Annotated in this window: 43 protein-coding genes and 3 pseudogenes (1 of these 46 only partly in view); 22 read left to right on the top strand and 24 right to left on the bottom strand. The window is 71.5% G+C overall.

The genetic code is table 11. From position 1 onward, the window contains the following. Positions 1 to 837, top strand: an 837-nt coding sequence (locus tag IE99_RS31385) for an aminoglycoside phosphotransferase family protein (RefSeq protein WP_169744460.1), incomplete at its 5' end; no start/stop codon positions are given. On the opposite strand, the pseudogene IE99_RS33185 reads toward IE99_RS31385, so the two are convergent. Beyond that, positions 827 to 1,126: pseudogene (locus IE99_RS33185) on the bottom strand (IS5/IS1182 family transposase); the annotation flags it as partial. The gene IE99_RS31385 and the pseudogene IE99_RS33185 sit on opposite strands and share 11 nt — an antisense overlap. 752 nt (positions 1,127 to 1,878) lie before the next feature. After that, complete coding sequence (locus IE99_RS33180) at positions 1,879 to 2,079, bottom strand: hypothetical protein (protein ID WP_342666234.1); 201 nt, start codon at positions 2,077 to 2,079, stop codon at positions 1,879 to 1,881. A gap of 1,554 nt (positions 2,080 to 3,633) precedes the next feature. Here IE99_RS33180 and IE99_RS33175 point away from each other — a divergent pair. From IE99_RS33175 to IE99_RS32025, 3 genes and pseudogenes are all read left to right on the top strand, one after another. Next, positions 3,634 to 4,173, top strand: a pseudogene (locus IE99_RS33175) (transposase family protein); the annotation flags it as partial. 18 nt (positions 4,174 to 4,191) lie between these two features. Beyond that, positions 4,192 to 4,345: pseudogene (locus tag IE99_RS33170) on the top strand (transposase); the annotation flags it as partial. Between the two features lie 505 nt (positions 4,346 to 4,850). Beyond that, the gene (locus tag IE99_RS32025; RefSeq protein WP_157610413.1) at positions 4,851 to 6,038 is read left to right on the top strand and encodes a hypothetical protein; all 1,188 of its coding nucleotides are present in this window, start codon (positions 4,851 to 4,853) and stop codon (positions 6,036 to 6,038) included. Positions 6,039 to 6,132: 94 nt separating this feature from the next. Here the strand turns inward: IE99_RS32025 and IE99_RS29530 are convergent, their stop codons facing one another. Further along, entirely contained in the window at positions 6,133 to 6,963 is an 831-nt protein-coding gene (locus tag IE99_RS29530; protein WP_037559780.1) for a hypothetical protein, read from the bottom strand. A gap of 268 nt (positions 6,964 to 7,231) precedes the next feature. On the opposite strand from IE99_RS29530, the gene IE99_RS32020 reads away from it, so the two are divergent. The 6 genes from IE99_RS32020 (at position 7,232) to IE99_RS0120625 (ending at position 11,362) form a co-directional block, all read left to right on the top strand. Continuing rightward, positions 7,232 to 7,573, top strand: a complete 342-nt coding sequence (locus IE99_RS32020) for a hypothetical protein (protein ID WP_157610412.1) — start codon at positions 7,232 to 7,234, stop codon at positions 7,571 to 7,573. Continuing rightward, positions 7,570 to 8,973 carry an AAA family ATPase gene (locus IE99_RS29525; protein ID WP_084219707.1) on the top strand — a complete coding sequence of 468 codons (1,404 nt, stop codon included), beginning with the start codon at positions 7,570 to 7,572 and terminating at the stop codon, positions 8,971 to 8,973. Before IE99_RS32020 ends, IE99_RS29525 begins: the two co-directional genes overlap by 4 nt. Further along, positions 8,970 to 9,398 (top strand): hypothetical protein, encoded by a 429-nt coding sequence (locus IE99_RS0120640; protein ID WP_030173249.1) that lies wholly within the window; start codon positions 8,970 to 8,972, stop codon positions 9,396 to 9,398. Before IE99_RS29525 ends, IE99_RS0120640 begins: the two co-directional genes overlap by 4 nt. An 81-nt stretch (positions 9,399 to 9,479) precedes the next feature. Beyond that, positions 9,480 to 9,722 (top strand): helix-turn-helix domain-containing protein, encoded by a 243-nt coding sequence (locus IE99_RS0120635; protein WP_051712893.1) that lies wholly within the window; start codon positions 9,480 to 9,482, stop codon positions 9,720 to 9,722. Next, entirely contained in the window at positions 9,722 to 9,916 is a 195-nt protein-coding gene (locus tag IE99_RS0120630; protein WP_030173245.1) for a helix-turn-helix transcriptional regulator, read from the top strand. Before IE99_RS0120635 ends, IE99_RS0120630 begins: the two co-directional genes overlap by 1 nt. Before the next feature lie 60 nt (positions 9,917 to 9,976). After that, complete coding sequence (locus IE99_RS0120625; RefSeq protein WP_030173242.1) at positions 9,977 to 11,362, top strand: tyrosine-type recombinase/integrase; 1,386 nt, start codon at positions 9,977 to 9,979, stop codon at positions 11,360 to 11,362. Between the two features lie 200 nt (positions 11,363 to 11,562). On the opposite strand, the gene tesB is transcribed toward IE99_RS0120625, so the two are convergent. Next, a complete protein-coding gene (gene tesB, locus IE99_RS0120620; RefSeq protein ID WP_245623289.1) occupies positions 11,563 to 12,426 on the bottom strand; it encodes an acyl-CoA thioesterase II in 864 nt (287 codons plus the stop codon). A gap of 44 nt (positions 12,427 to 12,470) precedes the next feature. Continuing rightward, positions 12,471 to 14,549: an ATP-dependent DNA helicase UvrD2 gene (locus tag IE99_RS0120615; protein WP_030173235.1), complete on the bottom strand. Its 2,079-nt coding sequence runs from the start codon at positions 14,547 to 14,549 to the stop codon at positions 12,471 to 12,473. Positions 14,550 to 14,699: 150 nt separating this feature from the next. Between IE99_RS0120615 and IE99_RS0120610 the strand changes: the two genes are divergently transcribed. Then, positions 14,700 to 14,975, top strand: a complete 276-nt coding sequence (locus IE99_RS0120610; protein WP_030173233.1) for a mycoredoxin — start codon at positions 14,700 to 14,702, stop codon at positions 14,973 to 14,975. 53 nt (positions 14,976 to 15,028) lie between these two features. On the opposite strand, the gene nudC is transcribed toward IE99_RS0120610, so the two are convergent. Together nudC and IE99_RS0120600 are read right to left on the bottom strand one after the other, a co-directional pair. Then, positions 15,029 to 15,946, bottom strand: a complete 918-nt coding sequence (gene nudC, locus IE99_RS0120605) for an NAD(+) diphosphatase (protein WP_030173230.1) — start codon at positions 15,944 to 15,946, stop codon at positions 15,029 to 15,031. Further along, positions 15,933 to 17,315 (bottom strand): dipeptidase, encoded by a 1,383-nt coding sequence (locus IE99_RS0120600; protein WP_030173227.1) that lies wholly within the window; start codon positions 17,313 to 17,315, stop codon positions 15,933 to 15,935. The genes nudC and IE99_RS0120600 overlap by 14 nt, the downstream gene beginning before the upstream one ends. Positions 17,316 to 17,392: 77 nt before the next feature. Here IE99_RS0120600 and IE99_RS0120595 point away from each other — a divergent pair, with 77 nt between their 5' ends. Continuing rightward, the gene (locus tag IE99_RS0120595) at positions 17,393 to 17,671 is read left to right on the top strand and encodes a DUF4031 domain-containing protein (RefSeq protein WP_030173224.1); all 279 of its coding nucleotides are present in this window, start codon (positions 17,393 to 17,395) and stop codon (positions 17,669 to 17,671) included. On the opposite strand, the gene IE99_RS0120590 is transcribed toward IE99_RS0120595, so the two are convergent. Then, positions 17,661 to 18,269 carry an HD domain-containing protein gene (locus IE99_RS0120590; RefSeq protein ID WP_030173221.1) on the bottom strand — a complete coding sequence of 203 codons (609 nt, stop codon included), beginning with the start codon at positions 18,267 to 18,269 and terminating at the stop codon, positions 17,661 to 17,663. The two genes, IE99_RS0120595 and IE99_RS0120590, sit on opposite strands and share 11 nt — an antisense overlap. Positions 18,270 to 18,439: 170 nt before the next feature. Here IE99_RS0120590 and IE99_RS0120585 point away from each other — a divergent pair, with 170 nt between their 5' ends. Genes IE99_RS0120585 through IE99_RS0120575 form a run of 3 tightly spaced genes read left to right on the top strand, consistent with a single transcriptional unit; the run spans position 18,440 to position 22,769 of the window. Beyond that, entirely contained in the window at positions 18,440 to 19,576 is a 1,137-nt protein-coding gene (locus IE99_RS0120585; protein ID WP_030173218.1) for an ATP-grasp domain-containing protein, read from the top strand. Next, a complete protein-coding gene (locus IE99_RS0120580) occupies positions 19,573 to 21,153 on the top strand; it encodes an IucA/IucC family protein (RefSeq protein WP_030173215.1) in 1,581 nt (526 codons plus the stop codon). The genes IE99_RS0120585 and IE99_RS0120580 overlap by 4 nt, the downstream gene beginning before the upstream one ends. Further along, positions 21,144 to 22,769 (top strand): IucA/IucC family protein, encoded by a 1,626-nt coding sequence (locus IE99_RS0120575; protein WP_030173213.1) that lies wholly within the window; start codon positions 21,144 to 21,146, stop codon positions 22,767 to 22,769. Before IE99_RS0120580 ends, IE99_RS0120575 begins: the two co-directional genes overlap by 10 nt. A 29-nt stretch (positions 22,770 to 22,798) precedes the next feature. On the opposite strand, the gene IE99_RS0120570 is transcribed toward IE99_RS0120575, so the two are convergent. Next, complete coding sequence (locus tag IE99_RS0120570) at positions 22,799 to 23,605, bottom strand: class I SAM-dependent methyltransferase (protein WP_030173210.1); 807 nt, start codon at positions 23,603 to 23,605, stop codon at positions 22,799 to 22,801. Between the two features lie 236 nt (positions 23,606 to 23,841). Between IE99_RS0120570 and IE99_RS0120565 the strand changes: the two genes are divergently transcribed. After that, entirely contained in the window at positions 23,842 to 25,458 is a 1,617-nt protein-coding gene (locus IE99_RS0120565) for an AMP-binding protein (RefSeq protein ID WP_245623288.1), read from the top strand. 3 nt (positions 25,459 to 25,461) lie between these two features. Here the strand turns inward: IE99_RS0120565 and IE99_RS0120560 are convergent, their stop codons facing one another. The 11 genes from IE99_RS0120560 to IE99_RS32450 form a co-directional block, all read right to left on the bottom strand. After that, positions 25,462 to 25,770 carry a hypothetical protein gene (locus tag IE99_RS0120560; RefSeq protein ID WP_030173204.1) on the bottom strand — a complete coding sequence of 103 codons (309 nt, stop codon included), beginning with the start codon at positions 25,768 to 25,770 and terminating at the stop codon, positions 25,462 to 25,464. 62 nt (positions 25,771 to 25,832) lie between these two features. Next, on the bottom strand, positions 25,833 to 26,609 hold the full coding sequence (locus tag IE99_RS0120555) for a class I SAM-dependent methyltransferase (RefSeq protein WP_030173201.1): 777 nt from the start codon (positions 26,607 to 26,609) through the stop codon (positions 25,833 to 25,835). Positions 26,610 to 26,711: 102 nt separating this feature from the next. After that, positions 26,712 to 30,170 carry an ATP-dependent helicase gene (locus tag IE99_RS0120550; protein ID WP_037559779.1) on the bottom strand — a complete coding sequence of 1,153 codons (3,459 nt, stop codon included), beginning with the start codon at positions 30,168 to 30,170 and terminating at the stop codon, positions 26,712 to 26,714. Between the two features lie 21 nt (positions 30,171 to 30,191). After that, positions 30,192 to 33,341, bottom strand: coding sequence for an ATP-dependent helicase (locus IE99_RS0120545; protein WP_030173194.1), 3,150 nt, complete (start codon positions 33,339 to 33,341; stop codon positions 30,192 to 30,194). A 90-nt stretch (positions 33,342 to 33,431) separates the two neighbouring features. Then, positions 33,432 to 33,737 carry an MGMT family protein gene (locus tag IE99_RS0120540; RefSeq protein ID WP_030173192.1) on the bottom strand — a complete coding sequence of 102 codons (306 nt, stop codon included), beginning with the start codon at positions 33,735 to 33,737 and terminating at the stop codon, positions 33,432 to 33,434. A gap of 15 nt (positions 33,738 to 33,752) precedes the next feature. Next, positions 33,753 to 34,934: a S8 family serine peptidase gene (locus IE99_RS0120535; protein ID WP_030173189.1), complete on the bottom strand. Its 1,182-nt coding sequence runs from the start codon at positions 34,932 to 34,934 to the stop codon at positions 33,753 to 33,755. Continuing rightward, positions 34,928 to 35,689: a hypothetical protein gene (locus tag IE99_RS0120530; RefSeq protein ID WP_030173186.1), complete on the bottom strand. Its 762-nt coding sequence runs from the start codon at positions 35,687 to 35,689 to the stop codon at positions 34,928 to 34,930. The genes IE99_RS0120535 and IE99_RS0120530 overlap by 7 nt, the downstream gene beginning before the upstream one ends. Positions 35,690 to 35,747: 58 nt before the next feature. Continuing rightward, positions 35,748 to 37,127 (bottom strand): S8 family serine peptidase, encoded by a 1,380-nt coding sequence (locus IE99_RS0120525; protein ID WP_084219724.1) that lies wholly within the window; start codon positions 37,125 to 37,127, stop codon positions 35,748 to 35,750. Next, positions 37,121 to 37,942 carry a hypothetical protein gene (locus IE99_RS0120520; RefSeq protein ID WP_245623287.1) on the bottom strand — a complete coding sequence of 274 codons (822 nt, stop codon included), beginning with the start codon at positions 37,940 to 37,942 and terminating at the stop codon, positions 37,121 to 37,123. Before IE99_RS0120520 ends, IE99_RS0120525 begins: the two co-directional genes overlap by 7 nt. Positions 37,943 to 37,986: 44 nt before the next feature. Then, complete coding sequence (locus IE99_RS0120515) at positions 37,987 to 38,181, bottom strand: CsbD family protein (RefSeq protein ID WP_030173177.1); 195 nt, start codon at positions 38,179 to 38,181, stop codon at positions 37,987 to 37,989. 50 nt (positions 38,182 to 38,231) lie between these two features. After that, a complete protein-coding gene (locus IE99_RS32450; RefSeq protein ID WP_169744459.1) occupies positions 38,232 to 38,393 on the bottom strand; it encodes a hypothetical protein in 162 nt (53 codons plus the stop codon). Between the two features lie 192 nt (positions 38,394 to 38,585). On the opposite strand from IE99_RS32450, the gene moeZ reads away from it, so the two are divergent. Continuing rightward, a complete protein-coding gene (gene moeZ / locus IE99_RS0120505; protein WP_030173174.1) occupies positions 38,586 to 39,767 on the top strand; it encodes an adenylyltransferase/sulfurtransferase MoeZ in 1,182 nt (393 codons plus the stop codon). Positions 39,768 to 39,967: 200 nt separating this feature from the next. Here moeZ and IE99_RS0120500 read toward each other — a convergent pair whose 3' ends face one another. From IE99_RS0120500 to IE99_RS0120490, 3 genes are read right to left on the bottom strand one after another with little or no spacing between them, the layout of a single operon-like run. Then, positions 39,968 to 40,516 carry a PIN domain-containing protein gene (locus tag IE99_RS0120500; protein ID WP_030173171.1) on the bottom strand — a complete coding sequence of 183 codons (549 nt, stop codon included), beginning with the start codon at positions 40,514 to 40,516 and terminating at the stop codon, positions 39,968 to 39,970. After that, entirely contained in the window at positions 40,516 to 41,640 is a 1,125-nt protein-coding gene (locus IE99_RS0120495; protein ID WP_030173167.1) for a helix-turn-helix domain-containing protein, read from the bottom strand. The genes IE99_RS0120500 and IE99_RS0120495 overlap by 1 nt, the downstream gene beginning before the upstream one ends. Positions 41,641 to 41,657: 17 nt before the next feature. Further along, the gene (locus IE99_RS0120490) at positions 41,658 to 42,368 is read right to left on the bottom strand and encodes a TetR/AcrR family transcriptional regulator (protein ID WP_030173163.1); all 711 of its coding nucleotides are present in this window, start codon (positions 42,366 to 42,368) and stop codon (positions 41,658 to 41,660) included. Positions 42,369 to 42,501: 133 nt separating this feature from the next. Between IE99_RS0120490 and IE99_RS0120485 the strand changes: the two genes are divergently transcribed. Both IE99_RS0120485 and IE99_RS0120480 read left to right on the top strand, forming a co-directional pair. Continuing rightward, positions 42,502 to 44,676: an MMPL family transporter gene (locus IE99_RS0120485; protein ID WP_030173160.1), complete on the top strand. Its 2,175-nt coding sequence runs from the start codon at positions 42,502 to 42,504 to the stop codon at positions 44,674 to 44,676. Positions 44,677 to 44,697: 21 nt separating this feature from the next. Beyond that, entirely contained in the window at positions 44,698 to 45,459 is a 762-nt protein-coding gene (locus IE99_RS0120480) for an SGNH/GDSL hydrolase family protein (RefSeq protein ID WP_084219706.1), read from the top strand. A 33-nt stretch (positions 45,460 to 45,492) separates the two neighbouring features. On the opposite strand, the gene ku is transcribed toward IE99_RS0120480, so the two are convergent. Next, positions 45,493 to 46,413 carry a non-homologous end joining protein Ku gene (gene ku, locus IE99_RS0120475; protein WP_030173154.1) on the bottom strand — a complete coding sequence of 307 codons (921 nt, stop codon included), beginning with the start codon at positions 46,411 to 46,413 and terminating at the stop codon, positions 45,493 to 45,495. 121 nt (positions 46,414 to 46,534) lie between these two features. Between ku and ligD (IE99_RS0120470) the strand changes: the two genes are divergently transcribed. The 3 genes from ligD (IE99_RS0120470) to IE99_RS0120460 form a co-directional block, all read left to right on the top strand. Further along, positions 46,535 to 47,506 carry a non-homologous end-joining DNA ligase gene (ligD, locus tag IE99_RS0120470; protein WP_030173152.1) on the top strand — a complete coding sequence of 324 codons (972 nt, stop codon included), beginning with the start codon at positions 46,535 to 46,537 and terminating at the stop codon, positions 47,504 to 47,506. After that, positions 47,496 to 48,401 (top strand): non-homologous end-joining DNA ligase, encoded by a 906-nt coding sequence (gene ligD / locus IE99_RS0120465; protein ID WP_030173149.1) that lies wholly within the window; start codon positions 47,496 to 47,498, stop codon positions 48,399 to 48,401. The genes ligD (IE99_RS0120470) and ligD (IE99_RS0120465) overlap by 11 nt, the downstream gene beginning before the upstream one ends. 91 nt (positions 48,402 to 48,492) lie before the next feature. Then, a protein-coding gene (locus IE99_RS0120460) for a dihydrolipoyl dehydrogenase family protein (RefSeq protein ID WP_245623286.1) crosses the window boundary here: on the top strand, positions 48,493 to 49,066 show its 5' end (the start). It continues 758 nt past the right edge of the window; the window shows 574 of its 1,332 coding nt (coding positions 1-574); the start codon lies at positions 48,493 to 48,495; the stop codon falls past the right edge of the window.

Below are 49,066 nucleotides of genomic sequence, written 5' to 3'. Positions count from 1 at the left end.
TTGAGGTCCACACCGAGTACCTGGACCGGCAGCAAGCAGCGTAGATCTGCCCGCAGATCACCATCAGTCAGCTGTCCGGAAAGCGCGGGGCCCCTCACCTATCGGACCCGCGCCGCCGCAGAAACCGCCGCTCGTAACCACGCCTGGATCAGCGGGCTCGGCCAACTCGCCGTCCCTGCCCTCCTCCACCAGAACGATCGACAGCTCGTCTTCGCTCACATTCCCGGCCGACATGTCACGCGCAACGATCTGAGCTCTGTGGCCGGATCCCTCGCCCGATTCCACGTCGCCGCACACCGACGTCTACACGACGCCCGAACGAACGAAGACCACCCGACTGGCCGGGGAGCGGTCCTGACCGGATTCGCCGAACAAAGGGAGAGGCGCCTACTTCAGCTACTGGCCTCATCGCCGCCCCCGGAGACCTGGCTGACCCCCGCGCTCGTCCGCGCGTGGATACTCCACGCTGCCGACCTTCCCGCCGCCGTCTACAAGGACGCCAATATCCGCAACTTCCTCCTCACCCCGACTGTGGTTGCTGTCGACTTCGACATCATCAGTCTCGCACCGCTCGGCTACGACCTCGCAAAGCTCGTCGTCTCCGCCGCAATGACCTACGGTCCCCTAGACACCAGCCTTGAGGCCAAGTGCCTGAACACTTACAACGAACACTTGTCCGCAGCCGGGCTCCGCATCTGTACCGGTCAGCAATTTTTGACATGGGCTGAAATGAACCACGTCCTCACCAGTCCCTACATCGGCCGCAATGGGTACAGGTTCCCAGGTCACATGGCAGTTGAGGGGCATCGTCCAACAAGACGACATCTCATTTGGTGATGCGGCGGTGGCAGATCAGGGCGGCGGTGATCCCGACGAGGGGCAGGAAGGCTCGGGTCTGCGCTCGTAGCGGCGGTGCAGCCAGCGGAAGCCGTTGAACCACGACACCGTCCGCTCGACCGCCCAGCGGCACCGACCCAGCCGATCCGAGCACTCGATGCCACGGCGCGCAATGCGTGGGGTGACGCCCAAGTGTCGACACCAAGCCGCGTAACCAGCGCCACAGCTCGGCGTAGTCGTCCCCCTTGTCAGCATGCAGCCTGCCAGGTCGGCGGCGCCGTGATCCCCGAAAGACGAGCACCGTTATCCATCTATCGGAACCGGACGCCGCGGCCGGTTCGAGATGGCCATCACAAAGCGCGGGCGGTACATTGTCCAAGTAGCTTCTCTAGAGCGGCTACAGCAAGGCAGCACAGCTCATTATCGTCGACGCACAGCCTACGGGATCTTCGGTGGCCGGACAGACTACGCCCTAGTTGCCTCAGGGGTGCTAGTACTGCTCGGAGTCGGTACCTGGTCCGCCGACAGCGAGAATAAGGCGCTGGCTCGCTGCCAAGCGCAATATTTGATTCGGTCCGAGCAGTGCCCACCCCAAGGCAAGGAATGCATGTTCCCGAGACATCTCGCGATCGGAACACTGATCGGCCTCCTGGTGGGTGCCGTCAGCGCGGCTGTGTTAAATCCTGGCTCCAACGACTCACTCATCGGGACCAGCGTGTTAGGCGCGGCTGTCGGCGGATACATCGAGGTTTGCACCGCTGTCGTCACTCTAGTCAGCTGCTGGTTGCGAGGCCGCCGGAACCGCCGCGACACGTAAGACTGGCGCAAAGCGTTCCCCAGTGAGGTGATCTCAACGAGTTTCGGGTAGGTGACCGTGCTCGAAGTGGGTGAGGACGAATGCGGCGCAGTGATGTCGCGGATTCCGTTGGGGCTGGTGGTGATGTGCTGGAGGATGCGTCAGCGGCCTTTGAGTAGGGCGAATTCGCGTTCGCCGAAGCAGCGCTGGAGTTTGTTGTAGGTGCGGTTGTCGAAGCTGAGGACCTAGCCGTCGGGAGGGTTCTTGATGGGGGTCAGGGCGCCGATTCCGGCGCCTTCGTAGCCGCCGTCGGCCAGGGTGGGAAGTCCTTGAGCCGCTGCGGCGTACAAGGCGCCTAGGAGGTGGGCGCGCGCTGCCGTCAGGCCGTGGACCGAGCCGGGCTCGACATCGGAGACCCACAGCGGGAGCCCGGTCGGGGACGACAGGGCCTGGACGTTGCCGGCGTGCCGGCGGGCCTTGCCGGAGTATCACAGATCGATCGGTTCGCCCTTGACGCTGATGACCTGTTCGGCGCACCGGTCGGCCGGCAGCAGCGTCCTGTCCATGATCAGGTAAGCGTGGCCGTCGGTGCAGACCCGATCCAATGCCTGATGGAGATCGGGAGCCTGTACTGCAAACGTCGATCCCCTCGTCGATGTAGCGGTAGGCGGTGGCCCGCGACACCTCGTGGTCGCGACCGAGTTTGGGGATGTCACGTTCACCGCGGAACCAGCGCAGCACCATAACCGCCTGCCGGTAGCAGGTCAGCGCACGGCTGCCCTTCGTTCCCCGCAGCCTCCGCTCCCGCCACAGCAGCCGCCCCAGGTACTGGGCGAGTTCACGAGAGACGTCGAGCGTGGCACTATGGGGGATTACGTGGAGCCTTCCGAGCGAAGGCGGTCTTGTGGTGATTCCTTCTTCTACCGGGGCTCCACGTTCCGTTTCACCGCCTGGCGCTCTGCCCGCGCGTCTCCCCGGACCGCACCCTTCAGGCCACAGAAGGCCTTATTGTCCGGTTCCAGATCCCTCAGACCACCTCACTGCGACCGCTGCCTCTGTCAACGGTCTCTGGGATGGAACCTGGAAGACGCCGTAACCCGTCTAACGCAGCGACCGACGCCATCACGAACTGGAAGTGATCTTGTCTTTGTCAGGCCAATCGCCTAAATCGTGCACAGAAAGCGCGGCAGGGCGCTAGAGTAGGCCTCATGGTTCTCTTTAGAGTCGAGAAAAGAGATGACTCCCCACATGGCCTATTAGGTTACGACTGGATCGAAGTTCTCGCAATTGAACCATGGGCATTGGCCTATCGTCCGCAAGACTATGGGGATTGGTGCGACCGGAAGATCTCAATTCAATATATATGCCTGACTTCCCATGGACTAACGAGGATCAACTCTGAGGATCTTTGGATAGCCATAGAGGAATATGCAGAATACGATGAACTGACCCCCCAACAAAAGGAGAGTTCAATAGTGATCTCAACTGGCGATTCCTCGGTAGTTCAAACTGGTGGGACGATCAAGGGAAGTGTCAGCACCAGTCGGGACCAGTATCACGCCCAAAAGACCGGGGCGCAAGGTCCGTTCTCGTCGAGCCAATCGACTCATCATGATGCTGAGCAGGTATCGTCACTGGCGGACGAGCTCCGCAAACTTCGGGAAACACTAATCGCGGTCGCGAGGCAGCCATCCGACTACGCCAGTATTGGCGCCATCGCGGAAGCCGAGATGGCGGCTGAACAGAACAGTGAATCCGGAGTGTCTCACAGTCTGGCAAGGGCAGGCCGGAGGGCACTCGAGGTAGCCCGCGAAATCGGAGTAAACGTCGCCGCCGGAGCAATTTCGCGCTCTCTCGGAGAATAATGACCCTCTTTCATCCGTCTGGGCGGACGTCGATCACAGCGTGATCGCGATGCGGGAGTTCGGCGGGTGATGTGAAGAAACCCCTGTTAGACGGGTTGATCACCACAACCACCGCGTCCGAACCAGGGGCTTCGCATGCTTTTGTACCGCGCCGCCGTCGATTTGTCGCGCGCAACGCTGAACTACCTGGCCGGGGTGATCCGCCGGCACCGCACGACGATCGGGTCGCCCTGGCGGCTGCTCAACCCCGGCCGCCAAGCCAGCTGGTCCTGGTCCACCTGCGCAAAGGCGAAACGTTCACCGAACTCGGCGCCGGATACGAGGGGTCGACCAGCACGGCCTGGCGGTACGTCGAGGAGGCCGTGGCGGCTGCTGCTGGCCCGGTCACCGAAACTGACGGCGGCGTTGCGCACGGCGACCCGCAACGGGGTGCACCTGCTGGTGCTGGACGGCACGCTCATCGCCTGCGACCGGGTCCGGGCCAACCCCGTACTACTCGGGCAAACACCGCTACCACGGCATGAACGCACAGGTCGCATCGCCGGACCCGACGGGACGATCCTGTGGACATCGGGAGCCATGCCCGGCAGCACCCATGATCTGATCGCCGCCCGCGTGTGGGGCATCTTGCGGGAACTGGACAAGGCCGGAATCCTCACGCCGGCCGACAGGGGGCCGACGACGGTACGGGGTCGTAAGGGGCTCGCCGCGATCATCTCTATAGCCACCACGGGCTGCTCCTGGCAGCACCTGCCGCGGGCGTTTCGCTCTGTACGGTCCCACCGCGCATCGCCGCTATACCGAGTGGAGCGCGGCGTGGGTCTGGACCAAGCAGCACCGCCTGGTGACGACCGTGGTCAGGCTAGCGCACGAGCCTTGCAACCGTCCGGGGGCAGTGTACTGGTACATGCGGGAACCCTTGGATACCGGACTTCGAACCGGAGGTGACGCAGCCACCGGACGACTAGCCCGTTGCTGACTCTACCGATCCCACGTGGTTGGTAGAGTCCGCTGCCCCGCCTCAGATCCGGATAGAGCACAAGGGCGACCTTGTCGCTTGGCTCCGCCAGTCACCGGATTGCGGGTACGCCGTGGTCCAGTGTCTAGTCGCAACCCGCGCACGGCTGACCCGGCAACTACGCGGGACGCAGCCGCGCTTGCGGCACGGAAAGGGCGTGTCGTCGCCTCCATTGAACACGTACTGTATGAGGCTTCAGGTACAGAGTTCAGCAAAGGGCGCCATGGCTACTCAGGGTGAGGATTCGTTGACCCCATTGAACCCCCGTGTGATTCCTGCGTACAACACGTTCTATCCGGGGTCCATTGCCCTCTACCGCGGCGGACTCTCGGTCATGAGCAAGGCTGGCAAATCCTACCCTATCGAGGCCGCGATCACGCTTACCTTCGCCAACCGTGAACCGCACCTGCGGCTAGTCGATTTCGACAACCGCTTGCCCCTCGCCCTCCACATCGACAGAATTGATGTCCCACCCGGCCAGCCCCTAACACCCTGTCAGGCCACGGTCGAGATGGAGCGGGCTCGCTCTCCGCACAACAACAATCGCCGACACCTTTCTGGGGAAATCGTTGCGGGACAGGTGAGTGCGACAAAACGTGTCATCGTACATGTCTCCGGCGCCCAGTTGCGCGCACAACTCCCCATGGTCGGTACTGAGCACGGCGAACAGGGCCAAATTGCATTCACCTTGCCGGGCTGGACGCTGCGCCTTGCTGTCGACGCGCAACCGTACGCGTTCGTAATCGATGCGATTCCTGATTGCCTGCCAGTAACCGCAGAGGCGTTGGAGACGCTCCAACAGCGTCTTTTCCTGATCTTGAGCTTTCTGCGGGGTACGGAAATCGGTCTGGTCGCTACAGCAGGCGTCGACGGATCCGGAACCGTGATTTGGGCTAAATGGGCTAGACCACGGCAGGGAACTGGACAGTGGCGCTGGTGCCCAGACCATCTCTTCGCCGAAGCCCTCACCGACTTAGCGCAAGCTTTCTCTCGACTCGCTAACAACCCGACCATGGACAAGGTCGTCGATCGGGCCATCAACTTGTACCTCACCGCGAACGGAACGCAACCGATCGACGCGCGAATCCCGGTAGCGTGTTCCGGCCTCGAATTGCTGGCGTGGGCAGTCCTGCAGACAGAGCAGTGGCTCACCACAGCAGCTTTCGGCAAGCTATACGCGGCGGCCAACCTCCGCCTGCTACTACAGTGGGCCGGTATCCCCATTGACGTGCCGTCGCCGTTCTCCGAACTGGAAGCCCGACGCCGAGGACTAGGGCAGCCGGACGCGGCCGCACCTGAAGCCGTAATCAACATACGGAACGACCTTGTACATCCCCCCAAGAAACTGAGTAACCTCGAATGGCCCAGCCCAACCGAGATGCAACAGGCATGGCGGCTCAGCATGCATTACACGGAACTTGTCATCCTGAGACTCTTAGACTACCGGGGCCACTACCTGCCGCGGCTGCAACTCACCGACAGGTTCGCCATGGACACTGAGCCTGTGCCCTGGGCTAAGTAGTCGGCTAATGCGCATGCCCGGATGTCTGCCGTAAATGGCGCACCGGCGACATCTAGGGCGACCCACCCCGATCCTCGCCGAGGTGTTGTCTTGATCAGCTGTGGTGGCGGTGCGGGGTGGTGAGGGCCCAGGAGGAGGTGATCTCTTCAGTGTCGGAGTCATGGACGGATGAGATCACCATGGAGAAAAACTCTTGCCCGACGCTGTCGTAGATGTCCGCAAGGCGCTCGGCCAAGTAGTGGGCTGCGCCGTGAGCACCCGTGGGGCGGATACCAACGATGAGGAGGAATGAGCCTTCGTCATCGGGTCTAGGAAGGCGCCCGAGATAGGCGAGATCGGTGTGCGCCGGTTCTTTGTCGTCAGCGGGAGCAGTGTGGATCGTCCCACTTTCCCGCTCGGTGATCGACCACTGGCCGTCAGGGAGTCGGCCCAGTTTCAAGAGAGGGTCTTTCTCAAGCGCTGCCGTCACGACGGGTGACGTGTCAGCGCCGGAGACCACGAAGAGGTCTCCGCGGTTCAGGTCGATTTCGCTCAACGGCGGAACGTATTCAAGTTCGCATTCCAAGCCCAGGCTGTGAGCGAGGCCAAGGATGCGCTGGCCGGCTGCGGCGTCGGCGCGGGCGACGAGCCGTCCTTCTGGCTGTTCGGGGATTGCTACTCGCAGCTTCTCCGAGGAGAGGAAGGCGCGCTCGGGCGGGGGGCCTGCTGTCCTGAGTTGGGCGATGCGGGCACGGCTGACGCCTAGTAGCCGACCGATGTCCGCGAAGGATTGGCCGCCGTGCTCGCGGAGCCATTGGATGCTCTCTCTTCGCAGACGCGCGGTCTCCATCACGCCGGCCTGGAGCTCGTCCATCAGCTCGGTGGCGGCCCGAAGCCGCGCCTGATGGTCCTTGATCTCCGCAACCCGGCGAACTTCCTCGATCACGTCCGGCGCCTCCCTGCAACCTCAGCCGCTCATCATCCCAGGCTAGCGCTAAGGGGGGCTTGACATTACCGCGCGCTGCTGCCATCGTCACGTCAACCCCCCCTTAACAGCCTGGGGAGATGGTGACGGCGGTGGCTGTTCCTGGGGACCTCTCCAAGTTCCTCGCTGTGTCCTGTCACGTCTACGCACCTCAGGCACTTCGTCCTGGTGATTCCAAGTCTCTGCCCCTCTTGCTGCTGGCACAGAGGGAGACCTGAAGGGAACTGACGTGGTCAACGACAAGGGCGCCGCTCAATTGGCGGCTTCCTCGGTCCATGTGCGGAAGGACGGTCCGCTGCGCGGCCGTCCGTCCGCACACCGGCCGCGCAAGGATCGCCGAGGCGCGCGGCTGACGTTCTTGGACGGGATCGAGCTCGGTGGTAAGGACCGCCCCGTCGTGGCCGGGGTCGTCACTCTGGATGGCGACACACGCCTCGTCCTGGTCTCGCTGCTCGTCCGCGCCCGGACGGACGGACGGGACCTCAGCAACCTTGCCCATGCCCTGAGCTGGGAAGGCAAGCCCATGCCCACTCCGGCGGATCCGCTCGCGCAGGCGGAGGGCGACCGATGAGCAAGGTTGCCGGCGGACCTGGACGGACGGTCCGGAAGTACACAACGGCGGGGTGCGGAAACTGCAACCCGCAAGGATGGATTGAGGACCAGGACGGCAAGCCCGTGCGGCGCTGCCCGTCCTGCCATCCGGCAGCTACCCCGGCCCTCGACAGCCCACCACGGTTGGTCGGGCTCCCGTCCCCGGACGAGACGGACCGTCCGGACCGGACCGGGACCGGTCCCGTCGCGCGGCAGATCCGGTTGACCCGAGCGTCGCAAATCAGGATGCGGCCGGTCCGGTGGCTGTGGGACGAGCGGATCCCCTCCGGTGCGCTCACCGTCCTGCCGGGCAGGGAGGGCATCGGCAAGTCACTGACCCTCGCCTGGCTCGCGTCCCAGCTCACCCAGGGAACCTTGCCGGGCAAGCACTTCGGCGTACCGCGTGCCGTCATCTACGCCGCCGCCGAAGATTCCTGGTCGCACACGATCGTGCCGCGTCTGTATGCGGCCGGCGCGGACCTGGACCTGGTCTATCGAGTGGACGTCGAGCAGGCAGGGACGGTCGGACAGCTCATCCTGCCGCGCGACTGCGACGGGCTGGCCGAGGAGATCCGCGCCCTGGACGTCGTCCTCCTGGCCGCCGATCCGCTGCTGTCCCTGATCTCGGCTGGCATCGACACCCACAAGGACCGTGAGTTGCGGACCGCCCTGGAACCGTTGGTCCGGGTCGCCGACCAGACCGACTGCGCGATCGTCGGCTTGGCCCACTTCAACAAGTCCGCCAGCTCCGATGCCCTCACTCTGATCACCGGTTCCCGTGCGTTCTCCGCCGTCGCCCGCGCTGTCCTGGCCATCGCCCGGGACACCCAGACCGACGACGGATCATGCGTGCTGTCCCAGGCCAAGAACAACCTCGGGCGACTGGACGTGCCGTCCCTGCGGTACGTCGTCCGAACAGCCGAGGTCCCCACCGACGAAGGTCCCGCCCACGTCGGCGTGCTGGAGTTCACCGGCGAGAGCGCCCGGTCGGTCTCCGACATCCTCGCCGACGGTGCCGCCGACCCGATGGAACGTTCCGAACGGGACGAAGCCGCCGAGTGGATCGTCACTTACCTCGCCGACCACGGAGGAGAGGCCCGCTTCGCCGACATCCTCAAGGCCGCCAGAGCCGAAGGGATCGCAGAACGCACCCTGAAGCGGGCCCGTCAGCGGGCCGGGGCTACCAGCGTCCGCACCGGATTCCCCGCAGTGTCGGTGTGGCGCCTCCAACTCGCCGGCACCCCGAGTCCGGTGAACGACGAGAAGCCGGTCGGCCCAGCAGGGCCACCCCCCGCCGACGGCCCCCAACCTGGCCCCACTGGCCCGACTGGCGTCGCCCAACAGCGCCCGCGTCCCGACAACGGCCAGGAGCCGACATGAACCGAATCGCCTACGACGACCAGTTCCAGGCCGCCGTCGCCGAGATCCGCCGCATCATGACCTCGGCTCCGAACAGGATGCCCCCGGCTCCCATCGCCGACCCGGCCAACCATTGGCTGGTCGAACGGTTCCAGGAGAACCAAGCGGCGCTGCGAGCCGGGACGGCACGGGTTTGCCCACACATCGGACCCTCCCCGATCGCCTCCCACACCGCCGCCTGGTGCACCGACGCCCTCGTCTGCACAGCCTGCATCGGCCTGCTCAATCCCGATGAACGCGAGAACGCGCACTGCGACCGCTGCCGCCAGCCGGCACCCACCCTCTACTCCGGAGCCGTCGCGCGCGGACCGATCCTCATGGCCTACGGCGTCTGCGCCCCTTGCACTGACGAGACCGAGCCGCATCCCAGCACCCCGACCCACTGAACTTCGCGGACGGCCCTGGGCCCCTACCGACCAAAGCAGTGCCCAGGGCCGCCTGCCCCTTCACAAAGGAGCAGCACCATCATGACCGCCCCCCACCTCAAAAACACCCAATTCCCGGATACAGGTCCGTCCGCTACCACCCTCAGGCGGCTCTACACGGTCGAAGAAGCCCTGACCATCTTGAACGTCAGCCGCTCCACCCTCTACCGCGAAATGCGCGCCGGACGACTCGTCAGGGTCAAGCGCGGCAGATCCACCCGCTTCACGCCCGCTGCGATCGCTGAATACGTCACGCTCCTGGAGCAGGAAAGCGGTGCTGCCTGATGACCAAGACCACCGATTCGGACGAACTGCTGACGATCGCTGAGGTCCTCAGCGAGCTGAAGGGCATCTCCAGGGCCACCTTCTACCGGTGGCGGGCAACTGGACGGGGACCTTCCTCCACCCGCCTGCCGAACGGCCAGGTGCGCATCAGGCGGTCCGATCTCCGCTCCTGGTTCGACAGCCTCCCGAGCTGACGTTGCGCGCGGCCCCCTTCGGGGGGCCGCTTCCCCTCCCCCAACCCCTTAAGGAAACACGTGAAGATCGGCAACGTCCAGTTCTGGAAAACTCAAGTTCGCGCGGGCCGACGAAAGCCGTACCAGGTGCGCTGGGCCGTTGACTCAAGGCCGTTCACCCTGTCTTACGCGACTTCCACGCTCGCCGAGCAGTTCCGTAACTCCCTGGTTTCGGCCGCGAATAGAGGCGAGCATTTCGACATCGAGAAGGACGGCTTGCCGACCTCGATGCAGCCGAAGGTGGAGATCAGGGAAACCACCATCTACGAAGTCGCCGTCATGTTCGCCAAGCGCAAATGGCGGGGGTCCGCCGGGAACAGCCGCCGCAACAGCGCGCAGGGGCTCGTGAGGGTCACGCTGTTCCGCACGCAGGACCTCGACGGAGCCCCAGAGGTCAAGGTCCTCCGTGAAGCACTCCGCGAATGGGCATTCCGTCCCAACCACACCGGCACCCCGCCGGAAGCCCTGGCGAACGCCCTCACCTGGCTCGCGGAGAACTCCAGGCCGATCAAGGACCTTCAGGACGCCGACTTCCTTCAGGACCTCCTGGAGTTCATCGGGACTCGCTACGACGGCAAACCCGGCAAGCCGGCTTCCACAGCCAGGCACCGGGCCGTGCTGACGAGCATGGTCAACTTCGCGGTCGAGAGGCGGATCCTGCCCTACGACCCGATCGAGCTCCTTGCTCCGACCGGACCTGATGTCTCGAACGAGGTCGACCCCAGAATCGTGGCCAGCCCGGAGCAAGCCCGTTCGCTTCTTGTCGCCACCACATACGTAGGCACGTGGGAACACCAGCGCGGCCCCCAGCTCATGCCGTTCTTCGCATGCCTCTACTTCGCCGCCCTCCGGCCCGAGGAAGCCGTCCAGCTACGCCAAGCGGACTGCAAGCTCCCATCCTCCGGTCCTGGTCTGCTCATCCTCAGCGGAGCCAGCACCCGGGCCGGTAGCGGCTGGACCGACGACGGCGGGAAGCACGAGACCCGCGGCCTCAAACACCGAGCCCCGAACGAGGGCAGGGACGTTCCGATTCCGCCCGAGCTGGTCCGCATCCTCGTCCGGTACATCGAGGAGTTCGGCGTCGCAGAGGACGGCCGTCTCTTCCGAGGCCCGCACGGTCAGCTCTTGGATGCGACCCGCTATCTCGACGTCTGGCACAAGGCGCGAGCCCTGGCGCTCCCACCGGAGCTGTACAACTCACCACTGGCGAGACGCCCCTACGACCTACGTCACGCCGCGCTCACGCTGTGGCTGAACTCCGGAGTCCCCGCCGCCGACGTCGCGGAGCGGGCCGGCAACACCGTCCCGATCCTGCTGGGCACCTATGTCCGCTGCATCCACGGCCAGAAAGATCAGATGACACAGCGGATCATCGACGCTCTCGGAGACGATCCGGGACTCTTCTAAGAGGGAGGCAATGGTCTAGACCATTGCCTCCTTCTGGCACACGATCGGCACAAAAGCAGTGGTCCTCCCCGGGTCGCGGTGAGGCGTCGTGAGTCACGGTGACGACCCGGCTGAGGCCGGCTCAGGCGACCGTTCGAGCCATCGGAAGATGGCCGGGGCGCCTGAGCCGTGACCGATCTACCGCACGGCAAAACCCCTGGTCAGGCGTCTGCGACGCGGATGAGGCCCTCTTGCATCACGGAGACGACGAGTTCGCCGGAGTGGGTGTAGACCTGGCCTCGGGCTAGGCCTCGGGCACCGCCGGCGAAGGGGGTGTCCTGGTAGTAGAGGAGCCAGTCGTCGGCGCGGAACGGGCGGTGGAACCACATCGCATGGTCGAGGCTCGCGCCCTGGGTGCGGCGGTCGCTCCACGACAGGCCGTGGTTCAGCAGGACGGTGTCCAGCAGCGTCATGTCGGACGCGTACGTCATCAGGCAGACGTGCAGGAGCGGGTCGTCGGGAAGCTCCCCGTCCACCTTCAGCCAGACGATCGACTCGGGGGTGGCGAGCGACGGGTCGCCCACGGCCTCCCACGTCAGCGGCGTCGCGTGCCGGATGTCGAAGGGGCGGTTCTCGACCAGCTTGCGGGCGGTGTCCTCGCCGACGAGCGGGGTCAGCCGAACGAGCGAGGTCGGCAGCGTCTCCGGCGCGGGGACCTCCGGCATCGCGGCCTGGTGGAACGGTCCGTCCTCGATGATCTGGAACGACGCCGACAGCGTGAAGATCGCCTTGCCGTGCTGGATCGCGGTGACCCGGCGGGTCGTGAAGGACCTGCCGTCGCGGACGCGCTCGACCGTGTAGACGATCGGCACGCTGGGATCGCCCGGCCGGATGAAGTAGGCGTGCAGCGAGTGCACCGGACGGTTCACCGGGACCGTACGGCCGGCGGCGACCAGCGCCTGCCCGGCGACCTGCCCGCCGAAGACCCGCTGCTGGCGGTCCGCGGGGCTGCGCCCCCGGAAGATGTCGTTCTCGATCTGCTCGAGGTCCAGCAGGTCCAGCAGTGACTTCAGTGACTCCTTCACGCGACCAGTCTCGCGCATCGGCCCCGGCGGACGGGGTGTCGGGGTCACGCCCCGCAGAGCGCGAGCACCGACCTCCCGTACCGGTCGAGCTTCGCCCGCCCCACGCCCGGGATGCGGGCGAGGTCCTCCATCGACTCGGGGACGCGTTCGGCGATGGCCTGGAGCGTCGCGTCCGTGAACACGACGTACGCCGGGACGCGCTGCCGCGCCGACGTCTCCGCGCGCCACTCCGTCAGCGCGAGCAGCAGCTCCTCGTTCAGCTCGACGGGGCAGCCGGTGCAGCGGCCGAGCTTGCGCTCGACGGCGGCGGTCAGCGGGCGGCCGCACACCCGGCACGGCTGCGGCCCGCGCGCCGCCCGGCGCCGCGTCCGGTCGGCGGGGGCCGGGGTCGGCGTGGTGGTGCGGCCGGTCAGGCCCTCCAGGAAGCGGGACGGCCGCCGGGGACGCCCTCCCCCGCCCGGTGAGCGCGACCGCGCCCAGGACAGCGCCAGATGGACGCGCGCCCGCGTGACCCCGACGTACAGCAGCCGCCGCTCCTCCTCGATCTGCGCGGGGGTCTCCGCGTAGATGATCGGGACGGTGCCCTCGACGAGCCCGACGAGGAACACCGCGTCCCACTCCAGGCCCTTCGCGGCGTGCAGCGACGCGAGCGTGACGCCCTCCAGCGGCGGCGCGTGCTGCGCGGCGGCGCGCTCCTCCAGCTCCGCGACGAACTCCGGCAGTCCGGCGCGCGGGTCGGCGGCGGCCATGTCCTCGGCGAGCTGGGCGAGGGCGGCGAGCGACTCCCAGCGAGCGCGGGCGGCACCCGCGCCCTCGGGCGGCCGGTCCGAGAACCCGGCCCCGGACAGGACGTGCCGGACGGTGTGGATCAGCCCCGTCCCGTCGGTCTCGGCGTCGGCGCCCGCGCGCGCGGCACCGCGCAGCCGGACGACCGCCTCCCGCACCTCGGGCCGCTCGAAGAACCGCTCCGCGCCGCGCAGCACGTACGGGACGCCCGCCGCGGCGAGCGCCGCCTCGTAGGTCTGGGAGTGGGCGTTGATCCGGAACAGGATCGCGATCTCGCGGGCGGGGACGCCCGCCTCGATGAGCTTGCGGGCGCGGCGGGCCGTCTCGTCGGCCTCCGCGACCTCGTCGTCGTACTCGCTGAACAGGGGTTCGGGGCCGTCCGGCCGCTGCGCCACGAGCTCCAGCGCGGGGCGCGCCGCCGCCTCGCCGCGGGCCGCCGCGATCACGCCGTTCGCGAGCCGCACCACCTGGGGCGTCGACCGGTAGTCCCGGACGAGGCGGACCACGGTCGCGTCCGGGTGCTCGCGGGTGAAGTCGAGCAGGTGGGAGGCGCTCGCGCCGGTGAAGGAGTAGATCGTCTGGTTGGGGTCGCCCACCACGCAGAGGTCGTCGCGGCCGCCGAGCCACACGTCCAGGAGCATCTTCTGCAGCGGGTTGACGTCCTGGAACTCGTCCACGACGAAGTACCGGTACTGGTCGCGGACCTGCTGCGCCGCCTCCCGGTGCTCGCTGAGGACGGCCGCGGTCAGCTCCAGCATCCCCTCGAAGTCGAGGAGGTTGCGCTCGCGGCGCAGCTGCTCGTACATCGCGTAGACGCGGGCGACGTCGACGACCTCGACGGACGGCTTGCGGGCCGCGCGCACGACGGCGGCGGGATAGTCCTCCGGGCGCTGCTGCGTCGCCTTCGCCCACTCGATCTCGCTCGCGACGTCGCGCAGCTCGGTGCGCCCGTAGGACAGCCGGCAGGCCCGCGCCGCGTCCGCGACGAGGCCCACCTTCGAGTCGATGATCTTCGGCTGGTCGCCGCCGACGACGCGCGGCCAGAAGTAGGAGAGCTGCCGCAGCGCCGCCGCGTGGAACGTCCGGGCCTGGACGCCGGGCGCGCCGAGCGTCCGCAGCCGGCTGCGCAGCTCCCCCGCCGCCCGGGTGGTGAACGTCACGGCCAGGACCCGCTGGGGCGCCACCACGCCGGTGAGCGTCGCGTACGCGATGCGGTGCGTGATCGCGCGGGTCTTGCCGGTTCCCGCGCCCGCCAGGACGCAGACCGGCCCCCGCACCGCCTCCGCGACGGCCCGCTGATCGGGGTCGAGGCCCTCCAGCACCGATTCGGCCAACATCCCTCCATCCTGGCAGCCGGGAACGACGGTGCCCCTGGATCGGTGGCTCCCTCCATGGAATGCGGAGGCAGCACCCGCCGTTCTTCCCAGTGCGAAGCACCGATCTTACGAACGAACCCCCGACGACCGCACAAGGGAGACGACGCACCGATGGCGACCCCGACCACCGGCCCGACCGGACAGCTCACCATGTACACCACGACGTGGTGCGGTTTCTGCCGTCGGCTCAAGAGCCAGCTGGCCCGCGACGGCATCGAGATGGTCGAGGTCGACATCGAGCGCGACCCGGCCGCGGCCGACTTCGTCATGAGCGTCAACGGAGGGAACGCCACGGTCCCGACGATCGTCTTCCCGGACGGCTCGGCCGCCACGAACCCCAGCGCGAAGGCCGTCAAGGAGAAGCTGGCCTCCCTCGCCGGAGCCTGACGCACGCCGCGACCGGCGGTCCCGAGACGCTCGGGGCCGCCGGTCGCCGCATGTCAGAACGGCGGCATCCGCGGGAGTTCGGCGCCGTACCAGCGCATGATCAGCTGCGCGGCGATCGACAGCGGGCCGGGGGCGATGATCTCGCCCGCCTCGATGGCGGCGCGGAGCTCGTCGCGGGTGTACCAGGCGGCGTCCAGGATCTCCTCCGGGTCGGGCCGGAGGGGGGCGTCGCCGTCGGCGCGGGCGCTGAAGCCGAGCATGAGGCTGCGGGGCATCGGCCACGGCTGGCTGCCCAGGTAGCGGACGTCCCGGACGGAGAGGCCGACCTCCTCCAGGACCTCCCGGGCGACGGCCTGCTCCAGGGACTCGCCGGGCTCCACGAACCCCGCCAGGATCGAGCGGCGGTCGGCGGGCCACTGCGGGCCGCGGGCCAGCAGGATCCGGTCGGCCGCGTCCGTCACGAGCATGATGACGGCGGGGTCGAGGCGCGGGAAGTGCTCGGACCGGTCTTCGGGGCAGACGCGGACGTGCCCGGCCGACGCGACCCGCGTCCGCATCCCGCAGCGAGGGCAGAAGCGGTGCGTGGCGTGCCATGCCTCCAGGGCGACGACGTGCGTGAGCAGCCCGGAGTCGCGGTCGGACAGGACGGCGCCGACGCGGCGCAGCTCGGCCGGCTCGGCGCCCTCGACGGCGGGCAGCGGCCCGGGGACGCCGAAGTAGGCGGCGCCGGCGGCGTCGACGCCGAGGAGCCAGCGGTCGCCGTCCGGCGCGCGGTCCGGCGGGACGAGCACCAGCGCGGGGGCCGGGTCGAACGCGACGAGCGCGCGGCCCTGCTCGACCACGACGACGCGGGTGCGGGGGTCGGCCCACGCGGCGTCCAGCCAGGCGTCGTCGCGGCGGCGCAGCGCGACGCGGTCGAGGGTGCCGCGGGCGAGGGCCAGCCACTCCAGGGGGCGGTCAGCGGAGGGCATCGGCCAGTTCTTCCCACAGGTACGCGGACGTCTCGGCGCCCTTGAGGAGCAGTGCGATCTCGACCTTCTCGTTGGCTGCGTGGATGCGGTCGTCGTCCAGGCCGACCGCGACGAAGACCAGCGGCGCGCCGAGGATGTCGGCGAGGTCGGCCTCGGGGCCGCTGCCGCCCTCGCGGGTGAACAGGACCTCGGTGCCGAACGCGCGCCCCATGGCGCGGCGGGCGGCCTGCACGCCGGGTGAGCCGATCGGCGAAAAGCACGGCCGGACGCCGCCGCCCGGGACGCTGACCTCGGCCTCGACGCCCACCGGCGTGTTCGCGGCGACCCACTCCTTGAAGGCGTCCTGCACCTTGATCGGGTCCTGTCCGGCGACGAGCCGGAACGAGATCTTGGCGTGCGCCTCGCGGGGCACGATCGTCTTGCCGCCGGGTCCGGTGTGCCCGCCCCACATCCCGTTGATCTCGGCGGTCGGGCGCGCCCAGACGCGCTCCAGGGTGGTGTAGCCCTTCTCACCGTAGGCGGCGCGGCTGTCGCCGGCGGTGCGCAGCCAGGCGGCCTCGTCGAACGGGAGCCGCGCGAACAGCTCGCGCTCCTCGGCGGTCAGCGGGACGACGCCGTCGTAGAACCCGGGGAGCGTGACGCGCCCGTCGGCGTCGTGCAGCGCTGCGAGCATCGCCGCCATGGCGTGCAGCGGGTTCGGGACGGCGCCGCCGAACGAGCCGGAGTGCAGGTCGGACGAGGGGCCGCGGAGCGTCAGCTCCGCCTCGGTGAGGCCGCGCATCCCGGTGCACATGGACGGGACGTCCGCGGCCCACATGGTGGTGTCGCTGATGACGATCGCGTCGCAGGCGAGCCGGTCGCGATGGGTGCGGAGCAGGTCGGGGAAGTGCACCGACCCGGACTCCTCCTCGCCCTCCACCAGCAGCTTGATCGTCACGGGCGGGGCCTGCCGCCCGGACGTGGCGAGCCCGGCGCGGATCCCCAGGGTGTGGAAGAAGACCTGGCCCTTGTCGTCGGACGCGCCGCGCGCGATGAGCCGGCCGTCCTTCTCGACGGGCGTGAACGGGTCGGTGTCCCACTCGGAGAGGGGTTCGACGGGCTGGACGTCGTGGTGGCCGTAGACGACGACGGCGGGGGCGCCGGGGTCCTCGGCGGGCCATTCGGCGAAGACGGCGGGCAGGCCGGGCGTCTCCCAGACCTCGACCGTGGGGAAGCCCTGGGCCTTGAGGTGGGCGGCGAGCCACTCGGCGGAGCGGCGCACGTCCCCGGCGTACCGGGGGTCCCCCGAGATGGAGGGGATCGCCAGCCATTCCCTGAGATCGGCGATGAACCGGTCGCGGCCGGCGTTGATGTAGTCGAGAACGTCCACCTGCATGCCCCTTCGCATGTCGTACTGTCGAGCACTGTAGGGGATCCCCCGCCGACCTCGTTCCCCCGGGAGATGCCGTGATCCTGATCGATCCGCCGCTGTGGCCCGCGCGCGGCCGGGTGTGGTCGCACATGGTGAGCGACGTGTCGTTCGCGGAGCTGCACGCGTTCGCGGCGGAGCTCGGCATGCCGCCGCGCGCGTTCGAGCGGGACCACTACGACGTCCCGTCGGAGCTGTACGCGGCGGCGGTCGCGCTGGGCGCGGAGCCGGTGGGCTGCCAGGAGCTGCTGCGCCGCCTCACGAAGGCGGGCCTGCGCCGCCGGAAGGAATCCCGGCCCCAGACGGTCAGGCGTTGAGGAGCCTGAGTTCGGTGGTGATGTTGTGGCGGGCGCGGTCTTCGAAGCGGGCGCGGGCCTCGGGGGTGTGGAAGAGGCTCGGGAGCTCGAGCAGCCCGGTGAGGACCTGCGCCCGACCCGCGCGGAAGAACTCCTCCGGGACGAACGCGTACTCCTCGCGGACGGCGGCGGCGTAGGCGGCGTACCGCTCCGGGTCGGCGCCGAGGATCGCGAGGTCGGCGTCGCAGAGCACCTGCCCGTTGCGGTCGTCGTCGCCGGGGGCGTGGCCGACGGTCAGCTCGACGAGCCGGACGACCTCGTCCACGGTGGCGGCGGCGAGGTCGGTGTCGGCGAGCATGCGGACGGCGAGGCGGGCGCTGCGCTCCTCGTTGTCGGCGCGCTGCGGGTCGTAGACGGCGTCGTGGAACCAGGCGGCGAGGCGGACGGCGTCGGCGTCGGCGGCGTGCCCGGCGAGCTCGTCCACGATGTCGAGGACCGCGGCGAGGTGGGCGCGGTCGTGGTAGCGGCGGTGGGACTCGCCGTACCGCGCATCCAATTCCGCCCCGATCCGCCGGGTATGCGACCCGGCCAGCGCCACCCACCGCTCGACGAGATTCATGGATCCATCCTCGCGGATCACGGGACACGGCGGGACACGCGATGCCATCGTTCTTGCCTGCGATCCCGGGTGCGGCCACTATGGTGTCGGTTCTTGGTTAGGCAAGGCTTACCTCACCTTGTCCGGCCTCGCTCGGCTCCGCGCACCCCTATTCGACGGAAAGAACGACCGTGGCCCGCCTCTACCTGATCGCCGGCAAGGCGACGGACTCCGTGACGCACGGCTTCCTGCCCGCCGCCGCGCACCTCGGACTGGACGTGGTCACGCTGACCGACCGCCCGGAGGCGCACCGCGCCGCGCCGGGCGCCGTCGTCGCGTGCGAGGTGTCCGACTTCCGCGCCGTCGTCGACCGGATCGAGGAACGCCCCGCGGCGGTCTTCTCCAACGGCGACTTCCTGCAGGCGCCCGCCGCGCTGGCCGCGGCCTACTTCGGCCTCCCCGGCAAGGACTGGCGGGCCGCCGTCCGCGCGAAGAACAAGCGCCTGATGCGGCGCCACCTCGCCGGCCTCGACCCGGTGTTCGCGGCCGACGCCGGACGGGTCCCGCCGGACGCCCCTTACCCGCTCGTCCTGAAGCCGCGCGAGGGCGTGGCCAGCGAGGACGTGTTCCTCGTCCACGACGCGGAGGAACTGGCCGCCCGCCGCGCCGAGATCGCGTCCCGCCGGGCGGACCCGCTCATCGTCGAGGAATACCTGCCGGGAGAGCTGCACACGCTCGAGACCCTCGGTGACGGGCACGACCTCCACGTCCTGGGGTCGTTCCGTACGCGGTTGTCGCCGCCGCCGTACTTCGTGGAGGAGCGCCTGGAGTGGGCTCCCCCGCCGCCGGAGACACCGCAGGTGCTGGCCCAGCTCGCGGAGCTCGGGATCGGGTTCGGCGCGTGCCACACCGAGTTCGTCGTGCACGAGGGCCGGGCCCGCGTCATCGAGGTGAACTACCGGCTGATCGGCGACCACTGCGACTTCCTGCTGGCCGACCTGCTCGGCGTCCCGCTGTTCGAGCGGATCCTGCGCGTCCATCTCGGCGAACGGGCGGAGGGCGCGGCGGCGCCGGAGCGGCACGCGGTGGCGGAGCCGATCCTCGCGGGCCGGTCGGGCACGCTGACGTCGGCTCCGGGGCCGATGGAGCTGGACGACGGCCCCGTGCGGCTGGCGTACCGGCCGCAGCGCGCGGTCGGCGACGCCATCGCCCTCACCCGGACCAACCGCGACTACCTCGGCACCGTCCGCGCCATCGGGCCGGACGGCCCGCGGGTCGAGGCCGCCCTGTCCCGTTTCCGCGACGCCCACCGGTGGACGATCGCGTGACCCGCGACTCCGTCGAGGGCCCGCTCGCGGCCCGGATCCTGGACGCGCTGCTCCGTGAGGACTACGGAGGGTTGCGGAGCCGCGTCGCACCGGACGGCCGCGCCCTCGTCCTGCCGACCCGGCGCGTGCGGCTGACCGCGCCGGAGACGCCGTTCCTCAGCGCGGTCGCGGTCGACCCCGGGCAGGCGCTCCGGCTGGGCGATGTGTTCCGCGCCGTCCGGGCCGTCGCCGATCCGCGCGACGACGTGGACGCGTTCGAACGCGAGTGCCGGGACGCCCTGACCGTGATCCGGCTGCACGAGGACGCCCGGCCCGCCGTCCTGCGCCGCCTGGCCCGGATCCCGGACGCCCTGCGCGTCGGCCCCGGCGTGTTCTACGAGGCGCTCGCCGCCTACAACGACCACCCCGTCCACCCGATGGGCCGGTCCCGGACGGGCCTCAGCATGGCGGACGTGAGCCGGTACGCGCCCGAGTTCGCGCAGTCGTTCCCGCTGCGCTGGGCCGCGGTCCGGGACGCGACGCGCGTCGGCGAGCATCCGGCGTGGTGGCCCGGACCGAGCGAGGTGGGGCTGCGCGGCGACGAGCCGCTGTTCCCCGTCCACCCGCTGGCCGTGCCGCACGTCCGCGACGAGCCGGGCGCGTTCCTCGCCCCGGACCCCTACCTCCAGGTCACGCCCACCCTCTCGATGCGGACCGTGACGGCCGGGCCGCGCTGCCACGTGAAGGTGCCGCTGCCGACGAGCACGCTGGGGCTCCGCAACCGCAGAACGATCGTGCCGGGGACGCTGCCGGACGGGGCGCTCGTCGAACGCCTCCTGCGCCGCGTCCTGGAGCGGGAGGACCTCCCGGTCCTCCTGGCGGACGAGCAGACCTACGGGCACGCGGACTCGCCCCTGCTGGCCTATCTCGTCCGGCGCTTCCCGCCCGAGACCGAGCGCGCCCACATCGTTCCCGTCGCCGCGCTCCTGGCGGAGGCCCCCGAGGGCGGGCACGTCATCGAGCGCTGGGACGTCGAGGCCCTCTTCGGTGACTACCTGTCGGCGCTGTTCTCCTGGAACGTCACCCTGTTCGGCTACGGGATCGCGCTGGAGGCGCACCAGCAGAACGTGGCCCTCGTCCTGGACGACGGCGCCCCGCTCCGCCTCCTCGTCAAGGACAACGACGGCGCGCTCATCGACACCGGCGTCCTCGGGTCCCGGCTCGCCCCGTCCGCCGGCACCGATCCGCGCGACCTCATCGACCGGCGGATGACGACCCGCGACCCGGACGCGCTCGCCCGCGTTTTCGTCACGATCACTCTGCACCTGTGCGCCGCGGCGCCCGCCTTCGGCCTCGCGGAGCGGGGGCTGCTGCCGCTCCGCACCGGCCTCGGGCTCGTCCGCGACCGGCTCGACGCGGCGCTCGGGGCCGGGCACGGATTCCTGCGCTCGCGCACGCTCGACGCGGCGGCGCTGCCGGGCAAGGCCATGCTCACCGCCGGGACGCTCGTCGACAAGGCGCGGACCGGCGCCGCCGACATCAACAAGCACTACGGCCCGTCCGGGCCGAACTACCTACGGGACACCACGTGCTGCTGACCGAACCGGCCCTGTCCGCCGGCACCGCGACCGCCACCGCGCTGCTCAACTGCCTGATCCGCGAGGTCTGCGCGCCCGAGCAGCAGGTGTGGCCGGACGGCCCGCACCTGGTCGCGCGGCTCCCCCGGGCCGGGGTCGTGCTGCGCACCGGGCTCGCGCGGCCGCCCGCCGGGCCGACGTACCGGCTCGCGCCGCCGTTCGAGGAGCGGCGCGGCGACGGCTGGATCCCGGTGCCGTGGGCGCGGCTCGCCGACCTCGTCGCAGGCGAGCTGGAACTCGCGACCGGCCGCCCGAACCCGGAGTTCCTCGCGCAGGTCCGCGACAGCCACACCGCGCTGACCGCGATCCTCGCCGCGCGGGCCGGGGCCCATGGGGACGGGGCGCCGGGCGACGGCCGGTTCGCCGAGTCGGAGCGGTCGCTCGTCGCCGGGCACCGGTTCCATCCGTCGCCGAAGGCACGGCAGGGCGCGCCCGGCGACTGGCTGCGGTACTCCCCCGAGACGCGGGCGCGGTTCCGGCCGCGCTGGCTGGCCGTCCGGGACGACGCGGTCGCCGAGGAGGGCGACGCCGGCGCGTTCGCGGCGCTCGCGGCGCACGGCCCGGCCGCGCCCACCGGGCACCGGCTGCTGCCCGCGCACCCGTGGCAGCTGTCGCTGCTCTCGGACCGGCCGGTCCTGCGGCGGGCGTTCGCGGAGGGGGTCGTCCTCGACCTGGGCGAGTCGGACGCGGAGGCGCTGCCGACGTCGTCGGTCCGGACGGTCTACCTGCCGGACGCCGACCTGTTCTGCAAGTTCAGCCTCGACATCCGCATCACGAACTGCGTCCGCAAGAACGCCTGGTACGAGCTGTCCGGGGCGATCGTGCTGAACCGGCTGCTGCCCCGCATGTTCGGGGGCCTCGGCGCCACGTTCCTCACCGAGCCCGCCTACCGGAGCGTCGCCCTCGCGGACCGCCGCCTCTACGAGGGCCTGGGCGTCATCGTCCGGCAGGGCGTGCGGGGGCTTCCGGGGACGCCCCTGCTGGCGGGGGCCCTCGCCGACCCCTACAGCACGTTCCTGTCCTCGCTACCGGCCCTCGCCACCGCGGAAGAGGCCCTGACCTGGTGGGACGCCTACGTCGGGCTGGTGGCGACGCCCGTCCTGCGCGCGTTCCTGGAGCGCGGCGTCGTGCTGGAGCCGCATCTGCAGAACGTCCTCATCTGCGTGGACGACGACGGGATGCCGGTCCACGCCGCCTTCCGCGACCTCGAAGGGACCAAGCTCGTCGCCGGGCGCTGGGACGCCGAGCTCGCCGCGGTCCCGGCCCGGGTCGCCGAAGGGCTCGCCTACACCCCCGACCGGGGCTGGAACCGCGTCGTCTACTGCCTGCTCGTCAACCACCTGACGGAGATCGCCGCCGCGGTCGCCGACCTGCACCCCGAGCTGGACGCGTCGCTCTGGCCGGCCGCGCGGCGGCATTTCACGTCCTTCGGGCACCACCCGCCGGTGCGGGCGCTGCTGGCCGGGGTGCCGCTGCCCGCGAAGGCGAACCTGCGGGCCCGCTGGCACCGCTCGGCCGACCGCGGCGCGGCCTATGTCCCGGTCCCCAACCCGCTGGCCGCGCCGCTGCCGCTCTGAGAGCGGAGACGCCCCCTACGTCGTCGCCGTCAGGCGTCCTGCAGCTTGGCCGGGGCCGGTTCGCGGGTGACCCGGATCTTCGACTGCGGGTGGCCGGTCTTCTCCCAGTCCTCCATGAACCGGGCGGTCAGGCCGTGCGCGGCGGCCAGCTCGATCAGCGTCTCCGTGCGGTAGTAGAAGTCCTCGCGCAGGACGTGGTGCTCCTTCGTCTCCGTCCGGTCGAACGTGAAGTCGAAGTGCCCGCCGGGCGCGAGGACGCGGCCGACGCTCGCGAGGCACTCGTCGATGACCTCGATCGGCGAATGGGAGAAGACGCTGTGCGCGTGGACGACGTCGAAGTACTCCGACGGGAGGAAGTCGAGCTTGAGGTCCTGCACCAGCATCAGGTGCGGCGCCTTGTCCTGGACGCCGAACCGGACGAGGGTCTTCTGCGCGGCGAGGAGGATGTCGGGCGAGATGTCGAGGCCGTAGTAGTTCCCGGCGTCGAGGAAGGAGATGAACCGCCAGCCCGCCCGCAGGTTCCCGCAGCCGATCTCCAGGACCCGGTCGCTCGGCTTGAGGCCGTGCCCGGCGAGGTAGTCGAACTGCAGCCGGCCGAGGGCCAGCCACCGCTCGTGGGTGTGGCTGCCGACCGCGCCCTCGGGGCTCTTCGCCGAGTCGGACGCCATCACGGCCCGGTAGTACTCGACGTGGTCGCGGTGCTTGAGGCGCAGCCAGGTGTCCCGGCCCAGCCGCCCCAGATAGGGGACGACGCGTTCCGGGCGCCGCGCGGCGTACCGGATCTTGTGTCCGAGGCTCGCCCGGTTCCTGCGCAGTCGCGCGGACCTTTTCTTCACGGCCCGATTCCCCTTTTCTTCCGCCCGTAGCCCGGCACTCCGGCCGGGTCCGCTCACGCCCGGGACGCTACGCCGCCGCCCCTGTGGCGTCGACGGTCGGCGGAGTCACCACAACCTTCGGTGGGCGGCTTTTTACCGGCTCTTAGAACCGGCCACATATCGCGAAAAAGGTCGGGTATGTCGCAAACTCATGCTGCGGCGGTAAATGGCCGCACGTCCACACGAGGAGTGTTTCCGTGCAGGTGTTCGACCGGGTGCGTGCGATGGCGGGTCTCGGAACGCGGGCGGTCCGCGCGGTCCGGGAGACGGGGATGCTGACCCCCGTGCGCCCGGACCGGGCGGTGCGGATGCTGTTCCCCTACGTCCGGTACGGGCCCGTCCCGGCGACGGTCGGCGCGATGGCGGCGCTGCGGTTCCCCGACCGGACCGCGCTCGTCGACGAGCGCGGCGCGCTGACCTGCGCGGAGCTGGACGCCCGCGCGGCGGCGCTCGCCACGGCGCTGCGCGAGCGGGCCGGCGGGGACGCGGCGGGCCGGATCGGCATCCTGTGCCGCAACCACCGCGGGTTCGTCGAGGCGCTCCTCGCCGGGACCCGGCTCGGCGCCGACGTCGTCCTGCTCAACACCGACTTCTCCGCCACCCAGCTCGGCCAGGTGATCGACCGCGAGGGCGTGACGCTGCTCGTCCACGACGAGGAGTTCGGCCCCGTCGTGGACGACGCGTCCTTCGCCGGGACGCGGGTCCTCGCCTGGACGGACGAGGGCTCCGGAAAGCACGACACGATCGACGGCCTCGTGGCGGCCACCGCACCCGAGAAGGTCGTCACAGAGCGGGCGAGCAACGTCATCGTGATGACGTCCGGCACCACCGGGACGCCGAAGGGCGCCCGGCACGACATCTCCGTCGCGACGCTGATCCCGGCGGCGCTCAGCCATCTGATGCGCGTCCCCGTCCGGACGGGCGCGCCGCTCGTCATCGCGCCGCCGCTGTTCCACATCCTCGGCTACGCCTACCTGTCGGTGGGGCTCGGGATGGGGACGCCGCTGATCCTGTCGCGCCGGTTCGACCCGGCGGCGGTGCTGGACGCGATCGCCGACCACGAGGCGGAGACGCTCGTCGCGGTGCCCGTGATGCTCCAGCGGCTCCTGGACGTGCCGGACGCGCCGCCGACGCCCTCCCTGCGCACGGTCGTGTGCGGCGGATCCGCGCTGCACCCGTCCCTGTCGGAGGCGTTCATGGACCGGTTCGGCGACGTCCTCGTCAACGTGTACGGGGCGACGGAGACCGGCTGGGCGTCGATCGCCACCCCGCGGGACCTCCGGGACGCGCCCGGCACGGTCGGCCGCCCCTCCTTCCGCCTCACCATCAAGATCCTCGACGAGGACGGGCGGGAGCTGCCGAGCGGCGAGACCGGCGAGATCCACACCGGCGGCGGGCTGCGGTTCGCGGGCTACACGGGCGGCGGCGGCAAGGACGTCCGGGACGGCCTGACCGGCACCGGCGACCTCGGCCACTTCGACGCCGAGGGACGCCTCTTCATCGACGGCCGCGCCGACGACATGATCGTCTCGGGTGGGGAGAACGTGTTCCCCGGCGAGGTCGAGGGCCTGCTCGCCGGGCATCCGGGTGTGGCGGAGGTGACGGTCACCGGCGTCGAGGACGCCGACTTCGGGCAGCGCCTCGCCGCCTATGTCGTGCGCGCCGAGGGCTCGGACGTGGCCGCCGACGAGCTGAAGGCGCACGTGAAGCGGCACCTCGCCCGCTACAAGGTGCCGCGCGACATCGAGTTCGTCCGGGCACTGCCCCGCACCAGCACCGGGAAGGTCAGGGCCAAGGCCCTGCGGAAACGCTGACGGTCAGGCCGCGCCCGCGCTCGCCTTCGCGGCCATGCAGATGCGGGCCAGGTCGTTCAGCGCGGCGGCGCGCCGCTCGTCCAGCGGACGCTCGTCACCCGGCCGCGCCTCGGCCAGCGTGTCGATGACCAGCGAGAACACCGGCATCTCGGCGGGGCTGATGTACCCCTCGAACGCGACGCCGCCCTCGAGGTCGTCCACGTCCATGTTGCGGACGAAGGTGGCGAGGGCGGCCTCCGCCGCGACGACGCCGATGCGCATCGCCAGCGCGGCGGGGTCGCGGTCGAGGGAGCGGACGGCAGTGGAACTCATGTTCGACAAGATAGAACATCTGAGCGATCAGCGTCGAACATCCGCTCGAAGACGCGCGAGTCTCAGCCCGGGATCGCGTGCTGGAAATGGAGGGTGCGGGTGACGTGCAGCTCGCCGTCCACGGCGACGGGCCGCATCCCGGTCGCCGGACCGCCCCCGAGCTCCTCCTCCAGCTCCCGGCGGATCCGCGCGGCGGCGTCGTCGGGCGTCCGGGCGGACTCCAGCCACGCGGCCAGCGGTCGGACATGGTCGAACGTGTCCGACCGCTTGGGCTCGGCGCCCGCGCCCGCGAGCATCGCCCTGATCTCGTCGGCGGTGCGGAGGGCGCGGTGCGCGGGGTCGCGGAGCCGCTCGATCCGGTTCGGGTCGCCCTGCCCTTCGGGGCGGACGACATCGGCGATGATCACCGCGGCGCCGGGCCGGCTGACCCGCGCCAACTCCCGCACGACCGCCTCAGGGTCGGCGGCCCGGTGCAGCGAGAACGGCGTCACCACCAGCGTGAACGACCGGTCGAGGTACGGCAGCGCCGTCGCGTCGCCGTGCGTGAACGTGACGTTGACGAGCCCCGCGTGGTCGGCCTCCCGCTTGCCCTCCGCCAGCAGATCCGGGACGAGGTCCAGCGCGGTCGCGTGCCGCACGCGGTGCGCGATCGCACGGGACAACGTCCCCGTCCCGGCCGCCACCTCCAGGACGACGTCGTCCAGATCGAGTTCGGGCTCCATGAACCGGACGAGCCGCTCCAGGTGCGGGGAGGATCCCGTGCTCGGCCACGGGTCCGTGAACCCCGCCGCCTGTCTGGAGAACTTCTGGACGACCTTCTCGTCATGCGCCACGGTCACGCCGCCTCCTCTGGGTCGATGCCGGGATCATCCCTGAATCGGCGTTCGGTGGCCAGGGACCATTGGACGTGACATGTGCCATTGATCCGCTGGGAACCGTCGTCAGACCGAGGGGACGGTCTCCAGGAGGGCGGCCAGGCCGTCGGCGTCGAGGAGGTCGGCGGGGCGGACGGTGACGTTCGCGGCGACATAGTGGAACGCGGCGCTGACCCGCTCGACCGGCACGTCCGCGAGCTGCGCCCACGCCAGCCGGTACGCGGCGAGCTGCACGGCGGCGAACCGGGCGTCCTCCCCGGACGGCGGCGACCCGGTCTTCCAGTCGACGACCTCGTAGCCGCCGCCGGACCGGAACACGGCGTCCATCCGGCCCCGGACCAGCCGGTCGCCGAGGATCGTCTCGAACGGGACCTCGATGTCGAGCGGTTCCCGCGCCGCCCACTCCGACGCCTCGAAGCGCTCCTGCAGCCGCTCCAGATGGGCGTCGTCGGCGGCGCCCTCGTCGGCGGCGCCGGGCAGCTCGTCCGGGTCGAGGAGGCGCTGCTGGCCCCAGCGCCCCTCCAGCCAGGCGTGGAAGGCGGTGCCACGGCGCGCGTAGGGGGCGGGCGGGCGTGGCATCGGGCGGCGGATCTGCCGGGCCAGCGCGGCCGGGTCGCGGGCCAGCGTCACCAGCGACGACACCGTCAGATGCGGCGGCAGCTCGACCAGCAGGCCGTCGCCGCCCCGGCCCCGGTCGCGTTCCGCCAGCAGAAGCTCGACGTCGCGCGCCCACGCGGTCATGCGGGCGCGGTCGGCGTCCGCGAGGCCCGCGTCGCCGGCCCAGCGGCGGGTGCGCCCGGCCATCTCGTCGCCGACCATCCGGGCCGCCTCGACGATCGCCTCGTAGCGCTGCCGCGCGGTGGCGCCGGCGTCGCCCCGGTCGCCGGGGAGGGCGGGCCACTCCGCCCGGGCCCGGTCGTCCAGGAGGGGGTTGGTCGCGCCGTCCTCGGGCGGGTCCGCCCAGGCGACGACCTCGCCGGCGCCCGCGAGGCACACCTCCCGCACCTCGTCGAGGAACGGGGACGGGCCGAGCGGGCGGCCCGACGCCCCCCACCAGTACCCGGTGGTGATGAGCAGGCTCGACGCCCGCGTCACGGCGACGTACGCGAGGCGCCGCTCCTCCCGCAGGTCGCGTTCGGCGCACGCCCGGTCGAACTCCGCGAGATCGTCCTTGTCCAGGCCCGTCAAGGCGGGCAGGTCGGCGCGGTCGCCCCGCAGCATGAACGGCAGGACGCGGGGGTTCGCCGTCCAGCGGGTCGCGCTCTGCGGCGGCGACGGGAAGATCGACCCCTTCGCCGGCCCGCCGTTCTTCTGCGGGGTGAACACCAGGCCCGGGACGATCACCACCGGCCACTCCAGGCCCTTCGAGGCGTGCACGGTGAGCAGCTTGACGCTGTTGGTCTCGCCGACGCGCCCCGCCTCCAGGCCGAACTCCTCCGTCTCGGCCGCCTTGAGGTAGGCGAGGAACGCGCCGAGCGTCGGGTCCTCCGCGTCGCCCGCGAACGACGCGGCCGCGTCGACGAACGCGTCGAGGTCGGCCCGCGCGGTGACGGGGTCGAGCCCGGACCGCGCCGCGACCTCGATGTCGAGGCCGAGCGTCCGCTCGACCTCGGTGACGAGATCGGGCAGCGGCAGCCCCACCTGCCCGCGCAGCCCGCGCAGCTCGTCGCGGAGCCGCCGCAGCCGGCCGTACCCCTCCGGCGAGTACGCGCCCGGATCCCCGAGGTCGTCGAGCGCGTCCACGAGGCTGCCGGTCTCCTGGTTGAGCTCACTGACCAGCTGCCGCAGCGGATCGTCCGCCCCGGCCCCGGCATCGCCGCCGCCCGCCGCGTCGCCTTCGCCCGCGCCCCCCACCCCGCGGCCGGCTTCGCCACCGGGCCCGCCTTCGGCCTGCGCGGCGGTGCCCTCGACGGCGCCCTCGGGCCCGGCTGCGTCCTGCGGAGCGGGTTCCGGGCGGGTGACGTCGCGGGCGGACTCGATCGCGAGGGCTCGGGCCCGGCGGCCCAGGGCCACCAGGTCCCGGGGGCCGAGACGCCAGCGGGGCCCCGTCAGGAGGCGGGCCAGGGACGCGCCCGCCGTCGGGTCGTGCATGACGCGGAGCGTCGCGACGACGTCCTGGACCTCCGGGACGGTCAGCAGCCCGCCGAGGCCGACCACCTCGACCGGGATGCCGCGGCTCTCCAGAGCCCGCCTGACCAGCGGGAACTGGGAGCGCTTGCGGGCGAGGACGGCGATGCCGGAGTACTCGAGCGGCTCCGGTCGCGGCCCGCCGTCCGGGGCGATCCCGGGATCGGCCGCCATCAGCGAGGCGATCCGCGCGGCGATCTCGTCGGCCTCGGTCTCGACGGTGTCGAACAGGGCGCATTCGACGCGTCCGCGGCCCTCGCGCCCGGCGCCGGGCGTGAGGCGCGGCACGGCCTTCGTCTCGGCGCGCAGCTCGTCCTGGACGCGGGCGGCCGCCTCCAGGATCTGCTCGCCGTTGCGGAACGACTTGCTGAGCTGGACGACCGGCGCGGGCACCGCCCTCCGGTTCCCGATGGACGGCTGGGCCGGGAAGTCGTGAGCGAACCGCAGCAGGTTGCCGGCGCTCGCGCCGCGCCAGCCGTAGATCGACTGGCAGGGGTCGCCGACCGCCGTGACCGGGTGGCCGCCCGCGAACAGCGACGTCAGCAGGACGAGCTGGGCCTGGCTGGTGTCCTGGTACTCGTCCAGGAGGACGACCGAGAACCGGGACCGCTCGAACATCCCCACCTCGGGATGCTTGTAGGCGATCCGGGCGGCGAGGGCCATCTGGTCGCCGTGGTCGATGACCTCGCGGGCGGACTTGGCCTGCCGGTACGCCTCGATCAGCGGCATGAGCTGCTCGCGGACGGCGTGCTTGGCGAGGATGTCGCGCTGCGCCTTCAGCGGTCTGCGCACGGCGGCGAACCGCTCCTCAAGCCAGGACCCGACCCTGCGGACGTCGTCGGGCGTGCGCAGGTGCTCCGACAGGTCGCCGGCGAGCTCCATGACGGCCTTGGTGACGGTGTCGGGCTGCCAGTCGATCCTGTCCATCGGCCCGTTGTAGGTGTCGACGACGCGCGAGCAGATCTGCCACGCGACCGCCGGGGAGATCAGCCGCATCGTCGGCTCGAGGGCCTCGCGCAGCGCGTGGTCGCCGAACAGCCGCGCCGCGTAGGAGTGGTACGTCGAGACCATCGGCTCGCCGTCGAACAGCGCGTCGCCGCCGAGCCGCTCCAGCTCGTCCGCCGGCAGGGCCTCGCGGAGCTTGTCGAGCCGCTTGCGGACGCGCACGCCCAGCTCGGCGGCGGCCTTGCGGGTGAACGTCAGGCCGAGCACGCGCTCGGGCCGGACGAACCCGTTCGCGACCAGCCACACGACCCGCGCGGCCATCGTCTCGCTCTTGCCGGACCCGGCGCCCGCGATCACCGCCATCGGCGCGAGCGGCGCCTCGATCACCCGGGCCTGCTCGCCGGTCGGCTCCGGGATCTCCAGCAGCCTGGCCAGTTCCGCCGGCGTGATCACCCCGCTCCCCCCGAGCTTCCCCTAGTCGCCGACCTGCCCGCCCTCCTCGTGGACGGGACAGCAGGAGCGTACGGGACAGGTGCGACACTTGTCGTTCGCGCGGGCCTGGAACACCTCGCCGGCCATGCCCGTCGCGACGATCTCGACGAGCCGCTTCGGCCATTCGGGGTCCGGGTCGCCGGCGGGCGGGCCCTGCTCCTGCTCGCGGGCCTTGGCGGCGAACGACGCCTTCCCGACCTGGACGAGCTTCGCGCCGCCCGGCTCGATCAGCCCGTGCCGCTCGAACGCGCCCAGCATCACCGCGTACTGGTACACCCCCAGCTGCGGGTGCCGGGCGAGATCCTCCTTCGGGACGGGCGTCCCGGACGTCTTGATGTCGATGATCACGGCGCGGCCCTGGGCGTCGCGTTCGGCGCGGTCGATCCGGCCCTTGATCACGACGCGGCCGAGGTCGACCTTGAACGACTCCTCCAGCGCCACGACCTCGTTCGGGTTGTCGCGGTGCCAGGCGAGGAACTTGTCGACCATCGTCGTGGCCTGCGCGCGCTGCTTCTCCGAATACCAGGCGCTGCGGAAGTCGAGGTCGTTCCAGATCTCGTCGAGCCGCTCGGCGACATGGACCTCGTCGATGCCGTCGTCGGCGCCCGCGAGCTCCGCCACCGCGTGGACGACCTTGCCCATCGTGCTGTACTCGTCCGGGCCGCCCTCGCGCGCGCCGACGGCGGACGCGAGCAGCCACCGCAGCCCGCACGTCGTGAACGCCTCCACCTGCGACGGGGAGATCGTGATCGGCTCGTCCTCGGCGAACGCCGGGCCCGGGTCGGACAGCGCGGTGATCGCGTACCAGTTCTCCGGCCGCGCGCCCCGCACCCCGGCGCGGGCGAGCCTGGCCAGGTGCCCGGCGGCGGCGCGGCGCAGCGGCTCGGGCCGGGACGGGTCGGCGACCGCCGAGCGCAGGTCCGCGACGAGCGCCGACAGGGACAGCCAGCGGGTCTTCTCGTCCAGCTGCGACCGCTCGATCGCGCCGGGCAGCAGTTCGTTCAGGAACCGGGACGGACGCTCCTCGGTGTCGTCGCCGCCGACGGCCGTGACGACGAGCCGCCGCCGGGCGCGGGTGGCGGCCACGTAGAAGAGGCGGCGCTCCTCGTCCAGCATCTTCGCCGCCATCGACGCGCCCGCCGACGCCTCGCCGTCGGCCTCGGACCCGGCGGCGTGCTCGACGAGTTCCTCGACGCCGAGCAGCGACCCGCGCAGCCGCAGGTCGGGCCACACGCCCTCCTGGACGCCCGCGACGACCACCACGTCCCATTCCAGGCCCTTCGACCGGTGCGCGGTGAGGATCCGGACGGCCTCCCCGGCGGGCGCCCGGTCGGCGAGCGTGTCGCCGGCGATCTCCTGCGCGGCGACCGTGTCGACGAACAGCTCCGGCCCGGCCTGCGGGAGCCGGTCGACGAAGCGGGCCGCGTGGTCGAACAGCGCGACGACGGCGTCCAGATCGCGGTCGGCGGCGGCGCCGCGCGTCCCGCCCCGCATCGACCGCTCCAGCAGGACGTCGGCCCGGCCGCTGGCCTCCCACACGGCCCACAGCACGTCCTCGGCCGTGCCGCCGTCGCGGGCGCCGGCCCGCGCGGTCTCGATCAGCCGCGCGATCCGCTCCGCCGGGGCCCGGACCTTCTCGTGGACGAGCGTCAGCTCGCGCCCGTCGTCCACGGCCGCGACGAGCAGCTCGCCGAGCGGCCGCTGCCCGCCCGACAGCTCCTCCAGGTCGCGCAGCGCCCGCTTCAGCCGCCGCATCCCGAGCGCGTCGGCGCCGCCGAGCGGCCCGGTGAGCAGGTCCTCGGCGACGGCGTCGTCCAGGAAGCCCTTCTTCAGCGCGGCGCGCAGCAGCAGCAGGAACGGCCGGACGGCGGGCTCCCCCACCAGCGGCACCTCGTCGCCCGCCACCACGACCGGCACCCCCGCCTGCGCGAGCGCGCGGCGCAGCGCCGGGACCTGCCGGACGGCGCTGCGGACCAGCACCGCCATCCGCGACCACGGGACGCCGTCGAGCAGGTGCGCGCGGCGCAGCTCGTCCGCGACGAGGGCCGACTCCTGGCTCTCGGAGTCGGCGATCACCGCGCGGACCTCGCCGTCCTCCACCCCGTCCGGGTGCAGGAGCGCTCGATGCTCCGCCACGCCCGCGCCCACGGCGGGCAGCCGCTGCGCGATCCGGCGGGACGCGGCCAGGATCTCCGGCCCCATCCGGCGGCACGTCCGCAGCGCCACCACGGGCGCGGGGTCGCCGCCGAGCGTGCGGAACCGGTCGGGGAACTCCTGGATGCCGCGCACGTCGGCGCCCCGGAACCCGTAGATCGACTGGTCGGGGTCGCCGACGACGATGAGGTCGCGGCCGTCGCCCGCCAGGTACCGCAGGAGCTCCTCCTGCGCGGGGTCGGTGTCCTGGTACTCGTCGACGAACACGACGTCGTAGGCGCCGCGCTCCTGGACGCGGAACTCGTCGTCGGCGAGCGTCCCGGCGGCGATCCGGATCAGCTCGCCGTAGTCGTAGGTCGGGACGGGATCGAGCAGGAACCGGTCCACGTACCGCTCCATGAAGCCGCCGATGGCGGGCCAGTCGTCGCGTCCGCGGACGCGGCCGAGCGCCGCGAGCTCGTCCGGCCCGAACCCCCGCTCCACCGCCCGGGAGGAGAAGTCGCGCAGCTCCTCCGCGAAGCCGCGGGTGCCGAGCGCGGCGCGCAGCCGTTCCGGCCAGCCGTCCGCGCCGTCCGCCAGCTCGCCCTCCAGGAGCCGCCGCACCTCCAGGAGCTGCTCGGGGCCCGACAGCAGCCGGGGCGGGGCCTCCTCGTTCAGGGCGGCGTCGCGGCGCAGCAGCGCGTAGGCGTAGCCGTGGAACGTGAGCGCGAGCGGCGTCCGGGTCGTCCGGTGCAGCCGTCCGGTGATCCGCTCCCGCAGCTCCCCGGCCGCCTTGCGGCTGAACGTCAGGACGAGGACCCGCTCCGGATCGACCCCCCGGTTCTCGATCCGGTCGACGACCGCCTCGACGATCGTCGTCGTCTTCCCGGTGCCGGGCCCGGCCAGCACCAGCAGCGGCCCCCCGGCATGCTCGACCACCCGCCGCTGCCGCTCGTCGAGCGGGGGCGGGAGGGCGCGCGCGGGACCCGAGCGACGCACGAGACGGTAGGAAGCGGCTGGCACAGCGTTCCATTGCACCAGACGCGAGGGACAGCCGAGACCGCTTCGCCGACTTGCGGCGCGTGGTGCTCAGTTCGACTCATCGCTCCAGCGGGCACGCCGCATGTCCACCCGGCGGCCGTCGGGGCGCAGCGGGGTGTTCTCGGCGCGGTAGTGCTCGTGCGCGCGCCGCTCGTGGCAGGCCGGAGGGGTGCCGTCCGCTCGGACGACCCGCCACCACGGTACGGCGCCTCCGTACAGCGACATGACGCGGCCGACCTGGCGGGGGCCGCCGCGGCCGATCAGCTCCGCGATGTCCCCGTAGGACATGACCATGCCGGGCGGGATCCGCTCCACGGCGTCCAGGACGGTCTCGGCGTACTCATCGGGGCCCATTGCGCGAGTCTCCCCTCAGCGGGCGCGTTCGGCGCGGACGAAGGTCACGGCGGCGGCCATGCCGACCAGCGCGAGGACGCAGGCGACCGTGTACCCGGCGATGCGGCCGCCGGAGCGGTGCACGACCCGCACCGGACGGGCCCGGCCCGCGACGAGCCGCCGGTCGGGCGGATGGCCTGCCCCCTGCATCCGGGCGCCGGCCAGCGCGTCGGCGGCGGCCAGCGCGGCGCGCGCGTCCACCTGGCCGAAGCCCACGCCGAGGTCGTAGCCGCCCCGGGGCCGGTTGCGGGTGCTCGCCACGATCGCCTGGGTGACCAGCGCGGGCGCCAGCTTCGGATGCCGCGCCCGGATCAGCGCCGCGATGCCCGACACGAACGCGGTCGCGGGGCTCGTCCCGTCCCCGATCCAGTACCGGCCGCCCGGCCCCGCGCCGATGATCTGGACTCCGGGCGCCGACACGACGACGGCGGAGTTCCGGTTGGAGAAGTCGGCGTGCCCGCCTCCGGCGTCCACGGCGGCGACGGAGATGACCCCCGGGAAGGACGCCGGGTACGCGTACTCGGTGTGGCCGCCGCGCCTTGGGCTTCGCTCCGCGCCCCCGTTGCCCGCCGCCGCGACCACCACGGCGCCCTTGCTCACGGCGTACGCGACCGCGGCCCGCTCCGGGCGGGTCGGGTACGACCGGCCGAGCGACAGGTTGATCACGTCGGCGCCCCGGTCGACCGCGTACCGGATCCCGCGCGCGATCGTGCCCGACCACCGCTGCCCGCCGGTGAACTCCGCGAACCCCGGCTCGTCCCGCTCCAGGATCACCCGCAGCGACAGCAGCCGCGCCTCCGGGGCGACGCCGATCATGCCGGACGCGCGGTCCGGGCCGTGCCCGTGCCCGGCGATGATCGACGCCATGTTCGTCCCGTGCAGCCGCTTCGGCACGGTCCCCGGCGGCCCGGCGCCGCGCGTGTAGTCGGGCCCGACCGTGACGGACCCGGCGAGGTCCGGCTGAGCCGGGTCGACCCCCGAGTCGAGGACGGCGACGGTCACCCCGCGGCCCCGCGACAGCTCCCATGCCCGCGGCACGTTGAGCCTCTCCAGGACGGGCATCACCGCGTCCCGCACCTCGTCGGCCCGCGCCCCGGGCGGCGGCAGGGGGACCGCGAGGAGCGCCGCCAGGACCACCGCCGGGATCCGCCTCAGCACGACCACTCCGGCGTTCCGCAGCGGATCGGGGCGGGGGCGGACAGCGGGCGCAGCACCCCGTCCGCGATCTGGGGCGCGAGTTCGGCCAGGTCGGCCTGCTGGTGGCGGGCGCGCAGGGCGGGGCGCCCGTCCGCGTAGCCGACGGTCGCGGCGACGATGTACGGGCCGCGCCGCGCCATCGCCGCCGCCTGGCGCGACGCGTCCCCGAACCGGGCCGCGACGGACCCGGGGAACGGCAGCGCGCGCACTCCCGGCCGGGGCCGGGGCACGGAGAACCAGGCGGCGGCCGCGTGCGCGGACCGGTCGTCCGGGAAGGCCAGCACCGCCACCGTCACCGCGAGGCCCTGCGGCTGGTCGAGGTAGGTGGCGCGGAGCGCCGCCCGGCAGCCGCGCGACGTCAGGGACGCGCCGAGGGCGCCGTCCACGGCCTCGTCGCACGGGGTGCCGGGGCCGATGCCGACCCGCCGGGCAGTCTCCGCCGACCCGTGCGGCGCCGTGTACGGGAGCCGCTCCGGGAATATGCGTCCGGCGGGCCAGTTCCGGTAGCGCGCGTTGATCTCGGCGACGGTCGCGGCGGCGCGCTCCGCGGCGGTCGGCCCGCGCGTCATCTCGGCGGCGAGCCGGACCCCGGCGACCGCGAGGACGCCCGCGCATCCGGCGGCGGCGAGCACCGCGGCCCGCGTCCGGGCCGGCCGCGCCGGGCCCTCCACCGGGACCGGTTCCGTATCCGGGGCGGAGATCTCGGCGCGCGACACGAGGCGGAGCGTAGCCGACCCGGCGGTCATCCGGGACGTCCCGCTACGAAAGCCCTGTTCACCCCCGAAACGTCCGCCCGGTGGGACCCGCACCCCCCGGGGACGGCGGCCCACCCGGAGACCAGGCACCCCCCGGGGACGGCGGGCCGCCCTGCGGTGGCGGGCCGCTGGGGGACGGCGGGGCGCTCGGGGGTGGGGGGCCGTCCGGTGAAGGGAGCGCGGCGGGCCTGTGGGGGTGGCGGCGGGCGAGCGACGCGGCGATCGCGCCGGCGGCCAGAGCGCCTCCCACGCCGGCCAGGAGGACGCCGACGATCAGGGGGGTCACCCAGGCGGGGTGCTCGATCACGGCGACCGGCTCGGGCTCGGCGGGGCCGAAGCGGCGGGCCGCCGCCTTGCCCGCGGGGGCGGGGTTTCCGGACGCGAGCCAGCCCGCCGCGGAGAGCGCCCGCGCGGCGTTCACCTCGCCGAACCCGACGGCGGGGTCGTAGCCGCCGTTCGGGCTGTACCGGGTGCTCGTGATCAGCGCCTGGCCGACGAGCGCGGGCGCCAGCTTGCGGTACTTCGCGCGGATCAGCGCGGCGATGCCGGACACGACGGCGCTGGCGTCGCTCGTCCCGGAGCTGAGGAAGTACCGCCCGCCGGGGGCCGCGATCGGCAGTCCCGCGCCGGGCGCCGACACCACGACCGAGTAGTTCCGGTTCGAGAAGGGGGCGCGGCCGTGCGAGGGGTCCGTCGCGGCGACCGCGATGACGCCCGGATAGGACGCCGGGTACGAGTACGGTGCGAAGCCGTCGCCGTCGAGGAGGCGGGCCTTGTCGCCGTCGTTGCCGACCGCGGCGATCACCACGACGCCCTTGCCGATGGCGTATCCGATCGCCTCCCGCTCGGCCGGCACCTCGTCGTTCTTGCCGAGCGAGAGGTTGATCACATCGGCGCCGTGGTCGGCGGCGTAGCGGATGCCGCGCGCGACGGCGCCCTCCCCCGCCTCGGACGTCCGGTACCGGACGTAGCCGGGGTCCTCGCGCTCGGCGATCACCCGGACGGCCAGGACGCGGGCCTTCGGCGCCATGCCGATGATCCCGTCCTCGCCGCCGGGGCCGTGCCCGTGCCCGGCGATCAGGGAGGCCATCCCGGTGCCGTGCAGCCGCGCGGGCCGGGTGCCCCGGTCGATCGCGGCGAGCATGTTGGGGCCGGTGGTCACGGATCCGGCGAGGTCGGCCTGGTTCGGGTCGACGCCGGAGTCGACGACGGCGACGGTGACGCCCGCCCCCCGGGTGATCTTCCAGGCGTCCGGGATGTCCAGGGCCTCGAGGATCGGACGCTGGCGCTCGCGGACCGCGTCGGCGTGCGCCGTCGCGGGCATGAAGGGCAGCCAGGCCGCGGTGAGGGCGGCCGCGAGCGCGACCGCGAAGGCCCGCGGGCGCGCCGTGCTCAGCATCGCCACTCGCGGCTCCGGCAGTCGGGCAGGGGGCGCGTCGACAGCGTCCGCGCGATGCGGCGGGCGATCTGCGGCGCCACGGCGAAGGGCTCGCCCGGACGCTTCTTCGCGACCGCGGCGGCGGGGCGCCCGTCGGCCTGTCCCGAGGTCGTCAGCAGCACGTAGGGGCCGCCGCGGTCGGACGTGCGGTCCTGCCGGGCGGCGTCGTTGAACCGGGCCGACGCCGTCCCGGGGAAGGCCGCCGCGCGCAGGGCCGGGCTGATCGGCCCGTTCCCCGGCCCCTGCGCGCCGGGCAGTTCCCTGTGGGCGCGGTCGGCCTTCCACGCGTCCGGGAAGACGACCACCCCGACCGTGACGACGACGCCCTGGAGCGCGTCGGTGTAGGTGGCGCGCAGGACGGCCTTGCAGCCGTGCCGCCGCAGCGTCGCCACGAGGCCCGGGTCGACGCCCATCTCGCAGCCGGTGTCGGGGACGATGCCCGTCCTGGCCGCGTTCTCGCTCTTACCCGTCCCCTGCCGGTAGCCGATCCGGGCGGGGAAGATCCGCTCCGCCGGCCACGCCTGCCACCGCCGCGCCACCTCGGTGTTCGCGGCCCGCTGCAGCTCGGCGTTCGTCGGCTCGCGGTGCAGAACCGTCCAGGCCCCCGTGATCGCGACGCCGGTGGAGACCAGGTAGAGGCATCCGACGGCGATCGCGACGATCATCCACTGGCGCCCGCGCAGTCCGAGCACGGTGACGCCGCGGGGGCCGGGGGGCGGCGGGCCGGGTGGGTACGGCCGCCCGGGCGGCTGCTGGGACGGGGGCGGGAATGCCACAACAGTTAAGATTAACCGCGTTCAATGGCATTCCGCCGCCGATCTCACCGCCGGAAGGTCTCGCGGGCCTCCCGCGCCGCGTCCTTGGCCTGCTCGCCGACCTGCTTCGCGCCGCCCGCCATCCGGTCGCGGGTGCCCTCGGCCTCGAGGTTGGGGTCGCCGGAGCGCCGTCCGGCCTCCTCCTTGCCGCGCCCCTTCGCCCGCTGCGTCTTGTTCTTGATCTTGTCCAGGAAACCCATGACTCCTCTTTCCCTCGGTCGTGCGGAGGCGATGCCCGGCATGTGCCGATCTATGCCGAAATTCGGTGGGCGCGGCGGATCCGTTCGGCCTCCAGGTGGATCCGCGCCTCCGTCTCCATCAGCCTCGCCTCGGCCTTCTCCGTCCGCATCCGGGCGCGCATCTCCCGGAAGGTCGCCGTCCGCCGCTTGGAGAACCGCTCGAAAAGCCTCATGACCACCTCTCCGGAACGGCCCCGCGCCGTCCCATGAACCGGTCACCAGATGCCCGCATCCGGCCCGGTCATGCCTCCATGCCCCCTGACCAGGCCGCCCGGCGTCCGGGAATGCGGTCGCGCATGGCAAGGTTGTGCGGGAAGGACGACGGAGTCCGCCCCCATCGAGCGTCAGCTACAGGAGCACCCACCGTGACGTTGCCACCTCTGGTCGAGCCCGCGGCCGAGCTCACCCGCGCCGAGGTCAACCGCTACTCGCGGCACCTGATCATCCCCGACGTGGGGATGGACGGGCAGAAGCGCCTCAAGAACGCGAAGGTCCTCGTCGTCGGCGCGGGCGGCCTCGGCTCCCCGGCCCTGATGTACCTCGCCGCCGCCGGCGTCGGCACCCTCGGCCTCATCGACTTCGACATCGTGGACGAGTCGAACCTGCAGCGCCAGGTCATCCACCGGCAGTCGTCCCTCGGCATGCCGAAGGTGGAGTCCGCCGCCGCGACCGTCCGCGACATCAACCCGCTGATCGACGTCGTTGTGCACAACACCGTGCTCGACCGCGACAACGTGCTGGACATCTTCTCCCAGTACGACCTGATCCTGGACGGCACCGACAACTTCGCGACCCGCTACATGGTCAACGACGCGGCCGTCCTGCTGGGCAAGCCGTACGTGTGGGGCTCCATCTACCGCTTCGACGGCCAGGCGTCCGTCTTCTGGGCCGAGCACGGCCCCTGCTACCGCTGCCTCTACCCGGAGCCCCCGCCGCCCGGCATGGTCCCGTCCTGCGCGGAGGGCGGCGTCCTCGGCGTCCTGTGCGCGTCGATCGGCTCCATCCAGGTGAACGAGGCCATCAAGCTCCTCGCGGGCATCGGCGAGCCCCTGGTCGGCCGTCTGATGATCTACGACGCCCTGGAGATGACGTACCGCACGGTCAAGGTCCACAAGGACCCCGAGTGCCCGCTCTGCGGCAAGAACCCGACGCAGACCGAGCTCCTCGAGGACTACGAGGCCTTCTGCGGCGCCGTCTCCGAGGAGGCGACCGAGGCCGTCAAGGACTCCACGATCTCCGTCCACGACCTGAAGGCGATGCAGGACCGCGGCGACGACATCTTCCTCGTCGACGTCCGCGAGCCGAACGAGTACGAGATCGTCTCGATCCCGGGCGCCACCCTCATCCCGAAGGGCGAGTTCCTGGACGGCTCCGCCCTGCCCCGGCTCCCGCAGGACAAGAAGATCGTCCTGCACTGCAAGTCGGGCGTCCGCTCCGCCGAGGCCCTGGCCGTCGTCAAGAACGCCGGCTTCGCCGACGCCGTCCACGTCGGCGGCGGAGTCGTCGCCTGGGTCAACCAGATCGACCCCAGCCTCCCCGCCTACTAAAGGGACATCCCAACTCGCACCAGTAGTCAGACCGTAAACCCCTCGGATCTCCACATGGATCCGAGGGGTCTACTGCTATGACCGTTGAGCCATTCTCTCCACCGACCCCGAGTTGACCGTCCCTTCGCACGGCCCATTGAGAGTGAGCACCGACTGCTGACAATCTCAGCCCGTCCGAACACTTCGGAATCTTGTGGGGATCAGCCTCCAAGGCCGAGGTTGTTGCGCGCCCAGGTTTTGAACTCGCCGGGGGCGAAAGGAAGCCGATAGTCACCCTCGATCAGCTGATCGGCCAACTCGGAGACCAGATCGAGCGTGAGCAGCCCGTCCCGGACACCGTCGCAGAGCAGGCCGAGAGTTCCTCGGTACGTGACCTTCTTGCGGCCAGCGGCGTTCCGCGCCGCACCATCATCGATGATGGCCACCGCATCATGAGCCTTCGCATAGGCGAGCACGCCTGCCTCACCGGTGTTGCGGCCGTCAGAACCAACGAGGAGTGCGCTGAACTCGGCAAATTCCTCGTACTCTGCGGTGAGCTCGTATTGCTCGATCCAGGACGCCTCGAGCACGGGTTGCAGGTGTGGGTGCAGCGGGACAGCGGCCTGCACTTCCGCCACCACAGTGTCGGGGACGACTGCTCTTCTCCTGCCCACGACAGCGCGAAGGCAGCCGAGCCAATTCTGCTTTGCGAAATGGCTCAGCGGCCCGGTGTCGAACACTAGAACGTCGGCCTGGGGGGCGGCGGGCATCAGACGTACTGCCAGATCGCGCCTTCGGCGCGAAGTGGGAGGGGTGGAAGCGCGTCCTCTTCCCATGTACCGAAGAGGAGGTCCAAAGCCCGGGCCGACGAGACGGTCTCGTTCCGGTAGAGGGCCAGGATGGTGCGTTCATATTCGCGGGGAAGCGCGGGGGGCGCCAGTTCATCCTTGGCCACGACGAGGTTGAAGTCGACGATGTCCGCGCGGGTCGTCCTGGCCGCGCGAATCACCGCGGCCTCTCCGCCGTCGATGATGTCGAGCTCCCGGAGCCGGCGGGCGAGGGTCGCCATGTCGACGCGATACGCGCTCGCCATCCGAACTGCGGCCACGCGGACCCCGCCTTCGGGGTCCGCGGCGAACCTCGTCCAGCCCTCTAGCAGGCTCTCACGTGGCAGGAGCAGAGCTCTGGCGAATCGATCGAAGAGGCTCTCTCGCTGGTCGGTGGCCTGGGATTCGGCGACACGCCAGTCCACGGTGTACTCGTCCGCGACCAGGAAGTGGCCCAGTTCGTGCGCGAGGGCGAGGCGACGGCGGCCGACGAGCCGGGCTCCGTTGATGATCGCCACTCCCCCACGCGGCAGCAGGATCGTCGCGGCGTCGGCCGAATCGCGGCCCAGGTCAAAGGAGAAGGGCAAGAGGCCGAGCCCAGCGCACCTGTCACCCAGCTCCGTCAGAGGGCCTTCACTGCCGAGCTCCAGCATCCGGCGAGCGTCCACTGCCAATCGCTCAGCCTCCCGCCAGTCACGGGGCATGGGAAGGTCAGGACTGGACGCAAGGTTCCGGATCCCCGAGTGCTCGGACACGAACTCGACCGCGCGTGTCACCCGTTCGGCCATACGGTCGATCTCCGGGCTGGGCTCGCCAGGATCCTGCGTGTTCCGCCGGGACACAATGGCCTCCGGCGCTTCCTCAACGAACCATTCGATCCGGGTGTCCAGAGCCTGCGCCACCCGTGCCAGTTCGAGGGCCGACACTCGGCGACTTCCACCCTCGGCCTTCGCAAGGGAGGATCGGACCAGGCCGATCCGTTCGGCCAGCTCCGCCTGGGTCAGCCCAGCCCGCTCACGGGCCTCCGCGATCCGCCGCCCGATCGTCTCCGCATCCACATGTTCCATAATAGAACATCACGCCGTCAGGGCTCCGGCGGCCGGTAGGTGATGTCGAGTTCGCTCGATATCTCCCGCATCATCAGCTCGAACATGGGGCCGGCGTCCCGCAGGGCGAACTCGAGGTGGCCGAAGACCTCCAGGCTCACACTGCCCTGGAGGCGCACCCAGCATTTGAGGAACTGCTGGATCACGCCCAGGGGCAGGTCCACGCCGAGGACGTCCTCGCGGTAGGAGCGCAACTGCTCCAGCAGGACGGGGTCGATCCTCTCGTCGGGCACCACGGGGAACGGCTTCTTCCGCCACAACTCCAGGAACAGCGACAGGAACGTCCAGCCGAACTCGCGGGCGCACTCCTCGGCCCAGTCCTCGTCGTGCCCCCTCCCGCGGACGGGCGCGCCGAACAGGAGCGCGTACTCGCGGGGATGGGCGAGGGCCCAGTGGCGGAAGCGCCGGGAGACCGCGAGGAACTTGCCGCTCATGTCGCCGTTCGGGACGGCCTGCAGGGCGTCATGGAGGGCGGCGGTCAGCTCGGTGAAGATCGCGCCGACGACATGGCGGAGCAGTTCGCCGTGGCTGCCGAAATAGCGGTAGAGGGCGGGCGCCGTCATGCCCATCTCGCGGGCGATGGCGCGCAGCGTCACCGCCTCGGGGCCCTCGGCGACGAGGATCCGGCGGGCGGTCCCGGTGATCTCCTGGACCGTCGCCTCGCGCAGCCGGTCGCGTCGTGACTTCACCGCTGCTCCTTCCGGTCGTCACGCATCTTTCCCCATGAACGACATTGACGACAGTGAACACCTTGTGCGATGTTAACACCGTTCGCAGTTAACGGCTTTCACCGCCGTGACGAGATGTAGCGAAGGAGTGGTCATGTTCGAGCAGTGGGGGCGCTGGGTGCACCGGCGGCGCCGGTGGGTGCTGGGCGCCGCGGCGGCCGCGCTCGTGTTCGCCGGCGTATGGGGGACGGGGGTCTTCGGCGCGCTCAGCGCGGCCGGGGGCTTCGCCACCCCCGGCAGCGAGAGCGCGCGGGCGTCCGAGATCGCCGAGCGGGACCTCGGACGCGAGGAGGCCGACGTCATCGTCCTGTACCGGGGCCGGACGAACGTGGACGATCCGGCGTTCCGGGCGGAGGTCGAGAAGTCGCTGCGCGCGCTGCCCGCCGGGCATGTCGCCGAGACGCTCACGTACTGGACGACCAGGTCGCCCCAGTTCGTGAGCACGGACCGCACCGCCACGTACGCCGTCCTGCGGCTGGCGGGCGCGGACGAGGGGGCCCGGCACGACGCCTACGAGGAGATCCGCGACGACCTGACGAAGGTCGGCGGCGGCCTCACCGCGCAGGTCGGCGGGACGATCGGCACCGAGGTGGCGGTCAACGAGCGGGTGTCGTCCGACATCGGGCGGGCCGAGGGCATGGCGATGCCGGTGCTGCTGGTGCTGCTCGTGGTGATCTTCGGCGGGCTGGTGGCGGCGAGCCTGCCGCTGCTGGTCGGCGGCCTCGCGATCCTCGGCTCGTTCACCGCGCTGCACCTGCTCACGTACGTGACCGACGTGTCGATCTTCGCGGTGAACATCACGACGTTCCTCGGCCTCGGTCTCGCGATCGACTACGGCCTGTTCGTGGTGAGCCGGTTCCGCGAGGAGATCCGCTCGAAGAGCGTCGAGGACGCCCTGGCCGCGACCATGGCCACCGCCGGGCGGACCGTCGCGGTCTCCGGCGTCACGGTCGCGGTCTCGCTGTCCGGCCTGCTGATGTTCGAGCAGAACTTCCTGGTCTCGATGGGGTACGGCGGCATCGCGACCGTGTTCGTGTGCATGATCGGGGCGCTGACCGTCCTGCCGGCGCTGCTGGCGGTGCTCGGGCCGAAGGTGGACGCGCTGCCGCTGCGGCGCGCGCGGAAGGCCGGAGCCGGCCGCGGGCGCGGCGAGGGCGCGTGGGGACGGCTCGCGCACAGCGTCATGCGCCGTCCGGTGGTCTACGCCGTGGCGACCGTCGCGCTGCTGCTGGCGCTCGGCGCGCCGTTCCTGCGCATCAACTGGGGCGGTGTGGACGCCCGCGTCCTGCCCACCGGCACCGAGGCCCGGGTCGTCGCCGAGACGCTCGAGACGCGCTTCCCCCGCAACGCGACCAGCCCCATCGAGGCCGTCGTGACCGGGACGTCCGACCGCGCCGCGATCACCGCGTACGGGGAGCGGCTCGCCGCCCTGCCCGGCGCCACGGGGGCGACCGTGACGGGGTCGGACGGCACGACGACGCGGATCGCCCTGCGCTACGCGGCCAAGCCGGACTCGGACGCGGCGCGCGACCTCGTCGGCGCGGTGCGGGACGTCCCGGCGCCGCCCGGCGCGCGGGTGCACGTCGGCGGGGAGACCGCCGAGATCGTCGACCAGCTCGACAGCATCGGCGCGACTCTGCCGTGGGTCGCGCTGATCGTCGGCGGCGCCACGTTCGTCCTGCTGTTCCTGGCGTTCGGGTCGGTGCTGCTGCCGCTGAAGGCGATCCTGATGAACACGCTGTCGCTGTCGGCGACGTTCGGCGCGGTGGTCCTGATCTTCCAGGACGGGAACCTGTCGGGCCTGCTGGACTTCACCGCGACCGGAGCGATCGCCCCGGCGATGCCGATCCTGATGCTGGCGATGCTGTTCGGGATCTCGATGGACTACGAGGTGTTCCTGCTGTCGCGGGTCCGCGAGCAGTACGACCTGACGGGGTCGAACACGGAGGCGGTCGCGGCGGGCGTGCAGCGCACCGGCGCGATCATCACGAGCGCGGCGCTGCTGTTCATCGTGGTGATCGGCGCGTTCGCCACGTCCGGTGTGACGTTCATCAAGATGACCGGCGTCGGCATGGTGATCGCGATCCTGGTGGACGCGACGATCGTGCGGGCGCTGCTCGTCCCCGCCACCATGCGGCTGCTGGGGCGGGCGAACTGGTGGGCGCCCGGCCCGCTGGCACGGCTCTACCACCGGTACGGCATCCGCGAGGGCGACGCCCCGGCCGCGGCGGCGGTCCGGACGGAACCGGCCCTGGCTCAGGCCGAATAGCAGGGCAAATATCATGAGCGCATGCTCTGGACGCGATATGTGGCGATCGGTGACTCCTTCAGCGAGGGGGTAGGCGACCCCGCTCCGGGCGGGGGATGCCGCGGCTGGGCGGACCGGGTGGCGGAGGAACTCGCCGCCCGGTCCCCCGGTCTCCGCTACGCCAACCTCGCGATCCGCGGCCGGCTGCTCGGCCAGATCATCGACGGCCAGCTCCCCGCGGCGCTGGCGCTGGAGCCCGATCTGGTGTCGGTGTCGGGCGGCGGGAACGACCTGCTGCGGCCGGGCGCCGACATCGACGCGCTCGCCGAGCGGATGGACGCGGCCGTCGCGCGGATCCGGGCGGCGGGCGCCGGCGCGCTCCTGTTCACCGGGGTCGATCCGGTGGGGTCGCCGGTGATCCGCCGGGTGCGGGGCCGCGTCGCCTGCTACAACGAGCACCTGCGGGCGATCGCGTCCCGGCACGGCGCGTTCATCGTGGACCAGTGGGCGATGCACGTCCTGCGCGACTGGCGCCTCTGGGACGTCGACAGGCTGCACATGAGCCCCGAGGGGCACCGGCGGGTCGCGCAGGCGGCGCTGGAGACGCTCGGCGTCCCGGACGCGGGCGACTGGCGCGTTCCCGAGCTGGCCCCCCTGCCGGAGCTGAGCAGGGGCGCCCAGCGGCTCGCGACGTACCGGTGGGCGCGCGGGTACCTGGCCCCGTGGGTCGGCCGCCGGCTGCGGGGCGAGTCGTCCGGCGACCTCATCACGGCGAAGCGGCCGGAGCTCGCCCCGGTCGAGTAGCCGGACGGGTGACGGCGGGACAGCTGGCGGCGGTCAGGCCGACCTGCGCTTCGCGGCGGGCTGCTTCTTCTCCGCGGGCTTGGCGGGAGCCTTGGCCGCGGGCTTCCGCCCGGTGGCCGCCTTCCGCGCCGCGGTCGTCTTCCGCGCGGCCGGCTTCTTCGCGGACGTCCCGCCCCCGGCGCGGCTCTTCTTGGCGGCCTCGACGCTCGCGCGCAGCGCGCTGAGCAGGTCGGCGGCGGGCTCCTCGGCGCCCTCCTCCGCCGGGCGGGTGATCTCCCTGCCCTCGATCTTGGCGTCGATGACGGCCTGGAGCGCCTCGCGGTAGGCGTCCTTGTAGTCGGACGGGTCGAACTCGCCCTCCATGGACTCGATCAGAGAGGTCGCCATGGTGAGCTCCTGCTTGCGGACCTCGATGTCCTCCTCCAGGAAGGGGAAGTCGGGGACACGGACCTCATCCGGCCACAGCATGGTCTCCAGCACGAAGACACCCTCCCGGACGCGGAGGGTGGCGAGGGACTCCCGCTGCCGGAGCGCCACCTTGACGATCGCGACCTGCCCCGAGGACTCGAGGGCGTCCCGCAGGAGGACGTACGGCTTGGCCCCCTGCCCGTCCGGCTCCAGGTAGTAGGACTTGGCGAAGTAGATGGGGTCCACCTCCGCCTGCTCCACGAACTGGAGGACGTCGATACGGCGGCTGGTGGTCAGCGGGAGGTCGGCGAAGTCCTCGTCGGTGAGGACGACCGTCTCGCCGCCGGGCAGCTCGAAGCCCTTCGCGATGTCCGAGTAGGGGACCTCCTCCCCGTCGACGGTGCACACGCGCTTGTACTTGATGCGCCCGCCGTCCTCGCGGTGCACCTGGTGGAAGGCGACGTCCCGCTGCTCCGTCGCCGAATACAGCTTCACCGGGATCGTCACCAGGCCGAACGAGATCGCGCCCTTCCAGATACTCCGCATGACCTGTCCTTACCCACGGCGGCCCCGAGCGTTCCCCTCCAGGGTCGCAACCGGGCGCGATTTGTTCCACAACGATCTGTTGATCCTTTTCCCCGATGCGCGCGCAGGGTAAGACGCGGGTATGACGATGCCGTGGCCGGTCGAGCCGATGATGGCCGCCACCGGGGAGCTGCCCGCCGGCGGCCGGTGGGGCCTGGAGCTGAAGTGGGACGGCGTGCGCGTCATCGCGCAGGTGACGGCCGACGGGGTCCGCGCGGGAGGGCGGCGCGGGGGCGACGTCCTCGTCCGCTATCCGGAGCTGTCGGGGCTGTCCGACCTGCTCCCCCACCATGACGCCCTCCTGGACGGGGAGGTCGTCGCGTTCGAGTCGGGCCGCCCGAGCTTCGAGCGGCTCCAGCGGCGGATGCACGTGTCGCGCCCCGATCCCCGGCTGATCCGGGAGGTCCCCGTCCGGTACGTGGTGTTCGACGTCCTGTTCCTGGACGGGGCGCTCCTGTACGACACCCCTTACGCGGACCGCCGGAAGATCCTGGCCGGGCTCGACCTCGCCGGCACCGGCCCGGTGGAGGTCCCCCCGTACCTGGACTCCGACGACACCGAGCAGGTGGAGGAACTCATCGCCTTCACCCGCGAGCAGCACCTGGAGGGGGTCATGGCAAAACGCCTCGACTCCCCCTACCGCCCCGGGCGCAGGGTCGACTTCTGGCGCAAGGTCAAGAACTTCCTCACCCGCGAGGTCGTCGTGTGCGGCTGGAAGCCCGGCAAGGGACGCCGCGAGGGCGGCGTCGGGTCGCTCCTCCTGGGCGAGTACGACGGGAAGGGGCGCCTCGGGTTCATCGGCCACGTCGGCACGGGCTTCACGGAACGTGCGCTGGACGAGCTCTACACGGCCCTGTGGCCCCTGCGCCGCCCTACGGCCCCCTACGACGACCCCGTCCCGCGCGAGTACGTCCGGGACGTCCAATGGGTTGAGCCGATGCTCGTCGGGGAGGTGGCCTACAGCGCCCTCACCCGGGAGGGACGTCTCCGTCACCCCGCCTGGCGGGGCCTCCGGGACGACAAGGACCCCCTGGAGGTGACGAGTGAGCAGTAGCGGAAAGGTCGGCGTGGAGGTCGACGGCCGGCAGCTCACCCTGTCCAACCTCGGCAAGCACCTGTACGCCGCGTTCACCAAGGGCGAGGTCATCGACTACTACGCCCGCGTCGCCCCCGTGATGCTGCCCCACCTCAGGGACCGGCCCGCGACCCGGATCCGCTGGCCGGACGGCGTCGAGGGCGGCCGGTTCTTCGAGAAGAACGCCCCGTCCCATACGCCGGACTGGATACGGACGGCGAACGTCCCCACCCCGGGCAGTTCCACGGGACGCGAGACGCTCGACTTCATCGTCGTCGACGATCTCCCGACCCTGGTGTGGTGCGCGAACCTGGCCGCGCTGGAACTGCACGTCCCGCAGTGGAAGGTGGGGCCGCGCGGGGGGATCCGCAGCCCCGACCTGGTGGTGTTCGACCTCGATCCGGGCCCGCCCGCCACGATCGTCGAGGCGTGCCGGGTCGCCTCCCTGCTCCGCGAACTCCTCGCGGAGGACGGCCTCGAGGCCTATCCCAAGACCAGCGGCAAGAAGGGCCTGCACCTCTACGTCCCGGTCCGGGAGACGGACCGGACGTCCGACTACGCCAGGTCCGTCGCGCGACGCCTCGCCGCGGAGCACCCCGGCCTCGTCGTCGCCAGGATGGACAAGAGCCTCCGCAAGGGCAAGGTCTTCGTCGACTGGAGCCAGAACAACCCCTCGAAGACGACCGTGGCCCCCTATTCGCTGCGCGCGGCGGACGCCCCGTCCGTCTCGATGCCCCTCACATGGGACGAGCTGGGGTCATGCCAGGACGCGTCCGGTCTCTCCTTCACCCCCGACGAGGCCCTCGAGCGCGTCGACGAGCTCGGCGACCTTCTAGAGCCGCTTCTCGGGGAGCACAAATCCACCCTCCCTTGACGGGATGTATCCGAATCGCCACGCTGCGGCGCGCTGTTCCGCCACCATGAACCCCAGGGGACCGAGAAGCGAACCGCGGAAGGACGAACAGTTGTCGCAGAACCATCACTACGACGTTGTGGTGCTGGGCGGGGGGACGGCGGGGGAACTGGTGGCCACCGGGCTCGCCCGCGCCGGGCGCGGCGTGGCGCTCGTGGAGAACCGCCTGGTCGGGGGCGAATCGCCGTACTTCGCCTGCGTGCCGTCGAAGTCACTGCTCCGCTCCGCGCAGCGCGGCGAGACCTGGGAGGCCGCCGTCGCCCGGCGCGATGAACTAGCCCGGCACTGCGACGACGACCGGATCGTCGCCCGAATGGCCGAGGACGGCGTCACGGTCCTGCGCGGGCGGGGCCGCGTCACCGGCGCCGGGACGCTCGACGTGGACGGCACCGCCTGCGGGTTCGACGACCTGGTCGTCTGCACCGGCGGCGAGCCCGTCGTGCCGGCCGCCGGCGGCCTCGCCGACGTCCCGTTCTGGACCAGCGGCGAGGCGCTCACCGTGCCCGACCTGCCGCGCCGGCTCGTCGTGCTCGGCGGCGGCCCGGTCGGCTGCGAGCTCGCGCAGGTGTACGCGGCGTTCGGCTCGCAGGTCGCGCTGATCGAGCCCGCCGGCCGGCTGCTCATCG

It is taken from the genome of Spirillospora albida (assembly GCF_000718255.1).
GTDB classification, from domain to species: domain Bacteria; phylum Actinomycetota; class Actinomycetes; order Streptosporangiales; family Streptosporangiaceae; genus Spirillospora; species Spirillospora albida.
Note: the sequence above shows the minus strand (reverse complement) of the source record. Positions and strands in the feature narration are given on the sequence as shown.

What these genes read in the sequence shown, in the direction of transcription:
- IE99_RS29525 (WP_084219707.1), top strand. Translation starts at nt 7,570, where the DNA reads ATGAGCAAGGTTGCCGGCGGACCTGGACGGACGGTCCGGAAGTACACA.
- IE99_RS0120640 (WP_030173249.1), top strand. Translation starts at nt 8,970, where the DNA reads ATGAACCGAATCGCCTACGACGACCAGTTCCAGGCCGCCGTCGCCGAG.
- IE99_RS0120590 (WP_030173221.1), bottom strand. Translation starts at nt 18,269, where the DNA reads ATGAATCTCGTCGAGCGGTGGGTGGCGCTGGCCGGGTCGCATACCCGG.
- IE99_RS0120560 (WP_030173204.1), bottom strand. Translation starts at nt 25,770, where the DNA reads ATGAGTTCCACTGCCGTCCGCTCCCTCGACCGCGACCCCGCCGCGCTG.
- IE99_RS0120525 (WP_084219724.1), bottom strand. Translation starts at nt 37,127, where the DNA reads ATGCTGAGCACGGCGCGCCCGCGGGCCTTCGCGGTCGCGCTCGCGGCC.
- IE99_RS0120480 (WP_084219706.1), top strand. Translation starts at nt 44,698, where the DNA reads ATGCTCTGGACGCGATATGTGGCGATCGGTGACTCCTTCAGCGAGGGG.
- IE99_RS0120635 (WP_051712893.1), top strand. Translation starts at nt 9,480, where the DNA reads ATGACCGCCCCCCACCTCAAAAACACCCAATTCCCGGATACAGGTCCG.
- IE99_RS0120495 (WP_030173167.1), bottom strand. Translation starts at nt 41,640, where the DNA reads ATGGAACATGTGGATGCGGAGACGATCGGGCGGCGGATCGCGGAGGCC.
- ku (WP_030173154.1), bottom strand. Translation starts at nt 46,413, where the DNA reads ATGCGGAGTATCTGGAAGGGCGCGATCTCGTTCGGCCTGGTGACGATC.
- IE99_RS0120630 (WP_030173245.1), top strand. Translation starts at nt 9,722, where the DNA reads ATGACCAAGACCACCGATTCGGACGAACTGCTGACGATCGCTGAGGTC.
- IE99_RS0120515 (WP_030173177.1), bottom strand. Translation starts at nt 38,181, where the DNA reads ATGGGTTTCCTGGACAAGATCAAGAACAAGACGCAGCGGGCGAAGGGG.
- IE99_RS0120610 (WP_030173233.1), top strand. Translation starts at nt 14,700, where the DNA reads ATGGCGACCCCGACCACCGGCCCGACCGGACAGCTCACCATGTACACC.
- IE99_RS0120615 (WP_030173235.1), bottom strand. Translation starts at nt 14,549, where the DNA reads ATGTTGGCCGAATCGGTGCTGGAGGGCCTCGACCCCGATCAGCGGGCC.
- IE99_RS0120485 (WP_030173160.1), top strand. Translation starts at nt 42,502, where the DNA reads ATGTTCGAGCAGTGGGGGCGCTGGGTGCACCGGCGGCGCCGGTGGGTG.
- ligD (WP_030173152.1), top strand. Translation starts at nt 46,535, where the DNA reads ATGACGATGCCGTGGCCGGTCGAGCCGATGATGGCCGCCACCGGGGAG.
- IE99_RS32025 (WP_157610413.1), top strand. Translation starts at nt 4,851, where the DNA reads ATGAGCAAGGCTGGCAAATCCTACCCTATCGAGGCCGCGATCACGCTT.
- nudC (WP_030173230.1), bottom strand. Translation starts at nt 15,946, where the DNA reads ATGCCCTCCGCTGACCGCCCCCTGGAGTGGCTGGCCCTCGCCCGCGGC.
- IE99_RS0120540 (WP_030173192.1), bottom strand. Translation starts at nt 33,737, where the DNA reads ATGGGCCCCGATGAGTACGCCGAGACCGTCCTGGACGCCGTGGAGCGG.
- IE99_RS0120500 (WP_030173171.1), bottom strand. Translation starts at nt 40,516, where the DNA reads ATGCCCGCCGCCCCCCAGGCCGACGTTCTAGTGTTCGACACCGGGCCG.
- IE99_RS32450 (WP_169744459.1), bottom strand. Translation starts at nt 38,393, where the DNA reads ATGAGGCTTTTCGAGCGGTTCTCCAAGCGGCGGACGGCGACCTTCCGG.